The sequence below is a fragment of the Streptomyces sp. BA2 genome (assembly GCF_009769735.1).
GTDB lineage: Bacteria > Actinomycetota > Actinomycetes > Streptomycetales > Streptomycetaceae > Streptomyces.
Genome location: NZ_WSRO01000002.1, coordinates 9,366,190 through 9,423,860, shown reverse-complemented (window position 1 = coordinate 9,423,860; position 57,671 = coordinate 9,366,190). Strand labels below are relative to the sequence as shown.

General features: G+C 68.9%; 40 protein-coding genes and 5 pseudogenes (2 of these 45 only partly in view). 31 read left to right on the top strand and 14 right to left on the bottom strand.

Annotation, left to right across the window (positions count from 1 at the left end; all coding sequences use genetic code 11):
• From E5671_RS45050 to E5671_RS44995, 12 genes and pseudogenes are all read left to right on the top strand, one after another.
• Positions 1–27: the final stretch of a cell envelope biogenesis protein OmpA gene (locus E5671_RS45050; RefSeq protein WP_202120906.1), read on the top strand. It extends 585 nt beyond the left edge of the window; the window shows 27 of its 612 coding nt (coding positions 586–612); its start codon lies off the left edge, out of view; the stop codon is at positions 25–27.
• Between the two features lie 29 nt (positions 28–56).
• Positions 57–803 carry a hypothetical protein gene (locus E5671_RS45045; RefSeq protein WP_160501800.1) on the top strand — a complete coding sequence of 249 codons (747 nt, stop codon included), beginning with the start codon at positions 57–59 and terminating at the stop codon, positions 801–803.
• 112 nt (positions 804–915) lie between these two features.
• A complete protein-coding gene (locus tag E5671_RS45040) occupies positions 916–1,611 on the top strand; it encodes a single-stranded DNA-binding protein (protein ID WP_160501801.1) in 696 nt (231 codons plus the stop codon).
• Between the two features lie 19 nt (positions 1,612–1,630).
• A pseudogene (locus tag E5671_RS45035) lies at positions 1,631–2,344 on the top strand (transposase); the annotation flags it as partial.
• Positions 2,345–2,637: 293 nt separating this feature from the next.
• Complete coding sequence (locus E5671_RS45030) at positions 2,638–4,038, top strand: XRE family transcriptional regulator (RefSeq protein WP_160501802.1); 1,401 nt, start codon at positions 2,638–2,640, stop codon at positions 4,036–4,038.
• Positions 4,035–7,601, top strand: coding sequence for a tetratricopeptide repeat protein (locus E5671_RS45025; protein ID WP_160501803.1), 3,567 nt, complete (start codon positions 4,035–4,037; stop codon positions 7,599–7,601). The genes E5671_RS45030 and E5671_RS45025 overlap by 4 nt, the downstream gene beginning before the upstream one ends.
• A gap of 177 nt (positions 7,602–7,778) precedes the next feature.
• Positions 7,779–8,259, top strand: a pseudogene (locus tag E5671_RS45020) (IS5 family transposase); the annotation flags it as partial.
• A 45-nt stretch (positions 8,260–8,304) separates the two neighbouring features.
• Positions 8,305–8,643 (top strand): hypothetical protein, encoded by a 339-nt coding sequence (locus E5671_RS45015; protein WP_237330007.1) that lies wholly within the window; start codon positions 8,305–8,307, stop codon positions 8,641–8,643.
• Positions 8,644–8,785: 142 nt separating this feature from the next.
• Complete coding sequence (locus E5671_RS45010; RefSeq protein WP_160501804.1) at positions 8,786–9,502, top strand: hypothetical protein; 717 nt, start codon at positions 8,786–8,788, stop codon at positions 9,500–9,502.
• A gap of 541 nt (positions 9,503–10,043) precedes the next feature.
• Positions 10,044–10,898, top strand: coding sequence for a replication-relaxation family protein (locus tag E5671_RS45005; RefSeq protein ID WP_443032531.1), 855 nt, complete (start codon positions 10,044–10,046; stop codon positions 10,896–10,898).
• Between the two features lie 34 nt (positions 10,899–10,932).
• Positions 10,933–11,187: a hypothetical protein gene (locus E5671_RS45000; protein ID WP_160509933.1), complete on the top strand. Its 255-nt coding sequence runs from the start codon at positions 10,933–10,935 to the stop codon at positions 11,185–11,187.
• 631 nt (positions 11,188–11,818) lie between these two features.
• Positions 11,819–12,289 (top strand): hypothetical protein, encoded by a 471-nt coding sequence (locus tag E5671_RS44995; RefSeq protein WP_237329962.1) that lies wholly within the window; start codon positions 11,819–11,821, stop codon positions 12,287–12,289.
• A gap of 91 nt (positions 12,290–12,380) precedes the next feature.
• Here the strand turns inward: E5671_RS44995 and E5671_RS44990 are convergent, their stop codons facing one another.
• On the bottom strand, positions 12,381–12,854 hold the full coding sequence (locus E5671_RS44990; RefSeq protein ID WP_160501807.1) for a hypothetical protein: 474 nt from the start codon (positions 12,852–12,854) through the stop codon (positions 12,381–12,383).
• A gap of 10 nt (positions 12,855–12,864) precedes the next feature.
• Positions 12,865–14,109, bottom strand: a complete 1,245-nt coding sequence (locus E5671_RS44985; protein ID WP_160501808.1) for a helix-turn-helix domain-containing protein — start codon at positions 14,107–14,109, stop codon at positions 12,865–12,867.
• 234 nt (positions 14,110–14,343) lie between these two features.
• Here E5671_RS44985 and E5671_RS44980 point away from each other — a divergent pair, with 234 nt between their 5' ends.
• Positions 14,344–14,766, top strand: coding sequence for an ATP-binding protein (locus E5671_RS44980; protein ID WP_160501809.1), 423 nt, complete (start codon positions 14,344–14,346; stop codon positions 14,764–14,766).
• A gap of 127 nt (positions 14,767–14,893) precedes the next feature.
• Here the strand turns inward: E5671_RS44980 and E5671_RS44975 are convergent, their stop codons facing one another.
• Positions 14,894–15,763: an IS5 family transposase gene (locus E5671_RS44975; RefSeq protein ID WP_160501810.1), complete on the bottom strand. Its 870-nt coding sequence runs from the start codon at positions 15,761–15,763 to the stop codon at positions 14,894–14,896.
• 1,085 nt (positions 15,764–16,848) lie between these two features.
• Between E5671_RS44975 and E5671_RS44970 the strand changes: the two genes are divergently transcribed.
• Entirely contained in the window at positions 16,849–17,115 is a 267-nt protein-coding gene (locus E5671_RS44970; protein WP_160509932.1) for a hypothetical protein, read from the top strand.
• A gap of 397 nt (positions 17,116–17,512) precedes the next feature.
• Here E5671_RS44970 and E5671_RS44965 read toward each other — a convergent pair whose 3' ends face one another.
• From E5671_RS44965 to E5671_RS44950, 4 genes and pseudogenes are all read right to left on the bottom strand, one after another.
• Positions 17,513–18,787: an MFS transporter gene (locus E5671_RS44965; RefSeq protein ID WP_160509931.1), complete on the bottom strand. Its 1,275-nt coding sequence runs from the start codon at positions 18,785–18,787 to the stop codon at positions 17,513–17,515.
• Positions 18,788–18,874: 87 nt separating this feature from the next.
• On the bottom strand, positions 18,875–19,405 hold the full coding sequence (locus E5671_RS44960; RefSeq protein WP_160509930.1) for a carboxymuconolactone decarboxylase family protein: 531 nt from the start codon (positions 19,403–19,405) through the stop codon (positions 18,875–18,877).
• 23 nt (positions 19,406–19,428) lie between these two features.
• The gene (locus tag E5671_RS44955; protein ID WP_160509929.1) at positions 19,429–20,292 is read right to left on the bottom strand and encodes a hypothetical protein; all 864 of its coding nucleotides are present in this window, start codon (positions 20,290–20,292) and stop codon (positions 19,429–19,431) included.
• An 869-nt stretch (positions 20,293–21,161) separates the two neighbouring features.
• Positions 21,162–21,602: pseudogene (locus E5671_RS44950) on the bottom strand (MFS transporter); the annotation flags it as partial.
• Positions 21,603–21,605: 3 nt separating this feature from the next.
• On the opposite strand from E5671_RS44950, the gene E5671_RS44945 reads away from it, so the two are divergent.
• The gene (locus E5671_RS44945) at positions 21,606–22,112 is read left to right on the top strand and encodes a serine hydrolase (RefSeq protein ID WP_336606029.1); all 507 of its coding nucleotides are present in this window, start codon (positions 21,606–21,608) and stop codon (positions 22,110–22,112) included.
• A gap of 398 nt (positions 22,113–22,510) precedes the next feature.
• Complete coding sequence (locus E5671_RS44940) at positions 22,511–22,867, top strand: NADH-quinone oxidoreductase subunit A (RefSeq protein WP_160509928.1); 357 nt, start codon at positions 22,511–22,513, stop codon at positions 22,865–22,867.
• 98 nt (positions 22,868–22,965) lie between these two features.
• On the opposite strand, the gene E5671_RS47585 is transcribed toward E5671_RS44940, so the two are convergent.
• Entirely contained in the window at positions 22,966–23,457 is a 492-nt protein-coding gene (locus E5671_RS47585) for a hypothetical protein (protein ID WP_336606028.1), read from the bottom strand.
• Between the two features lie 378 nt (positions 23,458–23,835).
• On the opposite strand from E5671_RS47585, the gene E5671_RS47580 reads away from it, so the two are divergent.
• From E5671_RS47580 to E5671_RS47575, 8 genes and pseudogenes are all read left to right on the top strand, one after another.
• A complete protein-coding gene (locus tag E5671_RS47580) occupies positions 23,836–24,306 on the top strand; it encodes a hypothetical protein (RefSeq protein ID WP_336606027.1) in 471 nt (156 codons plus the stop codon).
• Positions 24,299–25,240, top strand: a complete 942-nt coding sequence (locus tag E5671_RS44930; RefSeq protein WP_160509926.1) for an NADH-quinone oxidoreductase subunit H — start codon at positions 24,299–24,301, stop codon at positions 25,238–25,240. The genes E5671_RS47580 and E5671_RS44930 overlap by 8 nt, the downstream gene beginning before the upstream one ends.
• A 23-nt stretch (positions 25,241–25,263) precedes the next feature.
• Positions 25,264–25,824, top strand: coding sequence for an NADH-quinone oxidoreductase subunit J (locus E5671_RS44925; protein WP_160509925.1), 561 nt, complete (start codon positions 25,264–25,266; stop codon positions 25,822–25,824).
• Entirely contained in the window at positions 25,821–26,126 is a 306-nt protein-coding gene (locus E5671_RS44920; RefSeq protein WP_160509924.1) for an NADH-quinone oxidoreductase subunit NuoK, read from the top strand. Before E5671_RS44925 ends, E5671_RS44920 begins: the two co-directional genes overlap by 4 nt.
• Positions 26,123–27,970: a proton-conducting transporter transmembrane domain-containing protein gene (locus E5671_RS44915; protein WP_160509923.1), complete on the top strand. Its 1,848-nt coding sequence runs from the start codon at positions 26,123–26,125 to the stop codon at positions 27,968–27,970. Before E5671_RS44920 ends, E5671_RS44915 begins: the two co-directional genes overlap by 4 nt.
• Positions 27,971–27,975: 5 nt before the next feature.
• A complete protein-coding gene (locus E5671_RS44910; RefSeq protein WP_202121505.1) occupies positions 27,976–29,481 on the top strand; it encodes a complex I subunit 4 family protein in 1,506 nt (501 codons plus the stop codon).
• Positions 29,478–30,896 (top strand): NADH-quinone oxidoreductase subunit N, encoded by a 1,419-nt coding sequence (locus E5671_RS44905; protein ID WP_160509921.1) that lies wholly within the window; start codon positions 29,478–29,480, stop codon positions 30,894–30,896. Before E5671_RS44910 ends, E5671_RS44905 begins: the two co-directional genes overlap by 4 nt.
• Positions 30,897–31,046: 150 nt before the next feature.
• Positions 31,047–31,191: pseudogene (locus E5671_RS47575) on the top strand (DUF4396 domain-containing protein); the annotation flags it as partial.
• Positions 31,192–31,611: 420 nt separating this feature from the next.
• Here the strand turns inward: E5671_RS47575 and E5671_RS44900 are convergent.
• The gene (locus tag E5671_RS44900; RefSeq protein ID WP_160509920.1) at positions 31,612–33,042 is read right to left on the bottom strand and encodes an MFS transporter; all 1,431 of its coding nucleotides are present in this window, start codon (positions 33,040–33,042) and stop codon (positions 31,612–31,614) included.
• A 38-nt stretch (positions 33,043–33,080) separates the two neighbouring features.
• Positions 33,081–35,303 (bottom strand): MMPL family transporter, encoded by a 2,223-nt coding sequence (locus tag E5671_RS44895; RefSeq protein ID WP_160509919.1) that lies wholly within the window; start codon positions 35,301–35,303, stop codon positions 33,081–33,083.
• Positions 35,304–35,484: 181 nt separating this feature from the next.
• Between E5671_RS44895 and E5671_RS44890 the strand changes: the two genes are divergently transcribed.
• The 6 genes from E5671_RS44890 to E5671_RS44865 all read left to right on the top strand — a co-directional run bounded on the left by E5671_RS44890 (position 35,485) and on the right by E5671_RS44865 (position 52,765).
• Positions 35,485–36,117 (top strand): TetR/AcrR family transcriptional regulator, encoded by a 633-nt coding sequence (locus tag E5671_RS44890; protein WP_160509918.1) that lies wholly within the window; start codon positions 35,485–35,487, stop codon positions 36,115–36,117.
• A gap of 161 nt (positions 36,118–36,278) precedes the next feature.
• Positions 36,279–37,043, top strand: a complete 765-nt coding sequence (locus E5671_RS44885; protein ID WP_160509917.1) for a thioesterase II family protein — start codon at positions 36,279–36,281, stop codon at positions 37,041–37,043.
• Between the two features lie 192 nt (positions 37,044–37,235).
• A complete protein-coding gene (locus E5671_RS44880) occupies positions 37,236–43,943 on the top strand; it encodes a type I polyketide synthase (RefSeq protein WP_160509916.1) in 6,708 nt (2,235 codons plus the stop codon).
• On the top strand, positions 43,940–48,106 hold the full coding sequence (locus E5671_RS44875; protein ID WP_160509915.1) for a non-ribosomal peptide synthetase: 4,167 nt from the start codon (positions 43,940–43,942) through the stop codon (positions 48,104–48,106). The genes E5671_RS44880 and E5671_RS44875 overlap by 4 nt, the downstream gene beginning before the upstream one ends.
• The gene (locus E5671_RS44870) at positions 48,103–51,540 is read left to right on the top strand and encodes a non-ribosomal peptide synthetase (RefSeq protein WP_160509914.1); all 3,438 of its coding nucleotides are present in this window, start codon (positions 48,103–48,105) and stop codon (positions 51,538–51,540) included. Before E5671_RS44875 ends, E5671_RS44870 begins: the two co-directional genes overlap by 4 nt.
• Positions 51,530–52,765, top strand: a complete 1,236-nt coding sequence (locus tag E5671_RS44865) for an AMP-binding protein (RefSeq protein ID WP_336606026.1) — start codon at positions 51,530–51,532, stop codon at positions 52,763–52,765. Before E5671_RS44870 ends, E5671_RS44865 begins: the two co-directional genes overlap by 11 nt.
• 43 nt (positions 52,766–52,808) lie before the next feature.
• Here the strand turns inward: E5671_RS44865 and E5671_RS44860 are convergent, their stop codons facing one another.
• The 3 genes and pseudogenes from E5671_RS44860 to E5671_RS44850 all read right to left on the bottom strand — a co-directional run bounded on the left by E5671_RS44860 (position 52,809) and on the right by E5671_RS44850 (position 56,232).
• The gene (locus tag E5671_RS44860) at positions 52,809–53,009 is read right to left on the bottom strand and encodes a hypothetical protein (protein WP_160509912.1); all 201 of its coding nucleotides are present in this window, start codon (positions 53,007–53,009) and stop codon (positions 52,809–52,811) included.
• Positions 53,010–53,728: 719 nt separating this feature from the next.
• A pseudogene (locus E5671_RS47570) lies at positions 53,729–54,754 on the bottom strand (IS110 family transposase).
• 413 nt (positions 54,755–55,167) lie between these two features.
• Positions 55,168–56,232: a saccharopine dehydrogenase NADP-binding domain-containing protein gene (locus E5671_RS44850; protein WP_160509911.1), complete on the bottom strand. Its 1,065-nt coding sequence runs from the start codon at positions 56,230–56,232 to the stop codon at positions 55,168–55,170.
• Between the two features lie 124 nt (positions 56,233–56,356).
• Between E5671_RS44850 and E5671_RS44845 the strand changes: the two genes are divergently transcribed.
• Complete coding sequence (locus tag E5671_RS44845; protein WP_160509910.1) at positions 56,357–57,280, top strand: NAD(P)/FAD-dependent oxidoreductase; 924 nt, start codon at positions 56,357–56,359, stop codon at positions 57,278–57,280.
• Between the two features lie 44 nt (positions 57,281–57,324).
• Here E5671_RS44845 and E5671_RS44840 read toward each other — a convergent pair whose 3' ends face one another.
• On the bottom strand, positions 57,325–57,671 hold the end of the coding sequence (locus E5671_RS44840) for a condensation domain-containing protein (RefSeq protein WP_160509909.1). Its footprint extends 1,684 nt past the window's final position; the window shows 347 of its 2,031 coding nt (coding positions 1,685–2,031); the start codon falls outside the window, past its right edge; the stop codon is at positions 57,325–57,327.

Below are 57,671 nucleotides of genomic sequence, written 5' to 3'. Positions count from 1 at the left end.
TTGAACGCCCTGATGGACGGGACCTGACCGCCCCGTGCCGAACGGAAGGAAATGCCATGCTGATCAAACCGGACCCCTCCACGGCCGCAGGCAGGGCCATCCTCGACCTGGCCGACCTGATGGACAGACTCCATGAGTGTTCCGGTGAATGGCCGGATTCAGACACCGTCGACATCGTCGCAGGGTGGCTGAACCGCTTCACCTTCGCCGCCCCCGAGGGCCTCACCGCGCAGACAGCCGGCCGGGCCTGGGTGCTGCGCCAGTGGGACCGACACACCGATGACGTGACTCTCTGGTCCGACGAGGCCTCCGCCCTGGCCTCGCTCGCACAGGAAGTACGCAGTTCCTGGGACGATGTGGGGGGCACGGATGGTGTCCCGTACCGGCCTCCGGCCGACGACCAGGCAGTTGTGGGCCTCTACTACGGCCCGGAGAAAATCCGCGGCGACGCAGGCTACACTCTGTACCCCGCCGGCATCTCCCGTCACGTGCGCGCCCCCCTCAGCCTCTGCCCCAGCCTCACGGACGCCGAGTCCTGCGCGGAGGCGAACAGTTCGGCGGTCTTCCACCCGCAGGAGAGCCCCGACGACGAAGGCCTCCCGTGCATCGAGATCGCGGGCATCCTCGTGTTCGCCTACCTGGACGCCGACCTCCGGAAGGCACGGGTATCCGTTCATCTGGACACCACCCACGAGCAGTTCGTGCGCGCCGACGGCACGGTTCCAATCCAGGTGGAGATCGAGGACGCCACGGTGTTCGACAGCCTCGCCCCGCCGACGGCCCTGCCGGAACCGACCGGCTAGAGGACCCTCATCCGGCGCCTCACCCGCCATACCGCACCGGCAGCGGAAACAGCAACAGGGGGTTGACCACCCCCTCCAAGACACACTGTTATTTTGATTGGGAAGTGTTCGCATGGCTCCGTCCGTCACGCACGTGACCGGCACCATCACCGGTGACGTCGAAGTCCGCTTCACCCAAAACGGCATCGCCGTCTGCCGGTTCCGCCTCACCGAGACCCCCTCCCAGTGGGACACCGCCACCCAGAAGTGGCACGACGGGGTCCCCATTCCCTACATCTGCACCGCCTGGCGGGACCTGGCCAGCAACGCCACCGAGTCGCTCGTCGACGGAATCAACGTCATGGTCAAGGGGCGCATCACCGAGATCAGGGACAACTCCATCTACCTAAGCATCGACGACCTCGGCATCAGCCTGCGCAGGCGCATCGCCTACACCGAGACCAGCCTGCCCAGTCCGCTCGCCGCCCGCCCGGTCACCACACCCCCGGCGCCTCAGCCCGCCGCCGCGTCCCGCCCGACCACCGGGCGACCGGCCAGCCCACCGGCCTGGTGGCAGAAGCAAGCCTCCCGCTGGTCCTATCGCGGCTCTTCCATCGCAGCCGCTGACGCCACTCCCCTTTCCCATCAGCCGCTGACCCCTCCCCCCGCCCGCCCCCGCGCGGCACCGGTTCGCTCGCCCCCACGCACACGCCCGGTTGCTGCGCTCCAACCTCGACAGCGACGGCACGGCGGACACCCCCGCCTCTGCCAGCCCAACCCCAAGGAACCTCGGAACGACCAGCGCCTTAGACCGTGTCCTACGTGGTGACCGCTCGTTGGTCCCGGTCATGGGGCGGGGGACGTGGAGTTGGATTGTTCCGGACGGGCTGTGGGAGATCGCGAAGCCGCGGATCCCGCCGTCGAGGGTGCGACCGCAGGGCGGCGGAACGCAGGACACCCCTGATGAGACACTGTTCGCTGTCGTCATCTACGTTCTAGGCTGCGGTTGCGCCTGGCGCCAACTGCCACCCTGCTTCGGCATATCGGAGTCGACCGCTCACCGCAGGCTCCTGGTCTGGTCGAGAGCCGGCGTCTGGGGTGCCGCCTTCATGAAGGCGTGTTGCACCGGCTCGACAATGCCAGGCTCATCGATGCCACCCGCGTTGTCCTCGACACCGCGCATGTCAGGGCCAAACAGGGGGCGAACACGCGGGTCCGAGCCCCCCCGTGCAACCGGGGCAAGCCGGGTTCCAAGATGCACAGCTGGACGCGAGCGGACTGCCCCTGGTCGTCGGCATCTCAGCTGGCAACACCCACGACAGCGAAGGTCTCAAGCCCATCAGCGAGGGTCGCCAAACGAGGCACGACCCTCACCGAAGCCGGTACTTCGAGCCCCAGCGCCTGCGTGCTTGTCGGCGGGATGTTCGTCGCTGTGGTTGGTCACGGCGGGGTCCCGGGATGGGGGTCGTCGGGCTGGGCGGAGGCGATTGGGCCGCAGAGGGCCGAGGCGGCGCCCAGTGCGGTGGTGGTACCGGAGATCAGGCCGAGTGTCAGCGCGATGGTGAACATGGCCAGTGGGTCCCCGATCGCGATCAGTGCGGTCCAGGTGGTCAGCGTGGTTCCCGCCGTAGTGGCAAGTCCCAGCAGTCCCGAAACGGCATGGGCGAGACGGCGCGAGATCGCCATCGAAGGCTCCCTTCTCGTGGTGCGGCTGTACGAACCAGCAAAAGGCAGCGAGGACGGCATCTGGCGACACGCCGAAGTATCTGAATACCATCCGAAACATTGCAGGCCACCTAGGGGGTTTGGCCGCTTTTCGCTGAAGCACTGAAGCACTGAAACGGCTAGGTGACACATGGGGGACGGGGACCGACGATGGCTCGTGGAGTTCTGTGCCGCGCTCAAAGCCGAACGAGAACGCGCCGGGCTCACTCAGCGGCAGCTGGCCCAGCGGCTGCAGCTCAGTGAGCCGACGATCAGTGCTCTCTTCAACGCCCGTACTAAGAAGGCTCCTTCGTGGGAGCGCGTCCGCGCCATCCTCACCGCATGCCGCAGCGAGACCCACCCGCGCCCCATGCCCGAGGACGGCCCGGTGGCCTCGCGCCTGTGGCATGAGGACCAGGACGAGTACCTTCACCGCTGGCGGGCCAGGCACGCCGCACTGGAGATTGCGTCGCAGCGGACCACACAGGAGCAGGGGGCGTCGCGCCCTGCTGCCAGCGAGGCCGCCCATCCGGAGGGTGTCCCGTCAATGTCGGTCCACTTCGTGGGCCGGGACAGGGAGATGGGTGAACTCAGAGAGCGTCTGACCACTGCGGGAAGGGGGCCCCAGCTCCTCACCGCGGTCCGGGGCTGGCCTGGAGTGGGCAAGACCACGGTCGCCGCGCAGCTCGCCGTGGACCGGACCTTCATCGAAAGCGCCTTCCCGGACGGTGTGCTGTGGGCTTCTGTTCCGGACGGCTCCCACGTCACGGCCGCACTCGCTTCGTGGATCCGGCGGCTGGGGCTCCCCCGGCCGGAACTCGGCGCCACCAGCGGAGAGTTGACCTCAATCCTGAGAAGCGCGCTCCGGGACCGGCGGGTGCTGCTGATCGTGGACGATGTATGGAACCCGGCGCACGTTGTTCCCTTCAACGTGGGGGGTCCCGGCTGCGCCATCCTGATCACTACCAGGCTCCCCCAGGTCGCTCATGCCCTGGCTGCGAGACCGGCCGACATCTACCCGCTGGGCCTTCTGTCTGAGGAAGCCGCCCTGGAACTGCTCCGGCGACTGGCCCCGGAGGTCGTGCATCACCACCGGGACGAGTCGCGGGCGCTCGTAGGGACGCTGGAGCGGCTCCCGCTGGCAGTGCGGGTGGCCGGGCAAATGCTGAGTGAGGATTGGGCCAACGGCTGGGGCATCGGTGACATGCTGGCCCAACTCCGGGAGGGCTCGGCGCTGCTCGCGGCCGGGGCACCGGTCGACCGGGCCGCGGACAACCACACGATCCCCACTGTGCGGGCGTTGCTGCGCATGAGTACCGACCGGCTGGATCGGCAGACCCGGCTTCGCTTCGCCTTCCTCGGCGCTTTCGCATCACAGCCGGCGGCGTTCGACGTCGAGGCGATGGCGGACGTGTGGGGCGTCGACGACGCCGTGCCGGCGATTCGGGTGCTTGTCGCCCGCGGCCTGCTGGAGCCGAGCGGCGACGGCTGGTTCACCATGCACGCCCTGCTCGTCCTCCACGCGAAGGCGCTGTTGCGGGAGGGAAAGTGACGAACCTCGAACATCTGGCGTCCCTGGCCCACGCCAGGGCTTTTCTTCGCAAGTTGCGGCGGCTGGACACCGCAGAGCCGGGAGACGAGGTCACGGAGAGTGGCCTGGAGATGTTCGACAGGATCTGGGGACAGGTACTCCACGCTCACGTGTGGCTCGCCGAGCACCCCGGGATAGACACCGATCACCTGTGCGCCGCTTACCCGATGACTGCGCTTCCCTACTGGATGGTGCGGGTGCCGGCACACGAACAAGAGGTGAGGCTGTCGGCAGCGTGCGCCGCCGCGAGCCGTCAGGACGACCCGGGTACCCTGGGGGCACTCGCCCATCACCTGGGGGCTGCCTGTCTGAAACTCGGCAGCCCCGGCAACGCCGCAGCCCACTTTAATCAGGCCCTCGCCGTCAGTCTGGCGCACGGCAATGCCCATGCCGAAGCGCAGGACCGTGAAGGGTTAGCCCGCGCATGCCTCGAACTGGGGCTGCCCAAATGGGCCCTGCAACACCTGCGTTCAGCGCTTGCGATCTTCCGCGATGTCGGTGACCGGCGCGGTCAGGCACTGGGGCTGCGCACTCTGGGGCGCTGCCAGCGAAAGTTGAACCAGCTCGAGGAGGGACATCGGAGTGCACGGGAGGCAGCGCGGATATTCGCGGAGCTCGGCTCCTCCCTCGATTCGTTGGGCACAGTGAACGAATCACTTCTCGATCTCGGCACGACAGTCTCCGAGTACCTGGAAAACCTGAAGAGCCGGATCGCCCGGTGGGACAGCTCCCTCAACCAAGACGACCGCATCGATTCCCTTGAGCAACTCGCCCGCATTCACTTGTGGCTCGACGAGCCGCAGGAGGCGATGCGGCTGCTGGACCAGGCCCTGGATGCCGCTCGGGTGACCAACGCGTTCAACAAGGAATTGGCCCTGCTCGGCGCGTTGGCCGAGGCCACTCACGCCCTGGGCAACGCGGAAGAGGCACTGGCTGCGGCAGAGGAAAGGGCGCGCCTGGCCAAGCAGGCCGGCGACTCCCTACAGCGGTGGACGGCGCTGCACGCGCTCGGTGACCTGTACCGGGAATCGGGGAGGCCGGACCGGGCACTGGCAGCGCATGGTGACGCGCTGCGGACCGTGTTCGAGGACACCCCGGACCTCGAGAGCCAGACCTCTCGCCGGCCCACCGGCCCGAGGCCCGGCGAGGACGCGGAGGGCATCTTTGAGGTAATGGTCGGTTTCACCGCGTATAAGTCCACGCTGGCGGCACTCGGTCGCGATCATGCGGACCTGGGCGACCTCCAGCAGGCCATCGCGCACTGGGAACACGCCACCGTCGGTGCGGACGATTCCGCCGAAGCCGTCGTGGTTCTTGGCCTGCTCGCGATGGCGTACGCCAACACAGGACAGCACGCAGCTGCGATCGAGTACCACGAACGGCAGCTGAAGATCATCCGACAGCGTGCCGACCGGGCGGCTGAGGCCGACGTGCTGGGCGAGATGGCAAACGTGCACCAGCTGTTGTTGCACGAGGCGGCCGAAGCGATCGACCTCTACCAATCGGCCTACGTCATCGATCTGCAGATCGGCGCCGACCGCGACATGACCGCGGTTCTCACGCAGCTGGCGCAGGCGGAGCAACTGGCCGGGCGACCCCAGCGGGCCCGTGACTACGGCGACCGCGCCCTCGCGCTGGCTCATGGCATCGGGGACGCCAGGGTGATACGTATTGTGGAGACTGCTCTCGTCGATATCACTAACCTGCGAGCCCCGCAGCGCCCGTCGGGTGGGCAGCCGGAGCCGCTTCGACGGGCCGCAGGGCTGTTGGCAGCGGGTCAGCAACACACCGCGGAGACAGTGCTGGCGGCCGCGCTGGAGAGCGAAGACCCGCATGTGGCCGCCGGTGCCGGCCTGCTGCTTGGCCGCATCACGACGGACAAGAACCTGGAGATCGCGCGGGCTGCTTGGAATCGTGCGGCCCAATGCGGCGATCCGGCCCATTCGCCGCAGGCCGCTTTGGCCTTGGCGCACCTGTGCGAACGGCACGGCGGCACGGCCGAGGAATGGGCTACCGTCGCGCAGACCGACGGGTGTGCTGTGTCCGCGGCTGCGGCAGCGCGCCTCGGCGAACTCCTCCTCGCGGACAAGCAATACACGCAGGCGCGTGCCGCACTGGAGAAGGCCATCGTGCTCGGCTCCGCACCCGCCGCGACCGCTACGGTGAGGACCTCGACCGCCGTGTCCCTGTTCAATCTCGGGACAGTGCTGACTGCCCTCGACGACCGGCTCGGTGCCCGAGAGGCCTTCCGGGCAGCAGGGCACCCCTCATCTCCCGTGCGGGCGGCCGCGAACCTGGAGCTGGGGCAGCTGATCGAGCACAGCGACCCGGCCGGCGCACTCGCCGCATACGAACAAGCCGCAGCCACGGGCGACGCGAGGGTGAGCGCCCAGGCCCATGCCCGCCTTGGCCGGCTCGCACTGAAACGCAGAGACCTGGACGCAGCCGAAGAGGCCTTGCAGACCGCCATCGCCTCCGAGCACCGGCTCGCCGCTCTCGACGCGTCGGCGGCCCTGGGCATCGTCCGCCTGCATCGGAACGACACAGCGGGCGCCCGTGCCGCGTGGGAGGCCGCATGCACCTCACCCACCCGCGTGGTGATGGCGGAGGCGAGCGCGAACCTGGGCGCGCTGCTGGCAGCCCAGGGCCAGCCGGCTGAGGCCGAGGAACTGTGGGACTCCATACCCCTGACGGGCGACGAGTTGATCGACCGCATGGTCGCCTTCTACCGGGCCGGGACGATGTTGCAACGCGGGGACCATGACGGTGTCAGGGAGGCTTGGCATCGGAGCTTCGGCGACCAGGCGGCTCATCAGGCACTGGGCCTGAGCCGACAGCTGGAACTCTCGCAGGCGAGACTCGTGCTGGAACAAGTGCTCGTCCTGGGCGACCCGGACATCCTGCCCGCCGCGCTGAGCGCCCTGCTGGCGCTGCTCGACGAGAGGGAACGCGTCAGCCGACTACGCCAGGCTGTTGACGAGGGAGAGCCGCAGCTTGCCCCCCTGGCGGCGCTGCGGCTAGGGGTACTGCTAGCGAAGGACGGCGACATCGAGGCGGCGCGCGACCTGTGGCACGTGGTGGTTACCTCACAACACCCTGACCACGGACCCTATGCGATGTACGAGATCGCTCTGTCGTACCGGCGGGCAAACGAACTGCGCACAGCACGGGATTGGTACCGGCGCGCGATGGCCACAGGTTCGGCGATCACACCGTACGCGGCCGTGAATCTAGGGGGGGTGCTGGTGGAACTCGACGATCCGCAGGGCGCAGAGGCGGTGTGGCAGGTGGCGATCGAATCAGATAACCGAGAACAGGCGGGGATGGCCTGGGCCAATCTGGGCAGCCTGCGGCGGCATCGCGGAGATCTAGAGGGCGCGCGGCGGGCGGGTCTGCGAGCCCTGGGCGCCACGCCCGAGGCCCATTACCAGGCCACGCAGTTGCTGCACGCACTGCGAGAAGAGCGAGGCTCCATTGAAACGGCCGAGCCAAGCACGGGTGCTGGCGGCGCCACGCCGGCGTGAGGGGAGCCGCCCGCGGGTGTCCCCCCTGCCGTCACCGGGCGTGCTGCCGCCAGTTCGAGCACCGCCCCGATGCAGCGCGGCGCTTCCGAATAGCTGGCTCCCGACCGCCTCCGCCTCACCAGATGGGACGCGGTCTAACACCGTGGCCTACATGGTCAGTTGGCAGTTGAGCTGGGCATGGGGAGTGGACGGTGGGGGTGGATCGTTCCGGACGGACTTTGGGAGATCGCCAGGCCTTTGCTGCCGCCGGCGCGGGTGCGGCCGCAGGACGGAGGGGTGGCCAACATCGATGACGAGGCGGTGTTCGCGGCCATCATCTACGTCCTGGTCAGCGGCTGCGCCCGGCGTGCCCTGCCGCCGCGCATCGGGGCGTCGAAGTCCACGGTGCACCGCCGGTTCCTGATCTGGTCGCGTGCGGGTGTCTGGGGCCGGCTGCACAGAAGGTGCTCGAACTGCTTGACAGCCAGGGCCTGGTCGACCTCTCCCGGGCAGTGCTCGACTCCGCTCACGTCCGCGCCAAAAGAGGGGCGAACTTGCAGGTCCATCGCCCGTGGACCGGGGCAAGCCGGGTTCCAAGATGCACATCCTGTCCGACGCGAACGGACTGCCCCTACGCGTCGGACTCTCTGCGGCGAACACTCACGACAGCCTCGGGCTTAACCAGCCGGCGCTCTCCCCCACCGGGGAGGGATACTCAATGATGATGACGACGACCCAGCGCATCCTCGACCTCGCTGCGGCGGCACCGGCCAGCCAGGGCGAGGACCTGGTGTTGCTCCTGAGCGAGGCGAACGAGCTGTACCAGCAGGGTCTTCGGGATCTGCGCCGGGATGTGGCAGCACGTCTTGACGGGTTGGCCACCGCGGACCTGATGTTCGCCGCGGAGAGGGCCGGTATCCCCTGTGATGCCTCGCAGGATCGTGACGAGGTGATCCTGCTGCTGGCACTGGTCGAATGGGAGATGACGTCGGCCGCCATGGCGTACACGGAGGTGGCAGAGGCCGCCGCACGCCGCGGTGTCTGCTTGATCCCCGAGGAGTAGGCCTCGAGCCGCTGGCAAGGCCGCCAGGAAAGCCTTGCCGCCGCGGGCGCTGCGGGCTGGACCTCCAACCGAAGCTCCTGCCATTATTTGCTTTGTGGGTCGGGGTGGCCGGCTCCCTACTGACAGGACGGACGGTTCTTCCATGGCCTCGCGCCGTGAGCCTCGCCTGGCCGACGCTGCCGAGATCGCGGCTGAACAGGGTCTGACGTCCGCGAGGGTCACCGGCCTCTACACGGGGCGCGCGGAGAACGCGGCCGGCAAGCCGTTCCCCGAGCCTGTCGGCAAGCGCGGACGCGCGCGCCTGTGGGACCACGCGGAGGTCACCGAGTGGTTCGCCCACCGGGCGCCGGCACGGCTCGCTGAACACTCACCGCCCTCTCTCGCCCCGGAGACGTTGCTGAACGCGGCGGAGGCCTCGAGGTATCTCGGTTACAAGAACTCCAACCAGGTCACCACCTTCGTGCGCGACCACCCCGGTTACTTCCCCGAACCGGACGTCGTCGAAGAGAAGGGCACGGCCGAGAACCCCTACCGCCGGCAGCTGTGGAAGGTGCGGACCCTGCAGGAGTGGATGGCCACCCGGCCCGGCCGCGGAAGGCGGTCCGGAGCCAAGGAGGCGCCGCCCCTGCCCGAGGTTTCCGTTGACGGCGATCCCGACGAGCTCCTGGGGGCGAGCCAGGCGGCCGCGCTGCTGGGGTACAAGAGCGTCGGCTCGTTCTCCAGCAGCCTGTCCCAGGGGAACCTTCCGCTGTTGAAGACTACGGACGGGGTTGCCGAGAATGCCGGACGCCAGAACGGGCGCCGGCGGTGGACGCGCCGGCGCATCCTCGATCAGGCCGCCCAACGGTCCAGAAAGTAGTACCCGGCGGTGAGCGCACTTCCGCGCACTGGCCTCATGAACGCGGCCGCCGGTTTTGGGAGTTGGTCCCTTGCGGGCCGGGTGTCGCACGATGGCCGGCATGGCCCGGCTCGCCACCGTGCCCCGCAGCAGCCACGGCTGCTGCGGACCGGCCATCTCTGAACCTCTCCTGGCGCCCTGTCCGCACATGAGTGGCGGCAGCCATGCTTGCCGGGTCTCAGGGCCCCTCAGCGAACTGTCTCGCGCCGTTTTACCCCGACCACCGTCCCGACCACTAATGCGTTTCGATTTCGTGACAGTGGTCGGGGCCTTGTGGTCGGGGGTCTGGTCGAGCCCCGCTGGTTTCATCATGAGCAACCAAGAGGGCCTGACAGACCCGCCACGGACCACGCAAGGAGCACATATGAGGAGTGTTGTACGCGGGCCCACGTCGAATTTCCCGGCCCAGCCACACAGGGAAGGGAATCGCGTGATCCGCCCCGCACTGAATACTCCCGCCACGAGCCTGGCCCCCAGCCTCGTTGAACCCCTGCGTAACCAAGTGCTGGCAGCCCTTGCCCAGCACCGCATCGCCACCACCGGCCAGCTGTGCCAGATGCTCCGGCCCGGTGGTGCACGGCAGTTGCTGTCCCGTGTTCTGAACCGGCTGCGGTCCGAGGGATTCGTCGACTGCCTGGGGCTGCCGCACGCGAACCGCTCACGCATCAAAGCCTGGTACCTCACGCAGGAAGGTTCGCGCCTGACCCGGGACCTGCCAATGCTGCGAGGACGGCCGCCCTACTCCCTCGCCTCGCCTGCGGCTGCGTCGTTGAAGATTCCTCATACGCTCGCCGTCTTGCGTGCCCATCTGGCCTTTGCCGCAGACGCCCGCCTGCGAGGCCACGAGCACGGCCCCTGGGACTGGACCCCCGAGGTCACTCACAACCTCGGCGAAGGCGAGCGCCTCATCGCGGACGCCCTCATGCACTACACCCTCACCCGCCCGGACGGCGGCCGCACCAAGCTGCGAGCTTTCATCGAGGTAGACCGCTCCACGATGAGCAGCGAACGCATGGCCAGCAAACTGATCGAGTACGCCCGCTTCAGGCTGTACCAGCCAGCCCTCATCGGCCGCCGCAAACCCGTCCCCTCACTGGACGGCCCTGTTTGGATGCGCTGGTATCCCGTCTTCCCTCGCGTCCTTTTCATCCTCACCAACGCCAGCCGCCGCATGCTGGCCAACCGGACAGCCGATCTGCGGTCCATGGCCGAGGTCCACCCCGCCGTCGCCGAACTCGCCCGCCACGTCCCCCTCGGAGCCGCCGTCCTGGAAGACCTCGAAGAACACGGCCCCACCGCCGCCGTATGGACGCCGCTCACCGGAGACGCCGCACAACGTCCCTGGAGCGATCTCTGACCGCCACAACCGGGACCCACCGAAAGGACCTGTCATGAGGAGGTTCAGATGCGTAGCCTGCGGCATACCCAACACCGGCCGGGACTCGTGCAAGATCTGTGACACCGCCAGCCCGACAGCCACCCCGGGGGGCCTGGCGGCAACCGCCCTGGCAGACGCCGGGGCCGCCCGCGCACTACAGGTCGAGGAAGCCGAGCGCGGCAACCACGAGCTCGCCAGCCACCTCAGCAGGGTGAGCGACGACCACCTAGATGATGCCCTTGCTCTACGGCGCGTCGGCGCCACCTGATAAGCCGATGAGGTACACGTCGTGGGCACCGTCAGGTGCCGCCAGCTGCTCCGCTCCCTGGGGACGAGAACGTCAGGCCGGTCTGAGAACGGGAACAGGGCCTGCTGCGTGAGGAGTTCCGGTTTGATCTCCTCCACACAGATGCCACTCTCGGGCACCGGGTCGCCGATGAAGGACAATCACACCAAGCTCGACCAGCCTGGCTGAGGCTCAGGACCCTTTCGGGAGTGCGCCCGATCGGAGTGCGACGCGTCCGCCTGCACACGCCGGCCCCCTGACTCCTGAGGTTCGTGCACGAGGCGCCAGTCCGTTCTCCAGAGACCCCAGGCGATGTCGCCAACAGCAGAGCCGCTTCGGGCGGCATATGGCTGCACACGTCAGTAGAAACTGATCTCCATTGCTCGTCAGGCTGTAACTGGCATTCCACCCATGGCACGCAAGGGCCCCGCCACACTGCCTGCGCGAGCTGCTGGCCTCGTGGAGATGAGGCGTCCCCGGCAAGACGGCAAGTTGTGGGATTCGCCAGCCGTCACTACAACGGGCCTGTTGTGCGCTGTTGCTCACGGGGGAGCCGCAACCGCCCGTAGAGTCAGATCCGTTGACGGGAGGGGCGCATCGGATGATTCATGACTTGACTGAACTCGGCCGCGTCGGGCGTGTGCTGAACGAGGTGCTGAAGCTGCTTGCTGGCGAGCAGAAGCGTCTGGAGCAGCAGCACGGGCCACGGTATGGAGACAGCAGCGCGGGCAGCCCCGGGCAGACACTGCACGGAATCGGTGAGCTCACCAGCGGCGTGCACGACGCGCTCAAGCATGTCGCTCTGGCCACTGGATACATCTCGCTGGGCTTGGACGCACGGGCCGACCACGCGGTGGGGCTGGCGCGCATGAAGCCAGTCGGTGTCCCCTCCGGCGTCGACCGCATGGCACGTCCGCTCAGTGACGCCACCGTGGGGGCGCTGGAGATGATCCGCGATCTCAGTGAGTTCTTCGACGGAGACTTCGGGCTCGCGATCGACGTGGCTCTCGCCGCACCCCAGGCCACGTACCCGCCTGAGGACTGGGCGGCATACCAACAACAGCAACGCGACCGTCCGGAATGATCCAGCAGGGGTGCTCGGAAAGTCGCAAAACCTCGCAATGAGCCCGCTGGGTCTGCCCCAACGGGGGGCGCCGCTGTGCTCTGCTGATGCCCTACCGGCTGGCGCCCTTGGGCCACACGACCCGCACGGGGACACCGGTCCGTTTGGCGTAGGCGACGACGTCCGCTGTGCCACCGTGCCCCCACGCCGGCTTCTCGTCCCACACCGCGATCAGTTCGTCGGCGAGCCCGACGAGGATTTCCGAGCCGGTCATATGTGCCTCGGAGTCCGAGGCGGTCATGCCGGTCTCGTGCACGTCGGCGGCGCGGGACATCAGCGCGTCATACGTGGCGTGGTGCCACTCAGGCAGGCTCGCCCGGTATTCGGCAGCCGGGACGATGACCTCCAGCTGTCCGCCGGCGGACAAGGCAGCTTCGGCGAACCATGCATCGGGGCCGTCTGCGATGCAGGAGAGTGCCACCAACTCCCCCGCGTCGTACTCGCTGACCTCGTCGGCCAGGAGCGATTGCACCCGCTGCTCAATATCCTTACTCAGTCCGCGGTGACCGGTGATTCCTACCCTCATGGCTGAACTCCTACAGATAGACGCCGTGGAGCCGCTCGTCGAACTCACGCACCATCTTGGGTGGTGAGCTGGTCGTCAGCGACCGGCGTACGGCGCGCGCCCTTTCCACGATCCGGCCGGAACGGTAGCGAAGCCCTGTTCTCACTGCCTGCGAAGCGAGTGCGAACGCAGCGTCAACGCGTCCGGCAGCGAGGTGACCGGCCGCGATGTCGAGCACCAGGAGCGCGCGTTGCTTCTCGTGCCCGGTGGAGAGAGCTTCGATGTCCTCGGACAGCACCCAGTCGGCGAGGCCGAGCCGGGCACCGCAGGCCACCTTCGCGGCGGAGACCTTGGTCGGAGTGAAGGTGAATACCCACGGCCACGGGGGCGCCTCCTCGGGCACGCTCTCGGCACCCGCACGAGCCATCGTTAGGGCCATGTCGGCAGAGCGACGATCACCAGCCACGGCGTGCGCGAGGGCTTCGACGCTGAAGAGCCACGCATCGGCGACGGCCGGGAGGGAGTCCCCCAAGGACCGGCGCGCGCGTCGCGTCAGGTTGAGGGCCTCCACGCTGTTTCCAGCGTGGGCCTCGAACTGGGCGAGGCTCCCGGCCTGATAGGCGCCCAGCAGCGGGTTTCCTGCCGAGCGTGCTGCCTTGACTGCTGCCCCGTACCAGGAACGGGCCGACCCGTTGTCTCCCTTGTCCCACGCCAGCCACCCGGCGAAGCTCGCTGCCTCGCTGCCAACGGCGGCCAAGCGTCCCCGGTCCCCGTCACCGGTCGCGGCTCGTGTGATGCTCTGGATCAGACGCATATGGGATTGCACGGCCTCCGACAGGTCCCGGCTGGGCGTGGTGCCATCGAGTCTGCGGTAGGCCGTGGTGGACAGACGCAGAGCGGCGGCCTGGCCGCCGCTCGCGTCAGCCGTCTCAGGAAGTACGGCCAGAGTGGGAGCCACCGCAGCGGCCACCGCTCCGCCAATGAAGCGTCGTCGGTTCACGTCCTCACCGTCGTTCCGTGGCTCCGACGGCCGGCTGTCTGCGAGCCCGACCGATGCCGGTGGGATCTCCAGGTGCGCCGCTGCCGCCGCGAGGGTGTCTGTGCTGTAGGCGCCTTGGCCCTTCTTCTCCAGGCGGGAGACCGCGGACTGGCTCAGGCCGAGAGCTTGACCCAAGGCAGTCTGAGTCATCCGTCGTTCGATACGAACAAGTTCGATGACTCGCCCGTAGTCCCCGGACCGGGAAGCCTCCCGTACCGGGCCCGTCTGGAAATCCATGGCGTACCCCCACGCTAAGAGCCCCTGTGGCTCCGCGCGGCTACCCGTACCCGCTCGGCGGGTATCCGTATGCGCGTGCCGCATGCGCCATGGTTCCACAACGCAGAGCGATCGTTGACTGGTCGTCAGGCCAACTCGGCTCACCTGCAGGCCGGTCGGCTCTCGCGTGGCTCGTCGCCTGCCTCGGTGGGAGATGAGCCTTCGCGCCACTGCTCCCCTGACCAAGGTGTGATCATGACCATGGCAGCAGCCAGACAGACAGAGCACCCGGGCTACAACCTCACGCTGACCAACGCCCCGGAGACCGCCGCCGAGGCCCGGCGTCTGGTCCGCACCGCCTACGAAGCGTGGGGTGTCGAGGAATACTCCGATACAGCACAGGTGGTGATCTCTGAACTGGTCACCAACGCTGTGCGTCACGCATGCGGCCCCTGCATTCGCGTCATCGTCCAGCACCCGCTCCCGGGACACCTGGTGCTCGCTGTGGTCGACAAGTCCCGGGACCTCCCCTCCATGCACCCCCCGCACGCCGACGACCTGCGCGGCCGAGGCCTGCTGCTGGTGGACGCGCTCACCGAGGACTGGGGCAGCACCCGTCTCCCCTGGGGTAAACGCGTCTGGGCCCATATCGAAGTCAAGATCGGGGCGAACCAGTGAGCGCAGTTCCGAGCCAGCTACGAGGGGGTTTGCGTCACGCGTGGTCTATGGCCGGCAGGAGACCCGCTCCGGGCCAGAGGGCGCGACCGGCCTGTGTCGCTTTCAGAGGTCGTTTTCTCCCGGTGTTTCATCCCGTGATGTGGTTTTGATCCGGTGATGTCGGGTCACGCCAGGAGATGATGCCCTCACCGGTGAGTCGGCGGGCCATGAGGTCGGTCATGGCGAGGTGGATCATGGCTTCGGAACGGTGCGGGAGGGTCTCGTAGTCACGGGCCAGGCGGCGGTGCAGCATGAGCCAGCCGTAGGTCCGCTCGACCGTCCACCGCTTGGGGATCGGGGTGAATCCCCTGGTCCCGGGGGTGCGTTGGATGATTTCGAGGTCTATGCCGAGGGTGGCGGCGTGGTCGATGAAGTGTTTGCGGTAGCCCCCGTCGACCCAGACCTTGCGCAGGCCGGGGTGGACGGCAGCGGCCTGGCTGAGGAGCTGGGTGCCGGCCGTGGAGTCCTGGACGCCGGCCGCGGTGACCAGCACCGCCAGCAGCAGGCCAAGCGTGTCGGTGATGATGCTGCGCTTGCGCCCCACGATCTTCTTGCCCGCATCGATGCCCTGCGTCCTGACGGGCACGGAGGTGGAGGTCTTCACGCTCTGCGCGTCGATCACGCAGGCCGACGGGTGCTTGTCGCGGCCTTCCTGCTGGCGCACCAACTCCCGCAGCAGCCCGTTGAACTGGGCGAAGATGCCGTCGGTCTGCCATTTCGCGAAGTAGCCGTAGATCGTCTGATGCGGCGGGAAGTCGTGCGGGAGATAGGCCCACTGACAGCCGGTGCGGTCTACATACAAGATCGCGTTCATGATCTCGCGCAGGTCATGCCGCGGCGGCCGTCCGAAGTCCAGGGCCCGGCCGCGGCGTTCAAAGCGCCAGGCGGACAGCACCGGCTCGATCAACTCCCAACGGGCATCGGACAGATCACTGGGATAGGGACGACGGCTGGTCATGACCTGGACGTACCGCCGATCGAGGGCGTGCGCCCAGGCGTGCGTCCGGCCTCGTGGAAGCACGGAACAGAAGCGGGCGTCCTGGAATGAGACAGGCGGAAGCAGGCTCTCGCCCCAGCCACCACACCGTCCGCCTCGCCAGCCACGGCCCTCACTGCAGACTCACCAGCACCAGATCATCGGTGGACGCAAAACTAGAGATAACACCGCACTACAGATGAAAACGACCTCTCAGAGGTCGTTTTAACCTATGAAGCCTATTTGATCCCAACATGTACCTGTGACGGGGCGCGACTTGAGGGGCAGCAAGGGTGAAGGTGCTCCATGGGCCGCCTGTGAGGCCCGACTTGCCGGTCTCATCCTGCAAAGCCTGTCTCATCCCAAGACGTGCGCTGATGCCCTCTCCGTCTAGCGGAGGCGTGCCGGAAATCGACACGCGTGAGACCCAGGACGAGTTAAGAGATACATGAGGCGGCGCAAACCAGCTGAAAACGACCTCTTAGCCCCACTTGGACGTGCGGCGCCCCGACCTGCGGCGGAGTCGGGGCCGCCGCGCTGCGTGGCTTCCTACCTCAACGAGCAGCGACTTCAGCCCTCGTATGACATCGCCGTCCTTCCAATCCGACTCGGCGGCCAAGCGCAGGTTCGGGGCCCGGCGGAGTAACTGGCCATAGGGCACGGACAGTTCGAGACGGTTCAGCCAGCGGGGCGCCCGGATAGTAGCGGAGGCCCGCGCCGACGCCGTCTGCATCGCCAATTCGTTCTGGGACTCCGTGAACCGCCGCGACTCTCTGGCCGGATCCGGCTTCACCGCCGCCTTCACCACGCCCGTCGCCAGAAGGGCATAGGCTCACCGCCCCGCAGATCGACATCGCTCGCGCCGCTGCCGTCGTCGTCCAGCCGTCCCGCTCGCGGCGGGCATCCCAGGCGCTCGCAAGCGCCGCATCGGTGTAAGCGGACCTCGCCGCTGACGAACGATGAGGCCCCCGCCAGCATCTGCCCCCGCGGGGCCTCATCGACCATCACGTGTCACATTGCTGTCACAGCCCCTATGAGCGGGGTCCTGGCTGTAACTGTATGACCAGGTGGAAGACCTCTCGGGCCGCCTCACGGCTCAACGCTTCCTGGCTCACTTCACAGATCGCGGCATCCCGCCGCGGTTGCCGGGAGCGCTCGCCGACGGCGAGCGCGGCCCCCGTCATGGAGAACACCGCAGCGACATGGGTACCCCGGCGCTTGCCCCCACCATCCCCTGCAAGGCGACGACGGGCCTGCAGAGCAGGGGGCGTACAGGCATGATCGATGCGTACATGGTCGATCTGGACATGCCGATTCCCCTTCTGGTCCGATGACGTGTCGCGTTGTCGGTACCGGGCCGCGTCAGGCGGTCAGAAACGTGAGGACGCCACAACCATCGGCAGGCCCCTATTGGGACACGCCCCGCCGGCCCGGCCCGACAACGCACCATCCCCGGCCAGCAGTCGACACTGTGACACCAAGACACCACGGTCAAACAACACCTGAGTCAGACCCCAGACCCGGGACAGCACCCGCTCATCCTCCCGCCCCTCACGACACCCGCACCCCGCGTGCTCCAACTCGACCGTCAGCCGTGGCTATGTGACGACTGGCGTCCGGTATTGGCAGGAAACACGCACAGAAGGAACGGCGGCCACGGCCTTCTCGGTGGGCCTGACCAACAGCGCGTACGTGTACAACACAGACAGCCAGAGCGCTGTACGCGGCGTTTCATGCGGCCTTGGACAGGGTGGACCGGTCCGTGGTGGGCACTTGCCGGGCGGGTGTCACGGGGCTGGTCACGGCTCCTCGTCCCTCGTGGCGCGGCCACAGGAGGACGGAGGCGGTCGCTCCCGCTCCGGTGAGGACTGCGAGGACGGACCAGGCGACGGTGAAGCCGGCGCTGGTGCCGAGCCATCCCGCGATGGGATAGGTGATCAGCCAGGCCAGGTGCGACAGGGAGAACTGGGCCGCGAATGCCTCGGGGATCGCGTTCCGCGCGACGGAGGCGCGCAGGACCTTGCCGGTCGGCGTGATGATCAGTGCCATGCCGATGCCGATCACGGTCCAGATGATCGCCGTGCCGGCCCAGGTGCTCAGGCCGGCCGCGATGAGGGTGACTGCGGCCGCCATACCGCCGACGAGGACCCCGGCGCCAGTCATCATGACGGTGCGGGCAGCGATCCGGTCGAGAACGCGGGGCAGTACGAGGGCGGCCACCAGGGTTCCGGTGCCGGAGGCGGCGAGCATCCAGGCCACGTCCGACTGCGAGCCAACGAGCTCGTCACGCACGTAGTTGACGGTGCTGACGACGACGATCGAACCGGCCGCCGCGACCACGAGGTTGAGCGCCATGATGCCGCGCAGCCGCGGTGTGGTGAGGAAGGTCCTGATACCTGAAGCCGCCTTGTCCCATGCCTTGGTGTGGGCGCTGGGGCGGGCGTTCGGGACGCGCGCCGACAGAACGAGCAGAGCGGAGACGAGGAACCCTGCGGAGGTGCCGAGGAACAGCCGGTCGAAGCTCATGAAGGTCAGGGCGACGGCTGCGAGGACGGGGCTGAGCAGGCTCTCCATGGTGGAGGCGACCTGGGAGGCGGATAGAGCCCGGGTGTAGTCGGACTCGTCGGTGACGATGTCGGGGATGACGGCCTGGAACGTCGGGGTGAACGCCGCGGAGGCGGCCTGGAGCAGGCCGATCAAGACGTAGATGTGCCAGACCTCGCTGACGAGCGGCAGGGCCAGGACCACGAGGCCGCGGATCACGTCGAGGAGGACGAGGAAGGTTCTTCGCGGGAGCCGGTCGATGTACGCAGCGGTCAGCGGGGCGATGACCACGTACATGACCATCTTGATGGTCAGGGCGGTGCCGAGGACGATGCCGGCGCTCGGTCCTGCGAGGTCGTAGGCGAGCAGCCCGAGGGCCACGGTAGTCAGGCCCGTACCGAACGGGGCGATGACCTGGGCGCTGAAGAGCAGGCGGTAGTCGCGGAGGGCGAAGAGTCGCATGACGGATTCCTTCGGTGTTCATGTGGCGGGGCACGACCCCGGGGTGGTGGCCGTGCCCCGCGCTGACAGCAGGCGGGGATGTCTTGGCTACGCATCGGCGTCGCCCCCCGGTGTGAGGCCGGCGAGGAGGTTGAAGGCGCCGGTGAGGATGTTGAGGGAGACAACGCCGACCACGTCGGCGATCGCACGGTCGCTATAGCCGTGCGCGCGCAGGGCGGTGACCTGTTCGTCGGTGATCGACGTCGGCTCGCGATAGACCTGGAGGGCGAGGGTGATGATCGCCGCAGTGGCGGGATCAGTCGAGGTGCCCAGGTGGGCTCGCTCGATCTCTTCCTCGTCAATCCCCAGGGCGCGGGCGGCACCGACGTGCGCTTCGAGGCACAGCCCGCAGCCCTGCTGGGCCTGGACGGCGATCGAGATCCGTTCACTGATCTTGCGGTCGAGCTTGGCTCGTCCCATGGCCCGGCTGAGCTGGAGGTAGCCGCCCAGTACGGCCGGCGAGTGCGCCATCGTCGAGACCATGTCGCCGATCTGGCCGTGGCGGGAGACCAGCTCGTCGAGCAGGTCGCGTGAGGCGCCGACCGCCGTGTCGGGCGTGAGGCGGGTCAGGCGGGGCATGACGCTCCTTCCCAAGTGGTCGGTCAGTGGTGTGCGTGGTGGCCGTGGTGGTGGCTCTTGTGCTCGGGTGCTGCGTCCGCGTGCGGGGCGGTCGCGTGAGGGGCGGCCTCGGCGGTCCGCATCGTGAACTCGGCCGTCCGGACGACGTCGTTGTGCTGGAAGTCCAGGTACAGGCGGTAGGTGCCGGCCGTGGGCGCGACCGCCATGAAGGAGATCCCGGGCCCCGGTGCGGTGATGCCGTCTCCGGGCTCGCCCTCCGGGTGGACGTGGAGGTAACCCAGGTCGCCGACCCGCAGCGCCACCAGGTGCCCGTACGCGGCCAGGTAGGGCTGAAGATCGGTGACGGGGCGGCCGTTCCGGCTGACGGTGAGCATCAGTTCGCTCGCTTCCCCCGGCAGGAGTTCACCGTCGAGCGCGACCGTGTACTCACCGATCTGCGCGATCCCGGTGGCCACGGGGAGCGGCAGCGGGTCGTACGACCCGGCGACCGCGACGTCGATCCCCAGCGTCAAGGTCCCGTCGTGGCCGGCCGGGTGGATGTCGGCGAAGAACCTCCAGTCCCCCGGTTCCAGGGCCAGTTCGACACTCCAGGTGCCCTTCTCGTCCCTCACCGGGTGCACGTGCTGGAACCCGGCCGTGTCACGCCGGACAGCGATGAAGTGCAGTTCCTTCTCGTGCTCGGTCACGAACTCGGTCACCGCCCATCCGTCGGCGCCGATCACCCGGAAACTGACCGGCTGCACACCGGCGGCGAGGATCGTCGATTCGAGCTCGAGGGTGTACCCGTTCTCGGAGACCGCAAGGCCGCCGGGCTGAGCTCCACCGTGAGCACTGTGGTCGTCGTGACCGTTGTGATCGGTCTGGCCGTGGCCCGCGTGGTTCGTCATGACATCTCCCAGGGTGTGAGGCGCCTTCCGGCGCCGTTCCGCTCCGTCCAACGATCAGAACCATATACCCCCCGGGGGTATATGGCGAGCCTTGATGGTGGAAATCTCGCGAGGGGCTGCCAAAGGTGGATCCACCAGACGGGGCCGCCCACCAACCTGGTGACGCCGGCGTGTCGGCACGGCCGCCCGGACGGTGGCTACCGCGGCCGGGCAGCGTAAACGGTCAATACATCTACCGATGCACGGCAGCGAAGATGGGAACGCCGAGCTGAAGGAAGTCGGGAGCGCCATCGCCCGCCTCGCTCGCTCGTGACGCCATATCGGCGGGGACACGGCCGACCATGCCAGGGCCCCGGGAGAAGCTGCCCGAGTAGTGCTGCCTCTTGTGCCAGCGGAACGCCGTCCATGGCCGAGCCTGCCGCAGCAGCCCGAGCGGCAAGGACGACCCCGCCACCGGCGAGGGATTCACGCAGGGCAGCAACGCAACACATAGGGGGTTGCGGTGAGGTCGTCATGGACGACGCCCTGCGGACCCGGACTGCGGACGGAGTCGCCGCAGACCCCCCAAAGACGCCCTGGCCGCCGACAACGTCCTCGCCATCGCCCAGCGCACCCCGAGCTACGCCGCACTCCCCCGCGTCAACTTCACCGGCCCCGCCTATAGCCGCAGTCGGGGTGGCCGGCGCCCACCCACCGAGGCCGGACCGCCGTGAGACTGCCGAGTCCTGCCGCTTGAGTACGTGACCCAGGACGACCGTCGCCCCGACTCGGCTGTGTATTCGACAGCGGAATGGGGCCGCTCGATGTCCGGTGAGACATCGAGCGGCCCTGTGAACGGTGTCGCGTGCGGCCGACTGGCAGCCCACCGGCTACACGCCGATCTGCTCACCCGTCGGCTGCGGTGCGTCGGCCTGCTGCGCGGTGGCCGCGGCCTTGTCGCCGCGCATCACGAGGAGGGTGATGAGGCCACCGGCGGCGGCGATGGCGGCGGCGCCCAAGAAGGCAGCGCTGAAGCCGTCGGTGAGCGCCGGCAGGTTGCCCAGTTGTCCCGCGCCCTGCGAGGCGGCGAGGGCGGTCAGGGCTGCCAGGCCGAGGGCCGAGCCGACCTGGTAGGTGGTGTTGACGATCCCGGAGGCCAGACCCGCCTGCTCCTGGGGGGCGCCGGACATGGCAGCCATCATCGCCGGGATGTACGCCAGCGACATGCCGAGGGCTGCGACCAGTGAAGCGGGCAGGACGTCGACCACGAACGAGCCGGTCGGCTCGACGGCCGACAGCCACAGCAGACCGGCCGCGAGAACAAGCAGGCCCACGTGCCGGATCACGCGCTGGAACGTGTCGCCGACCTCGAATACGGACGGCCCGACTGGCCCCAGCAACTGCACGCCGCGCCCTGGCTGCAGATCCCCGACGGCGTACTGGAGCCGGGCCGGATGAACTCCCGGGCCTGGCGGCAGGCGGTCTTCGGTGCGGTCAACCTCCACACCACCGCCACCGCCATGGCGGGTTTCTTCTCCACCCTCACCAGCCAGGACGGCCCGCTGCGCACCCTCCTGGGCCCGCACCTCCACACCGAACTCCTCACGCCGCAGGTGACCGGGTACGACGAGGTCTTCGGCACCCGGCTCACCTGGACGCTCGGCTTCCCCCGCGACCGCGGGAAGATAGCGAAGGGTGGCATCGGGGGCTCGGCAGCCTGGTGGTCACTTCGCCACGAGCACGCCTGCGCCTACTTGACGCGCCGCCTGGACGATCACTCCCGTGCCGCTGAAGTCGCCGCCGCCCTGGGCGACGACCTGAGCGTGGTCGGGGAGGACTGACAGCTTCCACTTCTGCGGCACCACGTCCGCGTGAGTGTGGCAGCTCCCGTGCGCGAAGGTGAGTGACCGCCGCGATGACACCGGGCGGAATGCGCCCCCGGCGGCGGCTCATCCTGCTCGGCGGAGCAGGACCCGGATCAGCAAGCCGCCCATTCGCTTGCACGCTGTTCCGCCTCGGCACCGTCGTGGTCGCGTTGAACTGGATAGAAACGTCCAGCGAGTTGGGGGGCGCCGCCCTGAAGGCGCTTGCCTGCCCCCGCGGCGTGGCCGGGAATGGTCCGGGCGGTGGGAGAAATGCCGCAATGATCGCAGTGTCGTACGTTCCCGACTTCGCGTGGGGCTGACATGCTGCCTGGCGGTAGTCGCGACGCAAGGGCGGTCATCGGGAAGGGGCCCGCATGCAGACATCCGACTGGCAGCCAGTGCTGGCACTGCTCGTGCTGCTCATTGCCGCCGTCTTCCTGCTGCACGCCGTCGGCATTGCCTTGAGGGCGGTTCGAGAGCCCCTCGCCACAGGGCCGTTCAGTGGCGGGCTTGAACCACGTGAGCATCCCCTCTCTCGATTCCACGTGCGCTGGTATCCGGTCACGATGGTCTTCCTCGCCTTCGACATGGAGATGCTGTTCATGTATCCGTGGACGAAGGTCGTCTCGGTGGTCGGCGCGAGCGCTGTCATCGAGATGTTCCTCTTCCTCGGAGTGCTGCTCGCCGGTGTGGGATACGCCTGGCGGGAGGGGGCCTTCCGGTGGAGCTGAGGCGCAGGCTGACCCGAACCGCCATGTCCCTCCCGGGAGTCCTGATCGTGGTGTATCCCGGCGCCACACGGGAAAGACTCGCCGTCGAAGCTGAGTTGTCACGCCGCGCGTGGCCGTGTGTGTCTGGGCCCGAGCAGGCGGATCTGCTGGTCCTCGCGGGCTCTTCCGATACCGCAGGCGACGACTGGGCGAAGGCTGTCTGGGGTGCGATCCCGGCGCCGAAGGCCATGGTGACGGTTCTGAACGCTGAGCATGTCGCCCGCAGCCTCGATCAGGGTCTGGCTGAGCTCACACTCGGGCGAATTCCAGAGCCGACGAGTGCGCCAGGCGGCCATCACGGAGCCAAGGCCCCAGATCTGCATCACTCTCAGCACGGAGAACACCCGGGATATACGCCGCATGGCCCCGGCTCCGACAGCTCCGAATCGGACGAGAGTATCCAGGGCCTTGGAGACGAAGGCCACCGTGATCACAGCGAACACCGTGGACACGGCGAGCGTGACGCAGACAGCCCGCACGAGGGCCGTGGAGCCCATGAACAACACGGCGGTGGTGCCGGCCATGGCGAGCACGAAGAGCACAGTGCGCATGCTGATCACAACGGTGACGGCGGGCATCACGGTCACGCGGGCCACGAGATGGCTGTCGTGGCAGGGCTGCCTACGGCCGATCGAGCGGACGACCGGGACGGACTGAGACTCGACCGGCTGCACGTACCCCTGGGACCCGCGCTGACTGACTGGCCCACTGGGCTGGTCTTGCGTCTCTCACTACAGGGCGATGTGGTCCAGGAGGCCACAGCCGAATCGGTGGCTGCACGCTCCTCTTCTCATCCGCCCTTCTGGAACGATCCGTGGCTACGTGCCGCCGCAGGCGAGCGAGTTACTGAGGGAGACACCGCGCGACGACTGTGCGCGGCGCACCTGGACAGTCTGAGCCGGCTTTTCGCGGTGGCGGGGTGGGACGACATGGCGGCCCGATCGCGCTATGCCCGAGACCGCGCCCTGGCCGGGGCGAGGTCGGGCGAACTCTGTGCGCTCGTACGTCCCTTGATCCGGCGGGCGGAACGTTCGCGGACGCTGCGATGGCTGATGTCCGGCCTCGGGGTACTTCGTGCGGAGCATGCCTCGCACTTCGGAGTGACAGGGCCGGCCTTGGCCGCGGACGGAGACGTACACAGCCGGATGCTCGTGTGGCTCGACGAGGTCGGGCGGAGCGCAGCCGCTTGTGAGGCCGACGACCCGCTTGAGATGACCCAGGTCGTAGGTCCTCGCGGGAGAGTCGACGGTGCGGTGCCACCGTCACGAGGTCTGCTGGACGCCCTCCCCTGTCTGCTGGCGGGTACGGAGTTCGCCTGCGCCCGCATCATCGTCGCGAGCCTCGACCCGGATCTCGATGAGCTGTCGTACGTCGCAACGCCAGGAATGACCCATGGCTGAGCGGACTCCGCTGTGGGCGGCCTTCGTTCTGCCTGCCCTCCTGATCGCCCTGGCGCTGGCGGCGGCCGGATTCGATGCCGTGCTCACTGGCGCGAGGAACGGGCGGCGCTGGTCGCTGCGCTCGGCGGCCACGAGCGCGACGCTGCCCGGACGGGAGGTACTCCGGCAGCTCGTGCAGCAGCCGCGCCGCATCCGGGCAGCCGATGTGCTGCTGATCCGCATCGGGACAGCGCTGCTCCCCGTCGCCGCCGTCATGGCCGCTGTCGTGCTGCCGCTGGGTTTCCGGTCGGTGAGTGATCTGCCGGACGGGATCGTCTGGTTCAACGCGATGGAGGCACTGGCCTGGGCGGCTGTATGGATGGCGGGCTGGGGGCCGAACTCGACGCTGTCACTCATCGGCGGCTACCGGTTCCTGGCTCAAGGGCTCGCGTACGAACTGCCCCACATGCTCGCGATCACGACGGCCGCGCTTGGCGCGGAGTCCCTCAAAGTGGGTGAAGTGGTCGATGACCAGGCCGGGTTGTGGTTCGTGGTGTGGATGCCGGCGGCCTTCGGGATCTACCTCCTGAGCGCCATGGCGATGGCGTTCTGGGGGCCTTTCGACCAGCCCGCGGGCCGGGATGTGGCCGGCGGCGCGGCCGCCGAGCTGTCCGGCCCGGACCGGGTGCTGTTCCTCGGCGGCCGGTGGTTGCTGCTCGTGGTGGCTGCCGCTTTCAGCGTGCCGCTCTTCCTGGGCGGCGGGCACGGGCCCCTGCTGCCGGGCTGGGCGTGGACCGTACTCAAGACGGCGGCCGTACTTGCCTTCCTGGTCTGGGCGCGGCGCCGCGTTCCGACCTTGCGCATGGAGCGCTATCTGGAACTGGCCTGGGTCGTCCTGACCCCGCTGGCCATCCTGCAGGCCCTGGTGGTGGCCGTGGTGGTGCTCAACCGATGACGGAAGCGAGGTGACGTACACCGATGGATACCGCGGCCTTCTGGATGCTGGCGAGCCTGGCGACCGTCGGCGGGGTGATGGTGTTCCGCTTTGACTCCATGGCTCGCGCGACCTTTTCCCTGCTGACCTCGCTGCTCTGCGTGGGCGGGCTCGTCGTGCTGCTCGGGCTCGACTACCTGGGCATCGTGATCGTGCTGATGATGACCATCGAGATGGCCATCATGGCCGTCTTCATGGTGATGTACATGATGAACCCGGCGGGGCTCATGCCGATGACGATGATCCACAACAAGAAGGGTGCGGCGGTCATCTGCGGCCTGCTGTTCGCGCTGCTGGCCACTGGCATCCTGCTGGCCCGGTGGCCCGCCCGGAAGGGCAAGCCGCCGGCCGATCCGACCATGGATCTCGGGATGTCCCTGATGGGGCCGCAGATGCTCACGATGATGACGCTCGGCATGGCGCTCTTCGCGACGATCGTCGCCACCGTGGTGCTCGCCACGCGACGCGGACGCTATGACCGGTTCGGCGACGATCTGCGATCACGGCGCGCGGACGATCCGGTGCGAGGCGGTGTCGGGCGATGAATCTGGAACTGCTTCTGCTGGTGGCCGCGGCGCTGTTCTGCATCGGGCTGTTCGGAGCGCTCACCCAGCAGTCGATCGTGATGCTGATGATGGGGCTCGAACTGATGCTGGGCGGGGTCATCCTCGCCGCTGCCGCCGCCTGGCACTACATCGCTCCGGCCGCACCCGAGGGACAGGTGCTCATCGTTGTCGCGGTCACCGCGATGGCCCTGGAGATGGCGATCGGCTTCGCCGTCGTCACCGCCCTGTTCCGGTCACGGGAGATCGACATGACCGACATGGCGGCGGAGCTCAAGGAGTGAGCGCCCTGCTGTGGGCGCTGATCGCCCTGCCGCTCGGCGGCGGCCTGCTGCTGCTCATGTCGGGACGTGGGGCCGACCGCGCGGCGCCGGGCGTGGCGATCACCGTCGCGGTCACCGCACTGGGTCTCGCCATCGCCGCCGCCTTGCGGCATCCGACCGCTCAGGCTCCGCTCCTCGACGGACTGCCGGTACGGCTCGCGGTGGACGGCCTTTCCGGCGTACTCGCCATCACGATCACCGCGGTCACGCTCGCCGTACTGCTGTTCAGCGCAGCGGAGTTCGGCGAGGGTGAGGCAAGGGCACGCTTCTTCGGCCTGATGCTGCTGTTCGCCGGGAGCATGCTCGTCACGGTGACCGCCGCGAACCTGCCGGTCCTCCTGATGGGCTGGGAAGTCATGGGCGCCACCTCGTGGGCACTGATCGGCTACTGGTGGCGGGATCCGGAACGTACGAGCGCGGCCGACACCGCCTTCCTCACCACCCGCACCGCCGACCTCGGCCTCTACCTGGCGGCGGGCGCGGCACTCGCGAGCGGGCAGGACCCGGCCCTCTCTCTCGGTGAGCTGGCGCGGGCCGAGGAACCGTGGCTGTCCTTCATCACTGCGGGCATCATCGTCGCCGCCCTCGGTAAATCCGCCCAACTACCCTTCAGTTTCTGGTTGTCGAGGGCTATGCAGGGGCCGAGCCCAGTCTCCGCGCTCCTGCATTCGGCGACGATGGTGGTAGCCGGGGCCTATCTGCTGCTGCGGACCGGGCCTCTGCTCGACGCTTCAGGCTGGGGCGACGACGTGGTCGCGTGGGCAGGTGCGGCCACCGCAATCTGCCTGGGTCTGGTCGCCGTGGCGCAGACCGATCTCAAGCAGCTGCTCGCCGCCTCGAGTTGTGCGCAGATCGGCTTCATGGTGCTCGCTGCCGGGGTTGGCGCGACCACCGGAGGAACCCTGCAACTCACCGCCCACGCGGCGGCGAAGAGCCTGCTCTTCCTGTGCGCCGGGGCGTGGCTGACCGCACTCGGCACTCAACAGCTCCCCGAGCTGCTCGGCGCTGCTCGCTACCGATGGACGGTCGGGATTGCCTTCACCGTGGGCGCACTCTCCTTGGCTGGTCTCCCGCCGCTCTCACTGTGGGCCGCCAAGGACGTGCTGCTCACCAGGGCTTTGGAGAGCAGCCCCTGGCTGTACGCGGCCGGGCTGACGGCCGCCCTTCTGTCCGCCGTCTACAGCGCTAAGGCGTTGTGGTTCGCATGGCGTCCTGCGGTGTCGCACCCCGATGCCCGGCAGATCCCCGGTGGCGCCGTTCCCACCTTGGTCCTGCTGGCTCTGGCTTGCATCGCGATGACGCCGCTGGCCTTCCCTCCCCTGCGCGACAGCGTCGCGCGCATTCTCGCGGCGAGTAATCAACCAACCCCATATCCCTGGGAGTTCGCACTCTCCGGCGCGCTGGCTCTCCTGGCGGCCGCGGCCGTCTGGATCTGGGGTATGCGTCGGCTGCCCTTACCCGAGCGGGTGAGGTCGGGGTTCGCAGACTGGCTCGGGCTTGAGCGCTCCGCCCACTTCCTGCTCGTCACCCCTGTGATGCGGCTCGCGCACGCCGCAGCGGCGTTCGACGACAAGGTTCTGGACCGCGCTGTCGACGGGGCTGCGGGGGCCGCCGTGCGGCTCGCCCATTGGACGGACGGCGCTGTGGAGCGGGCGGTCGACGGCGCTGTGGGCGCGGTCGCATCTGGCGCCCGCGCCCTGGGCCGCTGGGCCCGCCGCCCGCAGACCGGTCAGCTGCACCAGTACCTCGCCCAGGCCGTCGCGGCCTTCACCGTCCTCGCCGTCGTGTTCGTCCTCGTGAGGTGACCCTCTTGCTGTCCGCCCTCGTCTTCGTGCCCACGGTCGTCGCACTGCTTCTCTTCGCCCTGCCCCGCAGTACGTCACCGTCGGTGTTCCGCGTCATCTGGGTAATGGCGTCGGCATTTGAACTCGCTCTGATCATCGCCCTGTGGTCCGGATACGAGGCCGACGGCGGGATGCAGTACGAGGTGCGCGCCCGCTGGATCCCCAGTGCCGGCGTCGGCTACCACGTCGGCGTCGACGGGCTCTCGCTGCCGCTGCTCGCCCTCACCTGTCTGCTGTTCTTGGCCTGCGCGGTGTACTCCCTGCGCGAGGGCCGCCGTATCCGGGAATTCGCGGCGCTCTTTCTGTTCCTGGAGACGACCTGCCTTGGTGTGTTCGCCGCGCTCGACCTGATCCTGTTCTTCGTCTTCTTCGATCTGTCGATCGTCGCGATGTACTTCATCATCGCCGGGTGGGGCCACAAACAAGCGGCCCGCGCGGCGCTGAAGTTCTTCCTCTACACGTTCATCGGCTCGCTCGCTCTGCTGCTGGGCTTCATCGGCCTGTACTTGGCCGCGTCCCCGCACACCTTCGACATGGTCGAGCTGACCGAGCAGAACCCGCTCGCCGGGCGCTCCGTGTACGCCGCCCTGGTGCTGCTCGCCATCGTCGTGGGCCTCGCAGTGAAGACGCCGACAGTGCCGTTCCATACCTGGCTGCCGCTCGCCCATGTCGAGGCACCCGCCGCCGGGTCGGCGATCCTGGCCGGAGTGCTGCTGAAAATGGGCACGTACGGGTTCATCCGCATCGCCATGCCGATGCTCCCGGAAGCATGGCGGCGCTACGCCCTCGTCCTGGTCGTCATCGGTGTCGTCTCGGTCATCTACGGCGCACTCGTCGCCCTGGCCCAAACCGACTTCAAGCGGATGATCGCCTACACCTCCGTGAACCACATGGGCTACATCGTGCTCGCCATCGGCGCGGCCGCCGCGACGGCCGATACCTCCGCGCAGGCCCGCTCGCTGGCCGTCACGGGAGCGGTCACGCAAATGGTCAGCCACGGGCTGCTCACCGGCGCACTGTTCCTGCTCGCGGGCATCATGTACGAGCGCGGGCGTACGTACGAGATGAGCGCCTACTCCGGAGTCGCCGCTGTTGCGCCCGTGTTCGCCGCCCTGACCGGTGTCGCCGCCTTCGCCTCACTGGGGCTTCCCGGGTTCTCCGGGTTCATCGCCGAGTTTCAGATCTTCACCGGCAGCCTGGGGCCACAGCCGCTGGCCACGACGCTCTCGGTGCTCGGCATCCTGCTCACGGCCGGGCTGTTCCTGCGCGCGCTGCGGCAGGTGCTCATGGGGCCACCGCGGCTGCCCGACGCCCCCGGTACGCCGCGGACGTTCCCGGACGTCCGCGCACATGAGGTCGTTGCCGTCGTGCCGCTGCTGGTGCTCGCCGTGGTACTCGGGGTGGCGCCGCGTTTCCTGCTCGACGTCATCGAACCGGCCTCCCGCGCCGTCCTGGAGCTGCTCGCCCGATGACCGAGATGAACGAGAACCCCCTCAACCTCCTCCCCGAGGTACTCCTTGCCGCATCCGCCGTACTCGGACTGCTGCTCGGCTCCTGGCTGCCGCGCACCCGGCAGTGGCTCGTGGGACAACTGGCCGTCGCGTCGTGCGTGGCCGGGATCGTCGCCGCCTCCATCGCAGCCGCGGACCCGGCCGCCACCGCCTTCGGGGAAGCCTTCGCCACCGACCCGGTCACCAGCACGTCCCGGATCGTGGTGCTCGGCGGCACACTGCTCGTCCTCGGCATCTCCTTCCGCGCCCTCCAAGCGGATGCCAGGGAGAGCGAGTTCTACGTACTCGTCCAGCTCGCCGCGCTCGGGGCACTGATGATGGCCGGGGCCCAGGACCTGCTGCTGCTCGCCGCCGCCTACCTGCTCGCGAGCATTCCCGCGTACACGCTCGCCGGGTTCCGCAAGGACGGGCCAGGGACCGAAGCCGCCCTGAAGTACTACGTGGTCGGCGCCCTGCTCGGCGTATTCATGCTGACAGGCATCACCATCCTTTACGCGGCCGGGCGCAGCACCAGCTACCCCATGCTCGGGGACGCGCTGCGTGACGCGCCCGAGACGCTTGTCGCCACGGGAGCGATCGGGCTGCTGGCCGGAGTGCTGTTCAAGGCGGGCGGCGTGCCTGCCCACTTCTGGGTCCCCGATGCCGTGCAGGGCAGCAGTCCCCCGGTCGCCGCGCTGCTCACCACGCTGCCGAAGATCGGGGCACTCGCCGCTCTCTTCCGACTCGGCGACGTGGTCTTCGCGGGCAGTTCACTGCCGTGGCCCGCACTGGTCGCGGTTCTGGCCGCCGCGTCCATGACACTCGGCAATCTCGGCGCGTTCTTCCAGCAGGACGTCAAGCGTCTGCTCGCGTACTCGACGATCAGCCAGGTCGGGTACCTGCTCATGCCGGTCGCGGTCGCGGGCCTCTCGGATCTCTCCCAGCAGGCACTGCTGTACTACCTCGCGGCGTACACCGTCACCAACCTCGGCGCGTTCGCGGTCGTCTGCGCGCTGCCCCACGCCCGGACGCTGGAGGACTACCGAGGGCTCGCCAAGGAGCGTCCGCTGTTGGCCGCGAGCCTGGTCGTCTGTCTGCTGGGGCTCGTAGGGACGCCACCTACCGCGATCTTCATCGGCAAGCTGGAGGTGTTCAGCGCGGCGGTCGACGGCGGGTATGCCTGGCTGGCAGTGCTGGCCGCCGCCAATACCGTGGCGTCCCTCTTCTACTACCTGCGCTGGATCGCGCCCGCGGTCTCCCGGAGCGGATCCTCGTCGCCTGCCGAAGGCGACCGTACGGCGCGCGTCGTCGCCTACGCCGTCACAGCCGTCTCCCTCGGACTCGGAATCGCCGGCGGACCTGTCCTGGACGCTCTCGCTGCACCGATTACCCGCTGACAGCACGCCCTTCGGCGCCGTCAGCCCGACACTCAACACTCCCGCCCAGACCGATCCATCGTGAGGCGTCTACCACTGGGACCGCACGGCCAGTTCCTCCACCCTGAGCCTTGGATACCACCGTGGCGGCCAGCCACATCGCTCTCACCCCCGGGCGCAATGGACCCTCGCCTTTCCGAGGCTGTTCTGGTCGGCCCTCGTGGGCGGATTCGCGGTCGCCTTCCTGATCACCACCCCGGTCAACAAGTGGATGGTCGGCCGCGGCAAGGGCCACGCCGTCGCCCACGCCTCCCACTGGCCATCAGTCGGACCGGCACGAACGCGCCTGGGGCGCCCCGAGACCATGGGGTGCCGCAGGCGCGTTTGCGGCCGCCCATCGTGGCTCGCCAAGGGTCGGAGGCTGGAGGAGGCGTGGCTGCCGACGCCGCCGGCTTCCGGCAGTGAAGGGAGGCAACCGACGATGGACCCGTCGGCTGCAACAGCGCGCCGAGGGCAGCGACCACAGCGACGGTGATCGCGGCGGTGCAGGCGTTGTCGAAGCGCCGGTTCCCGCCACTGCACGCGGACCACCACCCTCCGGGCTCGCCTCGGCGATGGTCGAGATCACGGCGACGCCGAGCGCTGCGCCAAGCTGGTGCGACGTACTGGCCAGACCGGTGGCCAGCCCCGCGTTCATACGATCGAGCCAACACCGATCGACGAACGCACGAGGGCATCAGTGGATGTGCGGGCCTGTCCACCGGTGTTTACCACGCGGGACGAGGACCGTTGCCACGACCGCGGCGACGGCGGCGGTTATGGCACACAGGATGAAGGCGTCCGTGAAGCCGTCGATCGCACCGTCCTCGATGCTGGTCGCGGCGACGGTGGAGACCACAGCCACACCAATCGAACCGCCCGCTTCGTGGAACGTGTTGATGACGGCTGAGGCGAGCCCTGCATCCTGGTCGTCGACGAGGACGAGCGCCGTGGTGGTGGCGGTGACGAACACAGCGCCGATTCCAACTGCTGTGATCACGAAGCCGGGGAGCAGCGTGGTGTACGGGCTTCCGGTCGCGGACAGGCGAGTGAGCAGGGCGGCTCCGACCGCCGCGACCGCCAGGCCCGTCACCGCAATCGGGCGGCTGCCGATCCGTCCGGTGAGCCGACTGGCAACGTGGGCGCCAAGCCCGGTTGCCACGGCTGTGGGCAGGAACATCAGGCCGGTCTTCAGTGCGCTGAAGCCCCGCGCGTGTTGCAGGTAGACAGAGCCGAGGAAGAAGAAGGCGATCAGCAGGGCGGTGCCCACCAGCATGAGGAAAGCACCGGCGAGAACGGGTCGGCGGGTGAACATCCGCAGGTCCATGAGCGGAGCCCGACTGGCGCGTTCGACCATTGCGAACACCCCGTACAGCACTGCCGCAGCGGCCAGCGGCAGCAGCGTGGTGGCCCCGCCCCAGCCCGAGTCGCCCGCCTTGACCAGCCCGTAGATGAGTAACGCGGTAGCCGCGGTGGCAAGTAGCGCGCCGGGCAGGTCGAGCCGGGCCTGACGGGGTGGCCGAGCAGGGATCACGGCAGGGAGCAGGGCCAGCGCCGCGATACCCACAGGGACGTTGATGTAGAAGACCCACTCCCAGCCTGGTCCAGCGGTGAGCGCACCGCCGATGAGTACGCCCACCGCCGAGCCGGTGCCCCCGATCGCGGCCCAGATACCGAGGGCCTTGTTACGTTCGGCGCCGTTGAAGCTGGTGGTGACGATCGCCAATGCTGACGGCGACAGCAGGGCGGCCCCCATGCCCTGGGCGATCCGGCCGCCGATCAGCGTTTCCGCGTTGTCGGCCAGGCCGGTGGCGAGGGAGGCGAGAGTGAAGACGGCGAGACCGGCCAGCAGGGTGCGCCGGGCGCCGAGGGTGTCGGCGAGGCGGCCGCCCAGCAGCATCAGCCCTCCGAAGCACAGGGTGTAGGCGGTGACGACCCAGGTCAGCGTCTCCCGGCCGAGGCGGAGGTCGACGGCCATGTCGGGCAGAGCGACGTTCACCACGGTGACGTCGAGAACCAGCATGAACTGAGCGAGGCACAGCAGAGCCAGAGCGATCCAGCGGCGCTGATCGACTGCGGACGGGCGGGGGTCGGCCCCGGATTCCGGGTCCAGCGCCTGCTGGGTCATGGTTGCTCTCCCGTCTCAACCGTGTGTGCGGTGCGCCCTTACCGTTTGTCTCGCGCCGTGGTCTCAGTGACGACCGGTGCGGCAGGTCCTGGCGGCGGGCCGGCGACGATCTTCCCGGCCCCCTCCTCCGGCCCGTCCTCCAGCCGGAATCGGGGCAGCACGCGCCCCAGAGCGTCGGGCAGCCACCAGGCCCGGTCGCCGATCAGTTGCATGACCGCGGGTACCAGGAGCAGCCGGATGACGGTGGCGTCCAGGGCGACGGCGACCGCCATGCCGAAGCCGAGCAGCTTGGCCGTGGGATCGACCTGGACCACGAACGAGGCGAAGACCGCGACCATGATCAGTGCCGCCGAGGTGATGACCTTCGCGGTCGAGGCGAGTCCATTCACCAGGGCGTCGTGGCTGTCCGCGCCTCGTTCGTACTCCTCGTGCACGCGGGAGACAAGGAAGACCTCGTAGTCCATGGAGAGCCCGAAGAGAATGGCGAACATGAGAGGCGGCGCGAAGGGGCTGATCGGTGCGGCTTCGGACATGCCGAACAGCTCGCTGCCCCAGCCCCATTGGAAGACGGCGACGACGATCCCGTAGGAGGCGGCGATGGACAGGAGGTTGACCAGCGCCGCCTTGAGCGGAATCACGATCGACCGGAAGAGGGCGAGCAGCAGCAGGAAGGACAATAGGGTCACGACGCCGACGAACCACGGCAGCCGGTCACCGATCCGCTCACCGAGGTCGATGTCGAAGGCCGTCGCCCCGCCCACGTGCACGGTCAGCCCTCCTCCCGCCTCGGGCAGGACGTTGTCGCGCAGGCGGTGGACGAGATCGGCGGTCTCGCTGTCCTGCGGGCTGGTGGTCGGTACGACCGTGATGACTGCCGCCGTGCCGCCTGGGGAGGGCACCGGGGTACTCACGGAGGCCACTCCGGGCGTGTCCTCGACCCTGTCGGCGAGCCGGTCCAGCGCCTGGCCGACGCCATCTGGTGTGTCCACGGCGAGGATCAGCGGCCCGGTGACTCCCGGGCCGAAGGATTGCGTAATCAATTCGTACCCGCGCCGTTGGGTACTGTCGTCCGGCTTCGACCCGGCGTCCGGGTTGGCCAGCCTCAGCGAGAGCGTCGGCAGGGCAAGGACGATGAGGACAGCGGTGGCCGTCAGACCGTAAAGCCAGGGGTGCCGGGAGACGGAGGCTCCGTACGCGCGCCAGCGGGGAGACGGTTCACCTGCCGTGCGCCGCCCGCGCAGGCCGGGGAGGCGCAGGGCGTCGATCCGGCGACCAGCCAAGGCGAGCAGAGCGGGCAGCAGGGTGACGGCGGCGGCCATCATCACCGCCACGGTCACGGCCGCGGCGGTGCCGATGGCCGCGACGGCGGGGATGCCGGTCGTCCACAGTCCGAGGATGGCGACCACGACGGTGCCGCCCGCGAACAATACGGCGCGGCCCGCGGTCGCGTTGGCGCGGGAGACCGCCTCTTCCACGGAATGGCCTTCATGGAGGTACTCGCGGTAGCGAGTGACCACGAAGAGGGCGTAGTCGATGCCCACACCGAGCCCGATCATCGTCGAGACGATCATGGCCACTTGGGGGGTGTCCACGGCGAGGGTCGTCAGACCGACCAGTGATCCGCCCGCTGCCAGGCCGATCAGCGCGATGCCGATAGGCATTCCGGCGGCCACAATGGACCCGAACGCGACCAGGAGGATGACGAGGGCGAACAGGACACCCATCGCCTCGGACTGATGACCGCTGGAACTGTCCCCGGCGTTGGCGATGGGGCCCACGAACTCCACCTCGACACCAGCCTTGTCCAGGTCGGCCGTGGCTTCCTTCAGCCGGTCCAACGGCTGGGCATCGTGCTCACCGAACCGCTTGTCGTACCGCACGCTCACGTAGCCAGTACGGCCGTCTCTGGTCAGTGTCGCGGCGTCAGTCAGCGGGTTGGATACGGCGGCCACGTGCGGCTGGCCCCCGATGGCTCGTAAAGCGTCGGACATCGCGGCACCGGAGGGCGCAGTGCGCAGAGAGCCTTCCTTGGAGCGGAAGGTGAGGACGGCCTCGCTGCCGGCGAAGGCCGGGAACTCCTCCTCGAGCACATCGATGGCTCGCTGCGACTCCGACCCGGGCAGGCTGAGCGTCGTCGAGTAGCGAGGTTCGAACGCCTGGCCGACCGCTACGGCGGCCAGAGCGGCCAAGGCCCACACCAGAATCATCCGCCAGCGTTGCCGAGCCGCCGTGCGCCCGAGCCTGCCCAGTAACGAGGGCATCGCGTCCTCCTGGTTGTGTAGAGCCGTCTAGGCCGACAGTCACGCCATAAAAACACAGCGACAGAAACTTTACAACCACTGTAAATATCGTGACAGGCAAGGGTCGTGCGACAGTAAAGGGCGTGCGACAGCAAAGAAGCGCAGGACGGACAGCCGTCTGGACCCATGTGGAGGTAGACGCATGAGCACGACGACCCCCCGGACGACACTGGGCCTGCGGGAGCGCAAGAAACTGGAGCAGCGCCAGCGCATCATCGACTGCGCTTACCGGATGTTCGCCGAGTCGGGCTTCGAACAGACGACCATGTCAGCCGTCGCTTCGAAGGCTGACGTCTCCGCGAAGACGGTGTTCAACTACTTCCCGACCAAGGAGGACCTCTTCTTCGCCTGCGCTGCCGGGGTCGAGCACGATATCGCCGGACCGATCAAGCGCCGCCCATCCACGCAGTCAGTGGTGGCCGCAGTGCGTGCGGACATGCAGGAGCGCCTTGACCGGCTCTTGCACGCGGAGTTCTACGCCGGGCTGGGAAGCCGTGGACGGATCATCCTCGACAGCCCGGCACTGCAGAGCAAGGTCCGCACCTTCTTCGAGACGCAGGAGCGCGCCGTCACTGAACAACTGCAGCGCGAGCGGACAACCGAGGACGGCGTCCCGGCCGAGGTGGCCGCAGCCATGATCGTCGCCGTGATCCGTCTGGCGCTCGACATCTGCATGCGCGGAGCCGCCGCAGGGCGCCCGGCGGAGGAAGTACACGCGGAGGCGACGGCACTCGTCGAGCGGTCACGGCCGGCACTGGAGGCGACCACCACCTGACGGCAGGTCACGAGAAAATGATCAAAAGGGACACTTGGTCACTCACCATGATCATAGGCGCCATCCATGAAGTAATACGAAAATCGGCTTGAACCAAGGGTGTGCGGCTGTAAGATTCCCGCAAGTGACTTATTTAGTCGCCGAATATAACGGGGGATCACATGGCTGACCGATGTCTGCCGTATACATCGTTACGGGCGGGTGCTGAGCTACGGCTGTTCTGCCTGCCGTACGCCGGGGGCGGCGCCTCGCTGTACCGCGACTGGCCCGACGAGCTGCCCGAGTGGGTCGACGTCCGCCCAGTTCAGCTTCCCGGCCGCGAGAACCGGGCCGACGAGCCCGCGCTGACATCCATCGACGCCCTTGCCGAGCGGCTGGCGGACGAGCTCACGCCACATCTGGACGACACGCCCTTCGCCCTCTTCGGGCACAGCATGGGCGCGCTGCTCGCCTATGAGCTCGCCGCCCGACTGGAGGCGCGGAGCGAGCGAACGGGGCCGATCGCCCTACTGGTGGCCGGACACCGACCGCCCCATCTGCCTGATCATCTCGCACCGTTGTACGACCTGCCCGACAAGGAGTTCCTCGCGGGCGTCTTCGCACTTGACGGGACGTCAGACGAACTCCTGGCCGAGCCGGAAGTCGTCCAGGCGCTGCTGCCGCTGCTGCGCGCCGACTTCACAGCGGTCGACACCTACGTCCACCGCCTCACCGAAGCCGTGCGCTGCCCGGTGACCGTGTTCACGGCGTCGGCCGACCCGACGGTCATCCCCGGGCAGATGAGCCGCTGGTCCGATGTGACCGAGCGGCCGCCTCGCGTGCGCACGCTCCCAGGTGGCCACTTCTTCGTCACCACACACCGCTCGCTGGTCACCGGCATGGTGGCAACCGAGCTGCATCGCGCTCTGCGCGCCGTCCGCGCCTGAAGACGGTCTCCCTCGGCCCTGTACATGCCGTTGGCCACCGCCAGTTCCTGTCGGCCGGGCACGCCTCACCACAACCACGCGGCGCCGCCCGCCCGCAAGCGCATCGCACCTCGCGCCACCACACCACCACGCCCGTGCTGCCCTCAGCCGCGCGGTGGATCCCGTCACTTCTTTCAGACGTGAGGACCATTCATGCCCGAAATGCCTGGTTCCGATGTCCGGCAGCCCGTCCAGCGCCACGCACCAGCGGCTGTATCGCATGAACCGATCGCGCTCGTCGGCATAGGGTGCCGCCTGCCTGGAGCCGATGGCCCGGACGCCTTCTGGCGCCTGCTGGCAGACCGGACCGACACCATCCGTGAAATACCGCCGAATCGTTTCGACCTCGCCACGTACTACCACCCCGAGCCCGGAACGCCGGGCCGCACGTACAGCCGCTGGGGCGGATTCATCGACGGCGTCGACCGCTTCGACGCGGAGTTTTTCGGTCTGTCCCCCCGCGAGGTCGAACGGATGGACCCGCAACAGCGGATCCTGCTCGAAGTCGCGTGGGAGGCCCTCGAAGACGCTGGGATGCCGCCGACGGCACTCGCCGGGACGAGCACCGGCATGTTCCTGGGCCAGATAGCGGGCAACTACTGGGACTTACAGACTCGGTCCACCACGCTGGACATCTACAGCATGATCGGCAGCGGCGCCCGCGCGGTCCTGTCCGGGCGCGTTTCCTACGCCCTCGACCTGCGCGGGCCCAGCATGTCGATCGATACCGCTTGCTCGTCCTCCCTCGTCGCGGTCCACCTGGCCTGCCAGAGCCTGCGAACCGGCGAATCCGAGGTCGCGGTGGCCGGAGGAGTGAACCTGGTGCTGCTGCCCGAGGAGAGCATCACCTACTCCCAGGCCCGGATGCTCGCTCCCGACGGCCGCTGCAAGTTCGCCGACGCCTCCGCCAACGGGTTCGTACGCAGCGATGGAGTGGGCCTGGTGGTGCTCAAGCCACTATCGCGCGCGGTGGCCGACGGCGACCGGATCTACGCCCTCATCGCGGGCAGCGCCACGAACAACGACGGGCAGGGCAGCGGCTATCTGATGACACCCGCCGAGGACGGGCAGGAACGTCTGCTGCGTGCCGCGCTCGCCGACGCCGGAGTCAACCCCACCGACGTGGACTACGTGGAGGCGCACGGTACCGGGACGAGTGTCGGCGACGCCGTCGAACTGCGCGCGCTCGCCTCCGTAGTGGGATCCGGGGCGGGACGCGCTGCGGGTCGGCCCTGCCTGGTGGGCTCGGTGAAGACCAATATCGGACACGCCGAGGGCGCCGCGGGCGTGGCCGGTCTGATCAAGGTGGCGCTCGGCCTCCATCACCGCCGTATCCCGGTCAGCCTCCACCTGGCCGAGCCCAACCCCGCACTCGACTGGGACGGTTCGGCACTGGCGGTCGCCACCGAGGAGGCTGACTGGCCGGATGAGGATCGCCCAGCGGTGGCCGGGGTCAGCTCCTTCGGCATCTCCGGAAGCAACGCACACGTCGTCCTCGTAAGCGCCGCCGCAGCCGATGCCGTGGCCGGGGCGGCGGTGCCCGCCGAAACCGGGACCGAGGCGGCCCACACGGCGGACCAGGTCGCCGGGACGTATCTGATGCCCGTCTCCGCCCGTTCCGCGGCCGCCCTCCGGGCGCTGGCCGGCGCCTACGCCGAGCGGATCGAAGCATGCGACGATCCCGCCGAAGTGGCGGCCGTCTGCGCCGCGGCTGCCTGCGACCGAGCCCACCACTCGCAGCGCGTCGCCGTCACGGGCGGCGACGCCGCCGAACTCGCCGCCGCGCTGCGCGCCGTGGCTGCGGACGGTTCCGTGCCCGACGACCCGGACGCTCCCGAGATCCAGGTGGCCTTCGTCTTTCCCGGGCAAGGCTCGCAATGGGTCGGTATGGGGCGGGAACTGCTGGGCTCCTCACCGGTCTTCCGCGCAGCGGTCGAGGAGTGCGACCGGGCCATCGCCGCCGAGACCGACTGGTCGCTGCTCGCCGTACTCGAAGGAGACCAGGCCGACCGGCTTGAGGAACTCGACGTCGTCCAGCCCACCCTGTGGGCCATGCAGGTCTGCCTCGCCACGCTGTGGCGCTCCTGGGGCGTCAATCCCGATGTGGTGCTCGGCCACAGCATGGGCGAGGTCGCGGCGGCCCACATAGCGGGCGCCCTGGACCTCGCCGACGCCGCCGCCGTGATCTGCCGACGTAGCCGTCTGGCCCGCCGCCTCAGCGGCAGCGGCGCCATGGCCGTGGTCGAATTGCCTGCCGACGAGGCGGCCGCATCACTGGCCGGGCGGGAAGGGCTGGTCTCGATCGCCGCCCACAACAGCCCCCGCTCGACCGTGCTGTCCGGCGACGCCGAGGCCCTCACCGAACTCCTGGCCGAGCTGGAGGCCCGCGACGTCTTCTGCCGCCTGGTCCGTGTCGACTTCGCCTCCCACAGCGCGCAGATGGATCCGATACGCGACGACCTGCTCGATGCCCTGGCCGAGCTGCGACCGATGAAGGCCCACACCGACTTCCACTCCACCGTGCTCGGCCGGCGGCTCACCGGAGACGAGCTCGACGCCGCCTACTGGGCGGACAACATCCGCCGCCCGGTCCTGTTCGCCGAGGCCGTGCGCACGATCGCCGAAGCGGGCCCGACCGTCTTCATCGAGGTCAGCCCGCACCCTGTCATCGCCCCGGCCGTCAACGAGACCCTGACCGGCTCCGGCCTTCCGGGTCAGGCGCTGGGCAGCCTGCGGCGCGAACAGCCGGAGCGCGCCGCGCTGCTGGACACCCTTGCGGAGCTGTACGGACAGGGCGCCGCCATCGACTGGGCGCAGGTGGTCCCCGGCCCTCGCCGCCATGTCGATCTGCCGCGCTACCCGTGGCAGCGGGAGAGCTTCTGGTTCTCACCCGAGCCGAACTTGGCACACTCCCCCGCCGCGCAGGCGACGCCCGCCGCCAGGGCGCCGCACCCGCTCCTGGGCCGCCCGGTCCCCGTGGAGGGCGCCCACTGCTGGGAGGGCCCGCTGGACCGGGACACCAACGCCTATCTTGACGAGCACCGGGTACAGGGAGAGGTCATCCTGCCCGGCACCGCCTACCTGGAGCTCGTCCACGCGGCCGTATGTGAAGTCCTGGGCGACACGCCGGTCACCCTCGCCGACGTCACGTACCGCACCGCCCTCTTTCTGCCCGCCAGGGAAAAGCCGGACCTCAGGGTGCGACTGGAGCCTGGCGCCGACGGCGCCCTGCGGTTCTCGGTGCACAGCCGCCCGGCCGGCGGAGAGTGGCGCCCGCACGCGGTCGGCACCGCACGACGTGAAGCGGCGGCCGGACAGCGTCTCGACCTCGAAGCGGTCCGCACGCGGTGCGCCGAGCACGTGACAGGCCCGGACTTCTACGCCGCCCACGAGTCCCGCGGCAACCACTGGGGGCCGCCCTTCCGCGCCCTCGTCGAGCTGTGGCGCCGCGACGGCGAGACGCTGGCCCGCCTGCGGGCGCCCGAGGAGACTGCCGACGACCTCGCCCACCACCTGTTCCACCCTGCCCTGCTTGACGCGTGCGGCCAGTCACTCGCCGCCACCCTGCCCGTCGAGCCGGGCGCCGTAGCGGGCGACGACGTCTTCGTTCTCGGCGGCATCGACGAGGTCCGCTTCCACCAGCGCCCCTCGGCCGACTTGCTGTGCCACGCCGCGCTGCGCACTGACGGACGGGACGACTCCCTGACTGGCGACGTCCATGTTTTCGGCACCGACGGGCAGCCCGTCGCGGACCTGATCGGGCTGCGCCTCCAGTACCTCGACCCCACCCGGGGCCCTGCGCGCCCCAACTTCGTGACAGCCGGTACCGCCATCGCCTCGAACCCCGAGACGGACTCTTGGCTGTACCAGGTCAACTGGGAGCCCAACCCAGTCGCCGACCCCGCTGCCGCCGCCCCTACGAGGTGGTTGCTCATCACCGGGCCGGGCGACGATTCCGTCGCCGAACTGCTGCGTGAGCGCCTGCCGGGTGACGTCGCCCTCGCCTCCTGGGGAGCGGAGTTCCACAGGACCGCACCTGCCCGCTTCACCTTCGATCCGGCCGATCCCGCACAGACCGAGCGGCTGCTCACCTCGGCGGCCGAGGACTTGCCCGGTACCGGTCCGCTCAGCGTCGTGGACATGCCCACGACCGCGGCTGACCGGCCAGGCGACGGCAGCGCGGCACTGTGCCGATGTCTCGCCCTAGCCCATCTCGTACGCGCCGCAGCCGCCATCGGCCACACACGCCTGGGCGTGCTCACCAGGGCCGCCCAGCCCGTCTTGCCGACCGACACGGTGCCGTGTCCTGAGGAGGCCGCGGTGTGGGGCCTGAGCCGAGTGGTCGCCCGCGAGAACCCCGACCTCGCGTGCGCCCTGGTGGACCTTCCCGCCGACCCGGACGACGCGGACGTCACCTGCCTGGCCGCCCACCTGGCATCCGGTGACGGCGAGGACCAGACGGCCGTGCGCGATGGAGCCCGGCTGACGGCCCGGCTTGCCCGGCGCCGCCCCGCCGCCTCGCCGACGGCCCCGTTGCCCGTACGAGAGCCGCTGCCCCGCGCGGCCACGTCGGCGGCTCCTGTTCGGGTACATGCGGCGGGCGACGGCCCGCTCGGCGAGGTGTCCCTGCGCGCCGACGCGTCCCCGGCACCCGGACCGGGCCAAGTGGCCATCGACGTCAGCGCGTCCGCCCTCAACTTCCGTGACGTCCTGCTCGGCATGGGCATGTATCCGGGCCAGGGACCGCAGCCGCCCACCCTTGGCTGGGAATGCGCCGGAAGGGTGAGCGCGGTGGGGACCGGCGTGGCCGGAATCGCGGTGGGCGACAAGGTGCTCGCGCTCGCCCACCCCGCGCTCAGCAGCCGCGTGGTCACCGACGCCGCGCTGGTCGTACCGTGCCCTACCGGCCTCTCCGCCGAGGAGGCGGCGACCATCCCGCTCGTTCACCTGACGGCCTACCACGGACTGTGCAACCTGGCGGGACTGCGTGCCGGAGAGCGTGTACTGGTGCACTCGGCCACCGGGGGCGTCGGCCTGGCCGCTATCCGTATCGCCCAGTGGAAAGGAGCCGAGGTCCTTGCCACCGCGGGGAGCCCTGAAAAGCGAGCGCTCCTGGGGCTGATGGGCGTACGGCACGTCGCCGACTCCCGCTCACTCGACTTCGTCGAGCGCTTCCGTGCCGCGACGCGCGGTCGCGGTGTGGACGTTGTGCTCAACACCCTGCCCGGGAAAGCGGCTGAGGCCAACTGGCAGCTCCTCGCCCCCTATGGGCGCTATGTCGAACTCGGCAAGCGCGACATCCTGGGCGGCGCGCAGCTCGACCTCCGGCCCTTCGCCCGGAATCTTTCGTACCACGCCGTGGACGTCGCGGACATGATCGTCACCCGGCCGTGGCAGGCGGGCGAGATCCTGCACGACATCATGGACCTGGTGGAGCGCGGAGATCTCGGTCCGCTGCCGTTCAGCCGGTACCCCGCGGAACAGGCGGCCCAGGCCTTCAGCGAGTTGGCCGCCGCGCGGCAGGTCGGCAAGGTCGTGCTCACCTTCGACCCTGCCGAGACGCTCGCCGAGCCTGCCGTCGTCGCGCCGGACGAACCGCTGCCCGCCCACGGCTCGTCGTCGGACCTGACGCCCGCACAGCCACGCGTACCGCAGCATCTGCGTCCGCGTCCGGACGCGACGTATCTGGTGACCGGCGGTCTGGGTGACCTGGGCCGGGTGGTGACTGACTGGCTCATCGACCGTGGCGCCCGGCACGTGATGCTGGTCGGCCGTACGCCGCTGTCGCCCGACGAGCCGCTGGACCCGGCCGCGGCGGCCCTCAGCGCCTGGCGCGCCCGGGGCGTCGAGGTCGGCTACCACGCACTGGACGTGGCCGACGAGAGCGCGCTGCAGACCGCGCTGGCCGAGCGCCGGGCGGCTGGCCTGCCGCCGGTCCGAGGAGCGGTGCACGCGGCCGGGGTGATCCGCTATCAGCCCGTCATGGACCTGGACGCAGACGAGTTGGCGCGGGAACTGCGGCCCAAGACAGCCGGCGCCTGGACACTGCACCAGGCCCTGGAGAACGAGGAGCTCGACTTCTTCGTGCTCTTCTCCTCCGGATCCGCCGTACTCAGCTCCCCCATGCTCGGCGCCTACGCGGCGGGCAACGCGACCATGGACGCACTGGCGCACCACCGCCGCGCCCGCGGACTGACCGCGCTCAGCGTCAACTGGGGATTCTGGGGATCGGTGGGCATGGCCGCCCGGTTCGAGCATGAGCAGGGCCGCCCGCTTGCCCCGCAGGGCATACGGAGCTTCAGCCCCGCGGAGGGGATCGCCGTCCTGGAGTTCCTGATGGCGGCCGACGCCACCCAGGCGCTGGTCATGCCCGCCGACTGGCCCGCGTGGGCCGCGGCCTATCCCGAGGCGGCGGCCAGCCCGATCCTGCGCGGCCTGGTGACCGCGCCCGCCGCAACCGTTGTACCCACCACCTCGGCGCCGCCTCGACCCGAGCCGGATCACCAGCCGTCGCGGCCGACCGCACCACCGCCCGCCGCTGGGGACGTGCCCGCCGCGCCGGAGGTGGCGTCGTATGTGACGGAGCGGGTGGCCGCAGTTCTGCGCAGGCCGGCTGCCCGGGTGCCGCTGCGCCAGCCACTCAACAGGCTGGGCCTGGATTCGCTGATGGCAGTGGAGGTACGTAATCGCATCCAGCGCGACCTGGGCGTGAGCGTGCCAGTGGTGAAGCTGCTGGGCCAGAACACTTTGGCCGGCCTGATCGAGGAGGTAGAGGCCCGCGCCGGCACCGCCCCGCAGGACTCCCCGGGCCCTTCCGGTGACACGCCGAGCCCGGCCGCGTACGAGGTGGTGGAGCTGTGAGCGTCCATGCACTCCTAGAACAATTGCGCGGCCTCGGTGTCGAGGTCAGCGCTGACGGCGACCGGCTGCGGCTGCACGCCCCGGCCGGCGCGATCGACGATGCCCTGCGGGGTCGGCTGCTGGCCCACAAGTCCCAGATCCTCGCCCTCCTGCGCGGCGCTGAGCCGACACCGTCCGTACGCCCCGACCCGCAGCAGGCGCATGCCCCGTTCCCGCTGACCGACATCCAGCAGGCGTACTGGGTTGGCCGCTCGTCCGACTTCGAACTCGGCAACGTCGCCACCCACACCTACCTGGAGTTCGAGCGCACCGAGCTCGATCCGCGACGGCTGGTGACGGCCTGGCGCAAGGTGCTGGCCCGGCACCCGATGCTGCGTGCCGTGGTACAGCCGGACGGGCAGCAGCGCGTCCTCGCGAGTGTGCCGGACTACGAGATCGCCCTCGACGATCTGCGTGCGCTCCCTGATGAGGAGACGCTGGCCACGGTTTCGGCGACCCGTGCCCGTATGTCCCACCAGATCTTCGACACCGCCAGCTGGCCGCTCTTCGAGCTGCGAATCTCCGCGCTGCCCGGCGACCGCTACCGGGTGCACGTGAGCGGCGAGGTACTCGTCGCGGATGCGGGCAGCTGGCAGGTGATCTTCCGCGACTGGGGCACCTACTACGCCGATCCGGAGGCACGCCTTACGCCTCTGGATCTGACGTTCCGCGACTACGTACTCGCCGAGCCGACGGCGCACTCGCCCGCGGACCGGGAACGGGACGAGAAGTACTGGCGGGAGCGGGCCACCGAACTGCCGGGCGGACCCGAACTGCCCTTGGCCCAGCCCCCGAGCGAGATCACCGAACCCCGTTTCACCCGACGGACATGCCGCCTCGAGCGCCGAAAATGGGAGCGCCTCAAGCAGGCGGCCATGGACCAGGGCCTCACGCCGTCGGCAGCGCTGCTCAGCATCTACGCCGCAGTGCTGGGACGGTGGAGCCGCCACCCGCGCTTCGCCCTCAACCTCACCCTGTTCAATCGGCTCCCGCTGCACCCGCAAGTGGGCGAGATCGTCGGGGACTTCACCTCTTTCACGCTGCTTGACGTGGATGTGCGGCAGCCGTCCATGGCCGAACTCGCCACCGGATTGCAGTCCCAGCTGCATGAGCGGCTGGAACACACTGCCCTCAGCGGCGTGGAGGCCTTGCGGGCGATCGGTCAGGAGCGGGGCTCGGAAGGGCGAGGGGTGCACGCGCCCGTCGTCTTCACCAGCCTGATCAACCCCCAGAGCGAAATGATGGAACCGTTCTCCTGGTTGGGCGGCTTGACGCACAGCATCACCCAGACCTCCCAGGTCTGGCTGGACCACCAGACCTTCGAGGAGAACGGCGATCTGGTCGCCAACTGGGATGTGGTGGAAGGACTGTTTCCGGACGGCGTACCCGAAGCCATGCTCGACTCTTATGCGGCCCTGCTGCACAGGCTCGCGGAGGGGGGAGCGTGGGAGGCCGCGGTGCCGGATCTGCTTCCGGCCGAGCAGCGGGCCGCCCGCCTGGCCTACAACGCCACCGAAGCGGAGCTGCCGGACGTACTGCTGCACACCGGGTTCCTGGAACGGGCAGCCGAAACACCCGACGCCGTGGCCGTCATCACCTCCGAAGCCACCCTCACCTACGCAGAGCTGGAACGCCGTTCCGCAGCCGTCACCGCCTGGCTCGCCGAGCGCGGCATCGGCCACGGCGACCTGGTCGCCGTGGTGATGGAAAAGGGCTGGGAACAGATCACCGCCGTCCTGGGCATCCTGCGCACGGGAGCCGCCTACGTCCCCATCGACCCCGACTGGCCCACCCACCGACGCAACCTCATCCTCACCGACTGCAACACCCCCGCCACCCTCACCCAGTCATGGCTGATGGGGCAGCCGGGCCCGGAGGGAATCGCGAGCCTGGCAGTGGACGTCCTGCCCGCGCTGCCCGAACTCGAAGCCGTCACACCGGCCACGGCCGGTCCCGCGGAGCCCGGGGACCTGGCGTATGTGATCTTCACGTCGGGGTCCACAGGTCGTCCAAAAGGCGTGGCCATCAACCACCGGGGCGCGGCGAACACCGTGCTCGACATCAACACCCGCTACAGCCTCGGCTCCGACGACCGCGTCTTCGGCATCTCCGCACTGACCTTCGACCTCTCGGTGTGGGACATCTTCGGCCCGCTCTCTACCGGGAGCACCCTTGTCCTGCCCGAGCCCGGTGCCGTACGGGACCCGGCGCACTGGTCGGAATTGCTGACTGATCACGCCGTGACGATATGGAACTCCGCGCCCGCGCTGATGCAGCTCCTGGTGGAGTACGCCGAGGCCCACGAGGGGGGCCTGCCGGTGGGGTTGCGGGTGGTGTTGCTGTCCGGGGACTGGATCCCGGTCACCCTGCCCGACCGACTGCACGCCCTCCTACCCGACCTGCACATCGTCAGCCTCGGCGGCGCCACCGAAGGATCCATCTGGTCCATCGCCCACGACATCGACCACGTCGACCCCCAATGGCGCAGCATCCCCTACGGACGCCCCCTCACCAACCAGCACATGTACATCCTCGACACCGACATGCGCGAACGCCCCGACTGGACCATCGGCGAAATCCACATCGGCGGCACCGGAGTCGCCCTCGGCTACTGGAACGACCCCCAACGCACCACCGAACGCTTCACCACCCACCCCACCACCGGCGAACGCCTCTACCGCACCGGCGACCTCGGACGACACCTCCCCACCGGAACCATCGAATTCCTCGGCCGCGAAGACTTCCAAGTCAAAATCCAGGGCTACCGCATCGAACTCGAAGAAATCGAAACAGCCCTCCTCGAACACCCATCCATCACCGCCGCCATCGTCACCGCCACCGGCGACCCCCACACCACCCGCCACCTCACCGCCCACCTCACCACCAACACCCACCACCCCAACCCACACCTCACCGACGAACTACGCCACCACACCCGCACCAAACTCCCCACCTACATGGTGCCCACCGAATTCTTCCTCCTGGACCAGCTACCACTAAGCCCCAACGGCAAAGTGGACCGTAAGGCGCTGCCGACAACCACCACGGGGTCAGCCGCTCGAGCAACGGCCCCACAGACTGAGCCCACCGATAGTTCGGTGGCGGCGGACGTCCTCCGCCTCGTCCGCGAGGTGCTCGGCAAACCGGACATCGGGCCCGCTGATCAACTCATGCACCTCGGCGCCACCTCGCTCCACATGGTCCGGCTGGCCAACGCCCTGGAGACCCTGCTCGGCACCCGGCCCCCGCTGGCCGACTTCATCCACCGGGCGACTGTCACCGAGATCGCGGCCCTGTACGAGGAGGCCAGCGATCACCCTGGGACCCGGCCTCCTCGAGCCGAGCAGGCCCTCGGAACACCTCTCACCGCCACGGGCCTGCCGATCCTCACCGACCCCGCAGAGCGCGAGCGGTTCATGGCCGGGCGCCCTGGGCTGCGCGAGCTCACGGTCACGGAGGACTCGCTCATCGCCCTGGCCGACCTACCGCCTGGGGAACCTTCTCTGCTCAACCGGCGCAGTCATCGCCGGTTCGGCACCGAGCCCATCGCCTTCGAGGAGTTCAGCGGTTTCCTGGCCACCGTTCGCCAGTACCAACACCCCGAGGGGCCACGGAGCAACTACGCGTCCGCCGACGGCCTCTACCCGGTGCAGATCCATCTGCACGTCAAGGATGGCCGGGTGCGGGGCGTGCCCGCCGGCTCCTTCTGCTACCGGCCGGACCTGCACTCCTTGGTCCCCCTGCAGCCCGGGCAGCAGTTCACTCGGGACCAGCACGCCCCCGTCAATCGGGTCCCCTACGACGAGGCGGCGTTCTCGGTCTTCCTGGTCGGCGAACTGGCCGCGATCGAACCGATCTGCGGGGAGCTGGGCGGCCAATTCTCCCTGCTGGAGGCGGGTTACATCGGGCAGCTGCTGATGACCACCGCCGCCGCCCATGGCCTCGGCACCTGCCCCATCGGCACGGTGGACACGGATGCCGTGACCGACCTGCTGCGTCTGGGACCAACCCACCACCTACTGCACAGCCTGCTCGTCGGGCCGGCTGAACCGGACCCGGATGGGTCCGGCGCGGCGGGTTCGGGCTCGGCGGACGACGAGATTTGGGAAGAGGGGGAGCTATGACCACCGTCTCCGAGACCGCACTGTCGGAATTCCTCGAAGGCATGGCCCATCGCGGCATCCGGCTCTGGGCGGAGGACGGGCGACTGCGCTACCGAGCCCCGGCCGGTGCCGTCGACGACCGGCTGAGGGCCGACATCCGCGAACTCCGGCCCCAACTGCTCCAATTACTGGAGCGCGCCGGCTCCCACACGCCGGCTCGCGCGACTCCCGCCCAGGCGACCATGATGCCTGCCCCTGACCTCGCGCACGTCCCCTTCCCCATGACCGACATCCAGCAGGCGTATTGGGCGGGGGAGACTGGCTTCTTCGAGCTGGGTGGAGTCCGCGCCCATATCTACCTCGAGTTCGAGCGGCCCAACCTCGATGTGGAACGCCTGACTGCCGCCTGGCGGCGTCTAGTCGAGCGGCACGGCATGCTTCGGGCTGCGGTCGACGAGGATGGACAGCTGCGTGTCCTGGAGCACGTACCGGAATACCGGCCCACGGTGCACGACGCGCGCGATCTGGAGCCGGCTGAGGCCCGAGCCCTGCTGGCCCGGACCCGGGAAACCATGGCGCACGAGGGGCCGTCGACTGACGCCTGGCCGCTGTTCGACGTCCGGGTCCACCTCGCTGACCGTATGGTCCCCACCGTCCATGTCTCGGTCAGTCTGCTTGTGTGCGACGCCCTCAGCACGATGGTTCTCCTCCGGGAGTTGGAGACGCTGTACGAGGATCCAGCCGCCGATCTCGAACCGATCGGCATCGGCTTCCACGACTACGCCCGAGCCCTGGAAAGGTCCCACGACGGCGACGAATACCAGCGCGCCCGCAAGTACTGGCTGGACCGCGTCGCGGAGCTGCCGCCGGCTCCGGAGTTGCCCCTCGGGCGCAGCCCCGCGGACCTGGAACATGCCGAGTTCACCCGCCACTGCCAGCGGCTGCCGCGGGAGACCTGGCGCCGCTTCAAGTACGCCGCCGCACAGCACGGTGTCACGCCGTCCGCCGCGCTGCTCACCGGGTACGCCGAGACGCTGCGCGCGTGGAGCAAGAATCCACGGTTCACCGTCAACGTGCTGCACTCGGCCCGAGGCGAACTCCACCCGGACATCGGCAAGGTCGTCGGCAACTTCAGTTCCACTCTCCTCGTGGAGATCGAGGAGTCGCGGCAGGAGACCAGCTTCGCCGATCGGGCCCGTTCCGTACAGCGGCAGCTGTGGGAGGGCTTGGAGCACGGTGCATTCAGCGGCGTACGCGTACTCGGGGAACTCAACCAGAGCCGCGATCAGCTGAGCCGTGCCGCCATGCCGGTGACATTCGCGAGCGCCCTGTACGTGTCCGAACAGGAAACGGACCAGGTGGCCACCGGCTGGCTGTCCACCCTCGCGGTCTCACGCCTGCAGACGCCGCAGGTCTGGCTGGACCATCAGGTGTTTGAGGAGGACGGCGAACTCGTGGCCAACTGGGACGTGGTCGCCGATGTGTTCCCGCCGGACGTACCGGAGCTGATGTTCGCGGCCTATCTGCGGCTACTGGACACCTTGGCGGAGGGGGGAGCGTGGGAGGCCGCGGTGCCGGATCTGCTTCCGGCCGAGCAGCGGGCCGCCCGCCTGGCCTACAACGCCACCGAAGCGGAGCTGCCGGACGTACTGCTGCACACCGGGTTCCTGGAACGGGCAGCCGAAACACCCGACGCCGTGGCCGTCATCACCTCCGAAGCCACCCTCACCTACGCAGAGCTGGAACGCCGTTCCGCAGCCGTCACCGCCTGGCTCGCCGAGCGCGGCATCGGCCACGGCGACCTGGTCGCCGTGGTGATGGAAAAGGGCTGGGAACAGATCACCGCCGTCCTGGGCATCCTGCGCACGGGAGCCGCCTACGTCCCCATCGACCCCGACTGGCCCACCCACCGACGCAACCTCATCCTCACCGACTGCAACACCCCCGCCACCCTCACCCAGTCATGGATCGACATGGCCGGTCTCCCACCGGAGACGGTAGCTATCGCTGTCGACAGCCTTCCCGAACTGACGGACGCCAAGCGGCCAGTAATCCGGGCGGGAGCGCCTGAGGACCTGGCGTATGTGATCTTCACGTCGGGGTCCACAGGTCGTCCAAAAGGCGTGGCCATCAACCACCGGGGCGCGGCGAACACCGTGCTCGACATCAACACCCGCTACAGCCTGGGCCCCGACGACCGTGTCTTCGGAATCTCCGCACTGACCTTCGACCTCTCCGTGTGGGACATCTTCGGCCCGCTGTCTGCAGGAGGGGCCCTCGTGTTGCCCGACGCCGGGGCGCTGCGGGATCCGGCCCACTGGTGCGAGTCCCTGAGCGAGCACGCCGTGACGATATGGAACTCCGCGCCCGCGCTGATGCAGTTGGTCGCCGAATACGCAGAAGTGATGCCGGGCGCACTGCCGGTGGGGTTGCGGGTGGTGTTGCTGTCCGGGGACTGGATCCCGGTCACCCTGCCCGACCGACTGCACGCCCTCCTACCCGACCTGCACATCGTCAGCCTCGGCGGCGCCACCGAGGGATCCATCTGGTCCATCGCCCACGACATCGACCACGTCGACCCCCAATGGCGCAGCATCCCCTACGGACGCCCCCTCACCAACCAGCACATGTACATCCTCGACACCGACATGCGCGAACGCCCCGACTGGACCATCGGCGAAATCCACATCGGCGGCACCGGAGTCGCCCTCGGCTACTGGAACGACCCCCAACGCACCACCGAACGCTTCACCACCCACCCCACCACCGGCGAACGCCTCTACCGCACCGGCGACCTCGGACGACACCTCCCCACCGGAACCATCGAATTCCTCGGCCGCGAAGACTTCCAAGTCAAAATCCAGGGCTACCGCATCGAACTCGAAGAAATCGAAACAGCCCTCCTCGAACACCCATCCATCACCGCCGCCATCGTCACCGCCACCGGCGACCCCCACACCACCCGCCACCTCACCGCCCACCTCACCACCAACACCCACCACCCCAACCCACACCTCACCGACGAACTACGCCACCACACCCGCACCAAACTCCCCACCTACATGGTGCCCACCGTGATCACCACAGTGGAGGCTCTGCCGCTGACCGCGAACGGCAAGGTGGACCGCTCCGCTGTGGCAGCGTGGGCCCGCGCGGGCACCCAGCCGTCGGTGGGCACACAGCAGTCCCGGCCTCCCCGGGACGATCTCGAGCGGACGATCGCGGCAGCGTGGGCCGAGGTTCTGGGCCTGCCGGACGTGGATGCGGGGAGAGGCTTCCTCAGCTGCGGTGGTCAATCCCTGTCCGCCATCAGGCTGACACTGCGGCTGGAGCGAGAGCTCTGCCACCGGATCCCTGCGGAACTGTTGTTCCGGGACGGCACTGTGGCCGACGTCGCAGACGCCATACGCGGCGCCGACAGCGCATGCGTGGACGAGGGGCAGCATGCCCATTAAACAGGCGCTTACCGACAACACCAGCTACGGCAACACGCGCCAGAGCGAACGTTCCGGGCGACCGGCGACCCAAATACGAACTCTCGACGCCATGTTCACCCTGACTGCCCGGCGACGCTCCGCACGCTTGGCTGTGCGTGAAGAACGGGGCCACCTTACGTACGGGAGAGCTGAGACGCTGGCCACGCAGTGGGCATCGGCCCTTGTACGGAGCGGGGTCCAACTCGGTGATCCGGTGATCGTGCACTGCGACGATCACCGTCAGTCGCTGGTCGCCCAGCTGGCCGTCCTCAAGGCGGGGGGCGTGTGTGTGCCCGTATCCCGCGAGATCGAAAGGCCGGGACTCGAGCGGATCGCAGCAGTCAGCGGAGCACACGCCGTCCTGTGCAGCGCCTCCACGAAAGCGGCGTGGCAATCTTGCGGCCGCCTGTCACTGGCGCTGGACGACGCGGGCACCTGGAAGAAGGTCGGCGCGCTGCGTCCCGAGCCCGCACTGCCGAGATCAGCACCCACCGATGCCGCGTACCTGCTGATCTCCAGGGGAAACAAGCAGGAAACGAGTGGCCAGTTGGTCGACCACCGCGCCTGGCAATTCGCCCTCGCCGCCCGAATCCGCCAGGCCGGTACGGCGGAAAGTATGGTGGCAGTCTGTCAGCCACCGACTGGAGCGCTGACGCTGTCCGCCATGTGGTGGGCCTGCGCCTCCGGCGGCACCCTCGTCCCCCGGGCCCTCGCACTGGGCAACATGGATACCGCTGTGTTCAGCCCCGAGGAGTACACGCGGGTCCTGGAGGCCGCAGCTACAGCGTCACGACCAGTGGGTCCCCGGGCCATCGTGCTGGTCGGCAGCCCCTTCCCACCGGAGTTGGTCGAGCGGCACTTCGCGGCCCTGCCCACCACAAGACTGCTGGCGGAATTCGCCCCGGCGGGCGGAGTCCTGCCGTGGACCGCCCGGGAGTTCTCTCCGCCAAGCCGCTCGGGACTGCCCGACGCCGGCGTGGGCATCCCAGTCCCCCATGTCCACGTACACATCGTCGATCCCGAGGGGCACCCGGTCTCACCGGGCCGAACCGGCGAAATCTGCGCCACTGGCCCGGTTCTGCCCTTCGACAACATCGGGATCCGCGCCCTCGACCGGAAATCACTGCCGGCCGGCGGGACTCTCCTCCGATCGGGCCATCTCGGTCGCTGGAGAACGGACGGAAGCGTGGAGATCACAGCGTAGGGCCTGATGGGAAGCCGTCCGCGATCCGCAGGGGCCAGTGGCCTCAGTGCGCCATAACGGCCCCTGCGTCGAGGTCCGGGCGCCCTGTCGGCAGCAGTATCGCTCCGACGGCGGCGACTACAGCGCCGGTGATCGCGCAGGCGCTGAAGGCGTTGTCGAAGCTTCCGGTCCTGGCCGTCGCGACCGCGCCTCCTCCCTCCAGGCTCGCCCCGGCGATGGTCGAGAAGATGGCGACGCCCCACACCGCGCCGAGTTCGTGCGAGGTGCTGACCAGACCGGGAGGCGCGGCCCATGTCCTGGCAGTCCATTCATCGCTGCCGTTGTGGCGCAGACTAAGGCGGTGCCGACAGCGAGCGGAAGAAGCGCGAAGCCCGGGACGAATTCGGTCCAGACACTGCTGTTCGCGGCCAACCGTGTCAGCAAGGAGGCGCCCAAGGCCGTCAGCGTGAAGGCGAGATCGTTGCCGGTTTCCCAATTCCCCCACCAGGCCGCAGCCGTAGCCGGAGTGCCCGGCGATAGCCGCCGCGGACGCGTGGATCTCATCCGGGCTTGTCGGCCGCGTACTTGAGGGGTGTTTGCCGGAGGCACTGGCATCAGCTGACAGCCGTGGGTGCTACCGGTAGTTCGTTAAATTCGGCGTAGATAGGGGGACGCGTCCAAACGAACGACAAGGCCAGTAAGGACACTTGTGCGATCGTCGACCACCTTCGCGGATAGCTCCGCATCGGTCATCCGTCCCTTTCTCACTGCACCATCTGCACCCACAACAGGCCGCGGACGAGCGACTGCGATCATGGCCACCCCGCGCCACGATGCCTTCAGTTGTTCAAATCACTGGGCGCGTCCCGACCTACCGGAAGCATCTGCTCCCAAGCTGCGGCCGACCAGCGCCGCACCGTCGCCCCGCAGGCAGACCCCCTGCTGAAACAAGCCGACGGGAGTCAACATTTGTCACGGACGCCCCTATAACAGAGGGTCGCTGGATACCGTTTTGACCAGGTTGAATACCTCGCGGGCGGCATATCGCTTGAGGCACCTGATGATCTCACGACGAGTCTTGCCCTCCTGGGTGCGGCGTTCGTAGTACGCCTGGGTGCGCGGGTCGACCCGTATGCGGGTGAACACGATGCGGTGCAGGGCGGCGTTCGCCTTCCGGTCGCCGCCGTGGTTGAGCCGGCGCGAGCTCCGGCGGCCCGAGGAGTACTCGACGGGGCTGACTCCGCAAAGGGCGGCAAACGATGCCTCTGTGTGCACGCGTTCGGGATTGTCCCCCATGGTGATCAGGAGCGTGACGGCGCTGTCCGGGCCGATGCCCACCGGTGCGAGCAGCTGCGGGGCGTGAATTTCGACGAGCCGGGTCAGGCGCTGATTGAGTTCATCGATCTGCCCGGTGAGGTGTTCGATGCGCTGGGCCAGCATGCTCAAGCTGATCCGGGTGGCGTGGGCCTCGCCGTCCCCGTCATCCCCCTGATCCTGGCTCAGACGGACGCAGGTGCGAAACAGCTCCCGGTTACCCAGGCTGGACAGTCGTTCCCGCAGGGCCGGGTCGGCTATGACCAGGACGGCCTTGAACTGGTTGATCGTCTGGGTGCGGGCCCTGACTGCGGAGTCCTTGGCAATCTTCAAGAGCCGGGCGCTCTGCACCGGACCATCGCCGGTCTTGGCGCGAGCCCTGGCGCGACCGCTGAGCACGGCCCGCGCGGCGGCCTGCGCGTCGAGCGGGTCCGACTTCCCCAGCAGACGGCGGGCCGTACGGTCGGGCCGGTTCACCTCGAACACCACGACCTGCTCCGCCAGCAGTTAGCGCGACAGGCCCGCTCCGAGAGTACCGGTGCCCTCCACCCCGGCCCGGCGCACCGTCCCCCGCTTGCGAGCCCAGGCGAGGAGCCGACGGTATCCGAGCGCTGTGGCCGGAAAGGATTTGGTGCCCAGGACCTGGCCCAACGGGCAGACCAGTGCGGCGACATGAATCTCGCCGTGAGTGTCCACCCCCCAGAACGACCTCGCCCCGAGCGGGTGGGCCGGTGCTGGTGGGACAGGTGCTGCGCTGCCTGGGTGTCATGGTCGCCCGCCTCCCGCATGGGTGATGTGCTGGGTGGCTGGCACCGGCCTAGCCGGGCGGTCTGAACCGTGATGGCGCCGACTAGACGGCAGGCCCCTATCGGGACACACCCCGCCAGCCCGGCACCGCCAACGCACCATGGGTCCGCGCCAGGGGCCAGCCGACCCACTGTGACCCCGGAGGGCGGCTCCGCCCAGCCGATGATGATTCACCACTTGCCACGAAATCACCGTCGTAGTGCAGGTCAGGAACTCCTCGGACCACCGCTGGTCAGCAAACCGTCAGCATCGTTTCCCGAGGAGGTGGACGGGGTCAGGGCACTGCGCAGCCGACCGGCGGTTCAGGTGATATCCACCTCTGCCACCGCGTCCGCCGCCAGGGCCTTAGCGGTTGTCTGCGGGTCGAGGACGTCCGCCGCGAAGTGCACGCCGGGCCGCACTCCGCCGGACAGGACCTGTTGCGTTGCGACTGCCGCGAGGAAGCCGCTGAGCTCGTAGGAGTCCTCGGCGCGCAGGGTGAGCGTACGGGCGGGCGGGCCTTCGTCGGAGTCGTGCCATACGCGGAACTCCTGCCCGTACCAGGAGCCATGGCGGCGCACGTCCTCGTCCGCCGCTCGGACCAGATCGGTGGTGTCCGCGCTGTCCAGGGCCCAGGCCATGGCGAGCTCCTCGGCGAGGCGCTCTCCCCCGAAGACGGTGTACCAGTGCACCCGGCGGATGCCCACGGCCCCGGCGAGGCGGGCGGTCTCGGTGGGCAAATAGGGGAAGGCGGCGACCGGCTGGGGGAAGGCCGGGAGGCGCAGGTCGCGACGCGGCTCCAGGGCGCGGTCACGTATCCGCCCGTCCTCCCAGGCCGCGGAGGGGGTGCCGTGCTCGGGGCCTCGGGCAAGGAGCACGTCCCCCGCGGCGGCGGGGGTGAGTGCCGCCACGCCGCCCACGTATCCCTCCAGGCGGGCGGGGGCCACGGCCGGGTCCAGCAGGACGCGCGGCAGGAGTCCGGAGAGCCCAGGCAGCGCCCCGGCGGAGAGTACGGCGGCGCGGTCCGCGGCCTGCCAGGCTCCGTCGCCCTCCGCCGTCAGCCGGGCGTGGACGGGGTCGTCGCCCGCCGCGTCGACGTAGTCCACGCCGTGGCGCAGGGCTGCCCGGGCGACCGTGTCGAGGACGCGGTAGGACGGGCCGGCGCAGTTGACGACGAGGCGGCAGCGGCTGACGAAGGAGTCGAGCGACGGGCCCCAGAGGTCAACGGCCTCCGCGCCGACGGCCGTTCCGAGGACGGCTTCGGCGCGGGCCCGGTCCCGGCCGCCCACCAGGAGCGGGCCGATGCCGGCCTGCCGCAGGCGGCGCACCACCGCACTGCCAACGGCTCCGTAGCCGCCGAGGATGCCGATCTTCGGGGTGGAGTCCATGAGGTCGCCCTTTCGTTGGATGTTACGGCCCATCACATGAATTTGATAACTATTATCAGTAAGACATCGGGACGTGACGCCCCCGGGCACAACACAGGCGCCTTGAGAACAACAGAGGAGAACGATGTCGTACGACGTACTCGTGGTCGGTGGAGGCCCAGCCGGTCTCAACGCGGCGCTCGTGGCAGGCCGTCAACGCCGTGACGTGCTGCTCCTGGACAGCGGTGCACCGCGCAACGCACCGGCCGCCGAGATGCACATGCTCCTCAGCCGTGACGGCTTCCCGCCGGCCGAACTGCGGCGCATAGGCCGCGAACAGCTCGCGGCGTACCCCGGCGTGGAGATCCGCGATGCAGTGGTGGACACGGCGGAGAAGGAGGGGAACGGGTTCGCGCTGACACTCGCGGACGGCGAGCGGGTGTCGGGCCGCAAGCTGGTCATCGCCACCGGGCAGGTCGATGTCCTGGACCAGGTGGAGGGCTTGAGCGAGCTCTTCGGCCGGGGCGTCTATCACTGCCCCTTCTGTCACGGCTGGGAGACCCGTGGCATGACACTGGCCGTCCTCGGTCATGAACTCCCCCAGGTCATGCAGGCGTTGTATGTCGCGGACCGGTTCAGTGACGACGTGGTGGTGTGCACGGACGGGCATCCGGTGCCCGAGCAGGCGGCGGGCAAGCTCGCCGACGCCGGGATCGCCGTCGACGAGACGCCAGTCTCCCGGATCGAGGGCAAGGAGGGCGCGGTCCGCCTCGTCCTGGCGGACGGGCGGGTGATCGAAAGGCAGGCCGTGTACCACCGGGCTCCGACCCGGCAGCACTCTCCGCTCGCCGAGCAGCTCGGCTGTGAGGCGCTTCCCGACGGCTGTGTCCGCGTGGACGAGTTCCAGCGCACGAGCGTGCCCGGTGTGTACGCGGCCGGGGACGCCGCCCGGCTCGAGGCGCTGCCGGACGCTCTGACTTTCGTGGTCACGGGCGCCGCGGACGGGGCGCGCGCGGCGGTCTGGGCGGAGCAGGAGCTTTTCCGGGAGGACGCGGGGCTCGGCGGCTGAGCCAGTGTGCGGCGGGAGCACGTACCGCGCTCCCGCCGCATGGTTCATCCCGCCTCGGGAGTGCCCGCCTCCCGTACCGCGGTGGCTAGACCGGCCACCGTGGGGCGCTCCAGGAAGCGGCGGGGTGTCACCTTCCCGGCGCCCTTGCGGGCGAGTGCGCCGAGCATCCGTACCGCGAGGAGCGAGTCGCCGCCCAGCGTGAAGAAGTCCGCCGCCCGGTCTGTCACCTCACAACCGAGCAGCTCGGACCAGTCGGCCGCGATGGCCAGTTCGAGGTCGTCACGGGGAGCTCCGGGCTCCTCGACCGGCGTGGCCTGCGCCGACGGGACGGAAAGCCGCCCTCCCGTGGCTTCGAGGTCCGCCTGTGGGGCGTCCAGTTCGGCGGGCAGCT

What these genes read in the sequence shown, in the direction of transcription:
- E5671_RS45045 (WP_160501800.1), top strand. Translation starts at nt 57, where the DNA reads ATGCTGATCAAACCGGACCCCTCCACGGCCGCAGGCAGGGCCATCCTC.
- E5671_RS45040 (WP_160501801.1), top strand. Translation starts at nt 916, where the DNA reads ATGGCTCCGTCCGTCACGCACGTGACCGGCACCATCACCGGTGACGTC.
- E5671_RS45030 (WP_160501802.1), top strand. Translation starts at nt 2,638, where the DNA reads ATGGGGGACGGGGACCGACGATGGCTCGTGGAGTTCTGTGCCGCGCTC.
- E5671_RS45015 (WP_237330007.1), top strand. Translation starts at nt 8,305, where the DNA reads ATGACGACGACCCAGCGCATCCTCGACCTCGCTGCGGCGGCACCGGCC.
- E5671_RS45010 (WP_160501804.1), top strand. Translation starts at nt 8,786, where the DNA reads ATGGCCTCGCGCCGTGAGCCTCGCCTGGCCGACGCTGCCGAGATCGCG.
- E5671_RS45000 (WP_160509933.1), top strand. Translation starts at nt 10,933, where the DNA reads ATGAGGAGGTTCAGATGCGTAGCCTGCGGCATACCCAACACCGGCCGG.
- E5671_RS44990 (WP_160501807.1), bottom strand. Translation starts at nt 12,854, where the DNA reads ATGAGGGTAGGAATCACCGGTCACCGCGGACTGAGTAAGGATATTGAG.
- E5671_RS44985 (WP_160501808.1), bottom strand. Translation starts at nt 14,109, where the DNA reads ATGGATTTCCAGACGGGCCCGGTACGGGAGGCTTCCCGGTCCGGGGAC.
- E5671_RS44980 (WP_160501809.1), top strand. Translation starts at nt 14,344, where the DNA reads ATGACCATGGCAGCAGCCAGACAGACAGAGCACCCGGGCTACAACCTC.
- E5671_RS44975 (WP_160501810.1), bottom strand. Translation starts at nt 15,763, where the DNA reads ATGACCAGCCGTCGTCCCTATCCCAGTGATCTGTCCGATGCCCGTTGG.
- E5671_RS44965 (WP_160509931.1), bottom strand. Translation starts at nt 18,787, where the DNA reads ATGCGACTCTTCGCCCTCCGCGACTACCGCCTGCTCTTCAGCGCCCAG.
- E5671_RS44960 (WP_160509930.1), bottom strand. Translation starts at nt 19,405, where the DNA reads ATGCCCCGCCTGACCCGCCTCACGCCCGACACGGCGGTCGGCGCCTCA.
- E5671_RS44955 (WP_160509929.1), bottom strand. Translation starts at nt 20,292, where the DNA reads ATGACGAACCACGCGGGCCACGGCCAGACCGATCACAACGGTCACGAC.
- E5671_RS44940 (WP_160509928.1), top strand. Translation starts at nt 22,511, where the DNA reads ATGCAGACATCCGACTGGCAGCCAGTGCTGGCACTGCTCGTGCTGCTC.
- E5671_RS47585 (WP_336606028.1), bottom strand. Translation starts at nt 23,457, where the DNA reads ATGCGCACTGTGCTCTTCGTGCTCGCCATGGCCGGCACCACCGCCGTG.
- E5671_RS47580 (WP_336606027.1), top strand. Translation starts at nt 23,836, where the DNA reads ATGGCGGCCCGATCGCGCTATGCCCGAGACCGCGCCCTGGCCGGGGCG.
- E5671_RS44930 (WP_160509926.1), top strand. Translation starts at nt 24,299, where the DNA reads ATGGCTGAGCGGACTCCGCTGTGGGCGGCCTTCGTTCTGCCTGCCCTC.
- E5671_RS44925 (WP_160509925.1), top strand. Translation starts at nt 25,264, where the DNA reads ATGGATACCGCGGCCTTCTGGATGCTGGCGAGCCTGGCGACCGTCGGC.
- E5671_RS44920 (WP_160509924.1), top strand. Translation starts at nt 25,821, where the DNA reads ATGAATCTGGAACTGCTTCTGCTGGTGGCCGCGGCGCTGTTCTGCATC.
- E5671_RS44905 (WP_160509921.1), top strand. Translation starts at nt 29,478, where the DNA reads ATGACCGAGATGAACGAGAACCCCCTCAACCTCCTCCCCGAGGTACTC.
- E5671_RS44900 (WP_160509920.1), bottom strand. Translation starts at nt 33,042, where the DNA reads ATGACCCAGCAGGCGCTGGACCCGGAATCCGGGGCCGACCCCCGCCCG.
- E5671_RS44895 (WP_160509919.1), bottom strand. Translation starts at nt 35,303, where the DNA reads ATGCCCTCGTTACTGGGCAGGCTCGGGCGCACGGCGGCTCGGCAACGC.
- E5671_RS44890 (WP_160509918.1), top strand. Translation starts at nt 35,485, where the DNA reads ATGAGCACGACGACCCCCCGGACGACACTGGGCCTGCGGGAGCGCAAG.
- E5671_RS44885 (WP_160509917.1), top strand. Translation starts at nt 36,279, where the DNA reads ATGGCTGACCGATGTCTGCCGTATACATCGTTACGGGCGGGTGCTGAG.
- E5671_RS44880 (WP_160509916.1), top strand. Translation starts at nt 37,236, where the DNA reads ATGCCCGAAATGCCTGGTTCCGATGTCCGGCAGCCCGTCCAGCGCCAC.
- E5671_RS44870 (WP_160509914.1), top strand. Translation starts at nt 48,103, where the DNA reads ATGACCACCGTCTCCGAGACCGCACTGTCGGAATTCCTCGAAGGCATG.
- E5671_RS44865 (WP_336606026.1), top strand. Translation starts at nt 51,530, where the DNA reads ATGCCCATTAAACAGGCGCTTACCGACAACACCAGCTACGGCAACACG.
- E5671_RS44850 (WP_160509911.1), bottom strand. Translation starts at nt 56,232, where the DNA reads ATGGACTCCACCCCGAAGATCGGCATCCTCGGCGGCTACGGAGCCGTT.
- E5671_RS44845 (WP_160509910.1), top strand. Translation starts at nt 56,357, where the DNA reads ATGTCGTACGACGTACTCGTGGTCGGTGGAGGCCCAGCCGGTCTCAAC.